Origin of the sequence: Rheinheimera soli, from assembly GCF_031457405.1 — a bacterium.
Classification (GTDB): Bacteria; Pseudomonadota; Gammaproteobacteria; order Enterobacterales; family Alteromonadaceae; genus Pararheinheimera; species Pararheinheimera soli_A.
Window position 1 is genome coordinate 1 of record NZ_JAVDWR010000006.1, and the last position, 57,671, is coordinate 57,671.

Consider the following 57,671-nt stretch of genomic DNA (forward strand, 5'->3'; position numbering starts at 1 on the left):
AACAGCTGATCCAGTAATTGGTCTGTAATTGGCATTCTTTATCCCTTCCAAGGAGTTAGGTAGAATGCCACTTACACAGATTTTTTTACACTCTCTTTGTTACTACGGCGTTTGACGAACATGAAATTAGCGAATCTTATGCAGCGTTGATATCTCGAGTTAGGTCCGAGCTTAACCCAAGCAAATGACTGTGTTTCTGCACTGATGGCTCTAAGAACGTCTACACCAGAGAACTCAAAAACTTACCCCGTATCCATTTTTTATAACAATTCAGGAATTTGTTGATGTCTACCACTCAGGAAATCTTTTGGTATCGTTTTGAGCCTGAACCAGTTGGTGAAAATATCAATCGCATTAAAGCATTGCAAAACGACAAAATCTGGATTTCTGATCCAAACAATTTTAATGACCCTTTAGATCTCAGATTAAAGATCAAAAGCGGAAATGATTGGGACAACAATGAAAAGCTCTATCTTTCAGTTTTAGAGGGCTTTCTCAAGAATGAAAGCCCAAACTTAGATAGTCCTCTCTTACCCAGTTCTACAGATATCGCACAAATTTTCGATGATCTGATTCCGTCTCAATATTTAGTAAGACTAATGAACCAGCGCATAAGTACCTTTGGCATACAGTGTTTCAGCAGACATTGGAATTCTGTTCTGTCATGGGCACACTACTCAGACGGGTATCGTGGTTACTCTATTAAATATCTGGCAAAAGAGTGGACAATAGCAACTGACAATCGCGGCACTTGCCATTTTGACAACGTTATTTATGTCAATCAGCTACCAGAGATCAGTTTGGCAGAATGTATTTTTGCTCCTCATGAAACACTAAAACGTGTTCTTGCGACCAAACACGCAGATTGGGCCTACGAATCTGAAGTTAGAATTGTTCACTACAAAGCAAAAGGCCAAGTAACCCAAATGCCAAATGGTCTGACTATATCTAGTCTGATAGTTGGCGCTATTGCAACTGAAGAAACTGAAAGACTCATTTTGAACAAGGCTTTAGAGCTGAATGTAAAAGTCGAGTATGCTTCTTTTGTGAATGGAGCACTGCAACTCACCGATAAAGCCACTTGGCACAAACTAAAGCGAAGTAACTAAATGATCAGTATTCTAGTTGCGAAACCTTATGTCTGGCCCATCAGATTTATTTTTATTAGTCTGGCCTTTGTTGTTGCTAACATGATTCTGGACAAATTAGCACAAGGCTATGTCATCTCTGCCGGAGGCACCAAATATCTGGCAGGAACTACGACGTTTTATACTGGCCTTTTGAAATATCTAGCCCTGGATTTTGTTTTGGTACTTTTTGCTGTTCGCACAATTCCAAAAGAGCATAAGCCAGAAAAAACAAACTAACCGCTATTCAAAAATACGCTGGCTTTTGCAGATGCCGAGACACAAACTTCTGCTGCTTTTTCCACCAAACTCTTTAATCTAAGTCCAAGATCCACAACAGCATTTGCATTCGTGTAGCCTTTTTGCTTATGCTGCCAAAAGCACACTAAAGGCCGACGTTATGATAGAACTTCACCAGTATTGTCCAGAGCAACAACAATGGCAGATCAGCGATTTTCAAACGCTGCGTTACCCTTTGTTGTCCGATACTAAAATTTGGATCAATTTAACTGCTGCCCATCAGGATGAACAACGTCAGGTGCTGGAGTTTTTTCGTATTCACCCTGTGATTGCCGAAGATTTTCTGCGTGAACGGCATCCGCCGAAGATGGAATTCAGCGACAGTTTTAGTTTGCTGATTTTGCGTGGTTTTTCTGCACCCGATTTCAGTGACTATCCGGGCCATAGTCAAATTTCGGTGCTGTTTAACGATCAGGTGATTTTGGTGAAATACCATAGTCCACTGGATGACAGCAAAATTGATCTGCCCTTTTCTGCCTTTGCAGCAAGCAATAAATTTAAAGACTGGGTGAAGAAGTACATCTACGCTATATCAAGTACTTATCTGGAAAAGCTATTGCAGTTTGAAGATGAATTAGGTGAATTAGAAGACAGCATGCAAAGCAATGGTAACGATCAGAAGATGGCGCAAATTATGAAATACCGCTCAGTATTTCGTAAAATTGACCGTAATCTGGCCTATCAGAAAGAAATGTTTTCCGACCTGTTGTACGAAGAAGACGCCAGTCATCCATTTAAACGTCATTTTGAGCCTATAGAATTGCGCGATTTTTACGAAAAGTTTGAGCGCCTGCACAGTATGACGCAGATGTATTATGACCAGTTAAGTGATTTGGTGGATGGTTATATGTCGACTTCATCACACCAAATTAATGAAAAAATGAAAGTGCTGACCATGCTCAGTGCTGTGTTTATTCCACTGACCTTTATTGTGGGTGTGTACGGCATGAACTTTAAGTATATGCCTGAGCTGGATAATCCTTTCGGCTACTATATTACCTGGGGTCTGATGCTTGGATTAGCTTTGGGCCTGTTAGCCTTATTTAAGATCCGCCGTTGGTGGTAAAGCTGTAGCGACAATGCAGACAGCAGGAGCGGTTTAATGGTTGAAAATACCCCACTGGATATTGAAGAAATAGTCCGGGACAGTTTTGATGAAAATGAAACTGAGCAGCTGGCAGAAAAACTGGACCAGTTAGAGCCGGAAGAAATTGCTATTGCGTTGGAAGCCATGCCGCTCGAGCAGCGGGTCAGCACCTGGCTGACTCTGGAAAAAGAGCAGCAAATTGCCTCTTTGACCTACATGAGGGTTGACGCTCGCAGCAACATCTTTAAACAACTGGAAACAGCACAGCTGCATGATCTGGTTGAAGAAATTGATGTAGACGACCTGATTGAGTTACTGGACGAATTACCGGACGCTATTTATCAATACGCTTGCTCGCGGATGGACCAAAGCGAAAAACGCTGGCTCGATCAGGCTCTAACTTATGACGACGAGCAATGTGGTCGTTATGCCGATCACGATGTATTAATTGTTAATAAGAACGCCAAAGTGCGGGACGCAGTACGGCTGTTTAAGAAATTAACCGAAGATGCCGAATATCAGGAAGCTTTGTTTGTCGTTGACCGCACAGGTCGTTATGTGGGGCTGTTGCAAGGCATACGTTTATTAGGCCAGCCCAATCATATGCCTGTGGTTGAATTTATCGACGCAGAAGCCCCTGTAGTACAAGGCGATATGGAGCTCGATACAGGCTCAGATTTAGTAGCCCGTTCCGGTTACAGCGCTTTGGCGGTTGTAGATAGTGAAGGCAAACTTTTAGGCCGTTTATCTATAGGTGAAGCGCTGGAAAACGTGCGGCGCAGCCTTGAAGGCCAGTTTATGCACACAGCGGGTTTAGACGAAGAGGAAGACTTATTCGCCCCTATAGTCAACAGCGCCAAACGTCGGGCTTTATGGCTGGGTATTAACTTATTGACCGCCTTTTTAGCGGCATGGACCATAGGCTTATTTGAAGCCACCTTGCAGCAAGTGGTGGCTTTGGCGGTATTGATGCCTATTGTCGCCTCTATGGGCGGCATTGCCGGCAGCCAAACCTTAACCTTAATTATCCGGGGTTTAGCTTTGGGCCAAATTACCCCTCAAACCTATTGGACCTTAATGCGCAAAGAATTGAGCATAGGTGCTATCAATGGTGTGATCTGGGCTTTGGTCATTGCAGGCATCACTTACCTTTGGTTTGGTGACTGGATTATCGCAGGCGTGATCAGCTTTGCCATCGTCATCAATATTTGTGTGGCAGCCTTCAGTGGTGTGGTGATCCCGGTCTGGCTGGAGAAAATGAAAATAGACCCAGCCCTGTCTGGTTCGGTTATTTTAACCACAGTGACAGATGTGATAGGTTTTTTTGCCTTCCTCGGTTTAGGTTCACTGTTCTTACTGTAAGGTGGTAAAGCTTTAGTGTAAATTTTTTGATTTTTTACAGATACTTGGCAGTCAAAGCACACTAGAATAGTCTCAACAGATAAATTCCGGGCCTGATGATGGTGTTGTTATGAAAATTGCGGTCTTGTCGCGCAATAGTGAGTTGTATTCTACCCGCCGTCTGGTTGAAGCGGCGGAAGAGCGGGGTCATCAAATCGAGGTGATAGACCCGCTGATGTGTTACATGAACATCAACAAAACTAAATCCGGCATTCACTACAAAGGTGAAGTGCTGGAGCAGTTTGATGCCGTGATCCCCCGTGTTGGTGCTTCCATTACTTTTTATGGCACTGCTGTATTACGTCAGTTTGAAATGATGGGCGTCTATGCGCTGAATGAATCCAGCGCCATCAGCCGCGCCCGCGATAAACTCTGCTCCCTGCAATTATTAGCCCGTGAAGGTATAGGTTTGCCTATTACTGGTTTTGCCGACAAACCAGGTGATATCCCCGATTTAATAGATATGGTCGGTGGCGCACCGCTGGTGATAAAGCTTTTAGAAGGCACTCAGGGTATAGGTGTAGTGCTGGCGGAAACCCGCACAGCAGCCGAAAGTGTGATTGAAGCTTTTATGGGCCTGAACGCCAATATTCTGGTGCAGGAATACATTAAAGAAGCCAATGGCGCTGATATCCGCTGTTTTATTATCGGCTCTAAAATAGTCGCCTCAATGAAACGTCAGGCCAAAGCCGGTGAGTTTCGTTCCAACTTACACAGAGGCGGCACAGCCTCTATTGTGAAACTTAGCGCAGATGAAAAACGCACTGCTTTGGCAGCTGCTAAAACTATGGGCTTGCAAGTGGCTGGTGTCGATATTTTACGCTCTAACCATGGCCCTGTGGTGATGGAAGTCAACAGTTCTCCGGGCTTAGAAGGTATAGAAGGAGCAACAGACATTGATGTGGCTGAGCTTATGATCCAACATCTGGAGAAACATGTGCCTTTGCATCAGGCCCGAATGCAACAAAAAGCGTTGCAAAAAACACAGCAGAAAAAACTGGCCAAAAAGTAGGTTTCGATAACAAAAGGCAACCCCATGCTTACGGATAAACGACAGGCTTTTACTTTAGGTGGCACTGTAATAGAACCTGGCCAGCGGGCTGTGGTTGATATTCCTTTTGGCAAACTTTATACCCACACCGAGCTGAATATAGGGGCTCATGTGGTGCACGGTAAAAGACCAGGGCCTGTGCTTTTAATCACCTCAGCTTTGCATGGCGATGAAATTAACGGCGTCGAAATTTGCCGTCGTTTGCTGAAATGGCCCAAGCTGAATCAGCTCAAAGGCACCTTAGTCGTGGTGCCTATAGTCAATACCTATGGCTTTGTGCAGCAATCCCGTTATCTGCCCGACAGACGTGACTTAAACCGCAGCTTTCCAGGCAGCGAAAAAGGCTCGCTCGGCAGCCGTATGGCCTTTCAGTTTACCGAACGTATTTTAAAACAATGCACTCATGTCATTGATTTACATACAGGTGCTATTCATCGCAGCAACCTGCCTCAGGTACGGGCCAGTGCTAAAGACAAAGTGGCGCTGCAAATGGCCGAAATTTTTAACGCCCCTATTATCATTAAAGCCGCCAGCCGTGAAGGCACAATGCGGGGTACAGCCAACAGTTTGGGCATTCCTATTATTTTGTATGAAGCGGGTGAAGCTTTGCGTTTTGATGAGCAATCGATCAAAGTGGGTGTACGCGGCATTATGAACGTGATGCAGGATTTAGGCATGTTCAGCCCCAGCAAAAAAACCATCAAAACAGGGTCTTTGTTTAGCAAAAAAAGTAGCTGGATCAGAGCTGAACACGACGGTATAGCCCGCTATTACGTTGGTTTAGGCCAAACTGTACAACAAGGTGATGTGCTGGCCCATATCTACAGCCCCTACTCTGACTTTGAAGTGGCAGTAGAAGCCAGCTTTAACGGCATAGTGATAGGCCGAAACAACTTACCTCTGGTGAACGAAGGCGAAGCTTTGTTTCATATAGCCGAAGTCAGCTCTTTGGATGAGGCAGAAAAAACCCTGGATGCGATCAGCGACGAAGTAGACGCTGCCATGCCGCCAGTTCTGGGCGTGGTGTAACACTGCAGGTCAGAACTATCACTCTGACCTGCGTTGCTATCTTTAGTTGGCGTTGATGGTTGGCGCTATACCCACAGTGGTAATACGTTGCCCTACCATTTCACGCACATAAAGTGTGACTTCGCCGAAGTTTTTACTGGCCCCCACAGCAAGCGATTGGGCTAAAGCCTGACGCAATACCTCATCCAGGGACAAATACCCGTCAGCAGAAAGCTCTATGCCATAAGAGTGGGATAAGTCTTCCACTTTGGTGTAGCCTTTTAATTTCAGTTCACCTGCAGGTAAATGCAGGTAATTGCTTTTGGCTATACCAGAACAAACCAGATCCACAAAATCACGGACATCGGGTTTCATCACAATAAATAAATGATCGCCTGCATAGAGGAAGGTAGAACCCCGTGGTGGGATCACCTCATTGCCTCTGGTGATCATCGCCACCACAGTGCCGTCTGGCAAAGCCATTTGGGATAAACGACGGCCTGAAGCCCGCGAACTGTCTCCCAACTGATACTCCACTATATCGGCATCTACATCACCTAAAGCGGTAATTTCCAGCGTAGCGGCAGGAGTGGCCGGAGCTGGTTCTGTTAATCCTAAAACCCGGGCCATCAAGGGTAAAGTTGAGCCCTGCACTGTGGCCGAAATCAGTACCACAAAAAACACCACGCTAAAAATCAGTTCGGCGCCGGGCAAACCATACATCAGCGGATAAATAGCCAGAATAATAGGCACTGACCCCCTTAAGCCAACCCAGGACACTAAGGTAATTTCTCTCATACTAAAACCGAATAACTTCAGCACTGGCAGCACGGATAAAGGCCGGGCCAGCAGCGTCAGCACCAGCGCAATTAACAGGCCTTCAAACCAAACATCCAGCAAGGTAGAAGGGTTAATCAGTAAACCTAAGATCACAAACATAATAATCTGCCCCAACCAGGCCAGACCGTCGTGAAACAAGAAGGTACTGCGCTGAAACACAAAACGACTGTTGCCTATCACTACCCCTGCAATAAAGATGGCTAAAAAGCCACTGCCGCCCAAATTGGCGGCAACACCAAAGGCCAGTAAACCAAAAGCCGCCACCATCACAGGGTATAAACCAGAAGTAGTCAGGTGAATACGATTAATAATACGCACGGACAACCAGCCAGCAGCCAAACCTACCACTGAACCTATGCCCATTTGTTGCACAAATAACATCAACAGCCCAGTGCCGGGTTCTAAACCTTTCACCAGTACTTCTAATAAGCCTACGGTTAAAAATATCGCCATAGGATCGTTGGTCGCACTTTCAATTTCCAGCGTTGCTTTCAGGCGCGGATTAATATGAATACCGGCATTACGCAGCAATGAAAACACAGCTGCAGCGTCGGTAGAACCTACTATGGCGCCAATCAGCAAGCCATAAAATAAAGACAGATCCAGAATATAAGCAGCAGCTACACCGGTAATAATAGCGGTAACCAGCACCCCAAAAGTCGCCAGTACAGAAGCCGGTTTCCATACCTGCCGGACCGAGGTCATTGGGGTTTGCAAACCACCATCAAACAAAATAATGGCTAAAGCCAAAGACCCGAGTGCATGCGCTATTTCGGCATTATCAAACACAATACCGCCAGGGCCATCTTCCCCAGCCAGCATGCCCACCATAAGAAACAATACCAGCACAGGCAAACCCAGCCTGGCCGACAATTTACTGGAAACAATGCCGAAGATAATTAAAATCGCGGCTAATAAAATAATTTGATCAATCACAAACATGAATAGCTTTCTCACCACTAAAGCTGCACAACAGACCTGCAGCAGAACTTAATTTCGCAGCCTCATGTCCATCTGTTAAAGAGGCACTGTCTGCACGACAAAGAGTATGAACTAACTCAGTAATAATGGAGGTGCCCGGGCGGAAAAACACCGGGTTATTGTAGTCTGAACAAAGCCAACAACAGCAGAACAGAGATCCCCTACAACAGCACTAAAGCCAAACTGATGCCACAACACCGCAGTATGTTCAGGATCAGTCGAATAAGCAGCATGCTTGACTAATTCTGGCCCAGTCGCATGTGCTACCAGTGCCATTCCTTTGCTTGTGCTCTGTAAAGCCAGGGCGTTTTCGACAGAAGAATACGACACTGCGGTACAGAATGAGCCTAAGTAAAAAAACAAGGCGACAAGACTTAAGTACTTCATAATTCGCAGTTAAAACCCAACTCCAGATGGCAATTTGACTATACCAGCAATTATGTTAAAACAAAGCTGAATATCCTATGACCAGAAACAGACCATCATTGATCTCGTGGCTTTAATCGCATATTCAACAGCGCCTGTTGTTTTTTGTTGCTTTTTTATGCTGTGATGGAAAAACAACATCTCCTCAGAACAGAATAAAAAGGATTTCAGAATGCGCCTGCTTCCCCTCACCTGTTTAATCAGCTCAGCTTTTATCAGCACCAGCAGTCTGGCTACACCAAAAAACTTAGCTGCAGCTATTCAGACCGATTACCAACACCACCTTGAACCGCTGTTTAAGCATTTTCATCAAAACCCGGAACTGTCTTTTATGGAGTTCAAAACGGCCGAACGTTTAGCCAAAGAGTTAAAAGCTGCAGGTTTTGAAGTCACTACTGGTGTCGGCAAAACAGGGGTGGTCGCCATTCTGAAAAATGGTAAAGGCCCGCTGGTGATGATGCGCGCTGATATGGACGCTTTGCCGGTAGAAGAAAAAAGTGGTTTACCTTATGCGTCTAAAGTAAAAAGCAAAGACTGGAACGGCAACGAAGTCTCAGTGATGCACGCTTGTGGTCACGATATGCATATCACCAGCTTAGTGGGCACAGCACGGCAGATGGTGAAAATTAAAGATCAATGGCAAGGCACTTTGATGCTGATTGGCCAGCCTGCTGAAGAATATGTAGGTGGCGCTCAGAGCATGCGCGATGACAACATCTGGCAGCGCTTTGGCACACCGGATTACGCTATGGCTTTGCATGTATCCAGTGAAATTGAAGCAGGAAAAATTGTCGCTGTTGAAGGGTCGCCCTACTCTGGCGTGGATTCGGTTGATATTCATATTCACGGCGTAGGTGCTCATGGTGCCAGCCCACACCGTGGTATAGACCCTATAGTCCTAGGGTCACAAATAGTACTGGCGCTGCAAAACATTGTCAGCCGCGAAATAGCCCCCAAAGAACCCAGTGTTATTACAGTGGGTTCTTTTCATGCGGGCTCAAAACACAACATTATTCCAGACTCGGCCCATTTACAGCTGACGGTACGGAACGACACCTTAGAAACCCGGGAGCAACTGATCAGCGCCATTAAAAGAGTGGCAACCAATATGGGGCGGGTAGCAGGTTTGCCTGAAGATAAATTGCCGGAAGTCACAGTGGATCCACAAACCACCCCTCCTACAGTCAATGATATTCCGCTGACACAACGTTTAAAGCAGCGCTGGGTCAGTCACTTTGGTGCCGACATTTTGGATCAGAATTACAAACGACTGGGCATGGGCGCTGAAGATTATCCGTTTTTAATAATGAACCCAACTATTCAAAGCGTGTATTTCCAGATAGGCGGCACACCGAAGCAAGACTTCGAACGTGAGAAACAAGGCGGTGATCCGGTGCCAAGCCATCACAGCCCATTATTTAAGATTGCACCAGAGCCCGCGATAAAAGCAGGTGTGGAAGCCACAGTAGTCGCCTTACTGGACCTGATGCCTAAACAATAAATAATTCAGTGATTCATCCATACCGGCTTGCCTCTGGCGGGCCTTTTTGTAAGATAAGCTTACAAATGAATTTCGACTCTGGCAGTAAATCAGGTTAGTCTGGTACTGCTGTCATCAGCTATTTTTGACCCGGCCTGATGATGCCCATAATTAATAACTAAAAGGAAAACGCAAAGTGCGCCATTCATTATTAGCTCTTAGCATTGCCGCATTACTGGCAGGCTGCAATCCGGCCCAGGACACATCCACCACCACCACGACCACAGCAAACACGGCTACAGCAGCAGAAACCCAGGCGGCTTTATCTGAATCAGAACGCTTAAACCAGTGGTTTGAAACCAAATACGAAGAACAGCTGCAAATGAGCCCGCTGAGCATGACATTTTTAGGCCGCAAGGATAAAAACGACCAGATTGATGACATGACAGAAGCCGCAGAAACAGAGCAACTGGCATGGCAGGCTGCCACAGTGGAGGCATTAAAAACTCAGTTTGATTACAGCAAATTAGACACTGAAGCCAAAACATCGTACGACTTATGGATTTACCAATACGAACAAGCCCGCGATGCTGCCGCCTTTAACGCCAATGCCTATGTGTTTAATCAGATGCAGGGCCTGCATTCGTTTTTACCTCAGGTCATGATGAACTTCCATAAAGTAGAAGAAGTGGCTGATATGGAAGCTTATGTGAAGCGTATTGGTGGCATAGCCAAAGCTATTGCAGATTTACAGCAACGCGCTGCCAGTTATGCTGAAGCTGGTGTACGTCCGCCACGTTTTGCCTATGAAGGCGTGATAGAGCAGGTAAATAATCTGCTGAACGGTGCGCCATTTAAGGAAAGCGATAAAGACGCCCCTTTATGGACAGATGCAAAATCCAAAGTAGAAGCGCTGAAAAAAGCCGACAAACTGGATGATAAAAAAGCGGAGCAGTTACTGGCTGATGCAAAATCTGCGTTAACCACGCAATTTCAGCCGTCTTATCAGGCTTTGTTAACCTTTTTAACCAGCGAGCTGGATAAAACTCAGGAAAATGTGACTGGTGTATCCACTCAGCCAAATGGTGTGGCGTACTACAACCACAGGTTAGCTCAGTCAACAACGACGGATTTAACCGCAGATGAAATTCACCAGATAGGCTTAACTGAAGTAGACCGCCTCACCAAAGACATGATTGCGATCAAAGACAAAGTGGGCTTTAAAGGTTCACTCAAAGAGTTCTTTACCTTTATTAAAACAGACTCTCAGTTCTTTTATCCGGATACAGATGAAGGCCGTCAGGGTTACATTACAGACTCTGAAGCCTACTTAGCTTTTATCGAGAAAAAACTGCCTGAATACTTTGGTATTCTGCCTAAAGCACCTTTAGTGGTAAAACGGGTGGAAGCCTTCCGTGAACAACCGGGCGCAGCTCAGCATTATTTCCCTGGCACACCGGATGGCAAACGCCCTGGTATCTACTACGCGCATTTGTCTGATATGAAACAAATGCCAAAAAATGAAATGGAAGCTATTGCTTACCATGAAGGCAGCCCGGGCCACCATATGCAATTATCTATTGCACAGGAACTAACCTCAGTCCCTACTTTCCGTACTCAGGCACGTTTTACTGCCTATATCGAAGGGTGGGGTTTGTATTCTGAATTACTGGCTAAAGAAATGGGTGCTTACCAGAATGATTACTCTGACTTTGGCCGTTTAATCACTGAAATGTGGCGTGCAGTGCGTTTAGTGGTCGATACAGGCTTGCACAGCAAAGGCTGGACTGAACAACAAGCTGTTGAGTACTTTAAAGAGAAAACCCCTGTGGCTGAAGGTGCAGTGGTTTCTGAAGTACGCCGCTATCTGGTGATGCCAGGTCAGGCTACAGCTTACAAAATTGGTATGCTGAAAATTTTAGAAATTCGCGCCAAAGCCAAAGAGCAGTTAGGTGACAAGTTTGATATCCGTGGTTTCCACGACACCATCTTAGGTGGTGGTGCATTGCCTCTGCAGGTACTGGAAAAACGTGTACAGAACTGGGTAGACAGTGTGAAAGCTGCATAATATCTGCTTCTGTTGAAATGGCCCTTTAGCGGGCCATTTTTTTTCACCAATTATTTCAATACAACCATTTACTCTAAGCAAACGTATTGATGAACAATTTCCCACCAACAGGATACTTTTATGTTTAGTTATGTCACTTTAGGTTCGAATGATCTGGATAAATCAGTCGATTTTTATCTGGAGCTATTAAAAGAGCAAGGCGCTAAAACCCTCATCAAAATGGACCGTATTGTATTTATTGGTAAAAGTATGCAAAGCCCAATGCTGGCGCTTTGCATTCCGTTTAACAAAGAACCAGCGACACCCGGCAATGGCACTATGTTATCTATAGCTCCGGGCAGCAAAGAAAAAGTAGATGAGCTGTACCACAAAGCCATATCACTGGGCGCAAGTTGCGAGGGTGCACCAGGACAACGTATTGAGAAGACCTTTTACGGTGCTTACGTGCGGGATTTAGATGACAATAAACTCTGTTTTAATCATTTCGGTTAACTCTCTACAAGGCAATAAGCCTGAGTATTCAGGCTTATTGCCTTACTGTTTTAAAGGTTGTGTTTTTAGCTTTCCAAATGTTAACCTTGTGTTCACCATTTCATTGATTACAGGGACGAAACCATGCGCAAATCATTGTTGGCAGCCAGCCTGCTGCTCAGCACTTGGGCACAAGCAGACTTATTGGATGCATTGCAGCACTACGAGCAAAAAGACTACCCTAAAGCCTCTGCTGAATTTACTCAGTTATTGCCACTTGGTAACGAGGTTGCAGCTTTCAATCTGGCAGTGATGTTTTATAAAGGTGAAGGTGCAGCCGCAGATCCCGTCAAAGCCCTGGCTTATTTTCAACTGGCAGCCGAGCTTGGTGATAGCAGAGCGACCGGAGTGATCAGCTCCATCTCTAAACAATTATCTGCCACAGAGCTACAACAGGCAGACGAGCAGTCTCATCTCTTACTGACGCAGGTGCAGATCAAAGAAATAGAAGATGAGCGATCAGATCTCATCGACTTTCCTGAAGTAGTAAGCCGCAAAGCGCCTTCCTATCCGAAAGAGGCCGCCACTAAAGGACTATTTGGCTACAACGTGCTGAGATTTGTGATTGATGAACAAGGCAATGTGTCCGCAGTGGAAGTTCTGGGTTCTTTTCCGGCAAAAACTTTTGATAAAGCATCCGCCAGAGCAATTAAATCCTGGAAATATGCAGCGACTGGTCAAAAGCATCAGGGTAAAGTGGCATTGCACTACAGCTTAGGACCTCTGTCAAAACACAGAGTTAACCAATTCATGCAAGAACATAAGTTGGTTGAATACGCGGTAGCCGGCTCGCCCCAACACCAATATATGCTCGGTACCATGATGGATCTGTTAGCAACCAATGCCAACTATCATGTGAATGTAGACAAAGACTTACCTTTGGAAGTGAGTACAGAATTACCTGAACAATTTTTTAGCCGCAAATCATCGTTCAAAACCAGAATCGAAGGTTTTTATGGCAGCGCTGAAGTGAAAACCGATCCGAAAGGTGTTGTTACTGAAGTCTTGTCTGCAGATAAAATGAAACTTCAGCAAGCTTCTGCTTTGTTAATAGGAAAAGAACTGGATGAAGACGCCAGCCATGGTCACTACAGACTTTGGGGTGATCCGGGTAAAGCAGCTCTTGTAGAGCCGGTGATCACACTGTCCCAGTTGCACAGTGGTCATTATTGGTGGAGTATGGCAGCGAAAAATGGCAGCCTGGACGCACAGCGACAATTAGCCGCATTCTCACCACAGTGGGAAAACTATTTACTGCAGAATAACGACCCACAAGTTCAAGCCTGGTCTGGTGTGCGCAAAATTTTGCAGGGCGATAAAGTCGAAGGCCAACTGCTGCTGGAGAAAGCCATAGCACAACATTATGAGCTTGCATCAGAGCTTAAGGCCGTGCTTTAAAGCTCCTACTCAGTCCCACAAAAGCCCACATCAAATTGTGGGCTTTTTTAGCAAACTCAGCCCCTGACTCCAATCCTTTTATAGTTCAGCCTCCAACAGTAAGCTAGCAATGTCTTTACCGGATAAAACCAATAGCACTTAAAATAGCGCTGTTTTACAAGGCAAATTCAGCTACCATAAATCTTCATTCTGTCAGCCTTACGCAAGATTGCCAAAGGCGTTCCACTTACCCCATCTGAGGATTGTATGCGTAGTTTGTCTGTTGCTTTGCTTTGTTTATTCAGTGGTTTTGCTGTGGCTAAACCCGGTGAACTGGTATTTTCCAGCGACTTTGAACAAGACGCTCATCAATGGAACATTCTGGCCGGTTGCCAGCGCAGTTCTGAAATGGCCAGAACTGGCGTCAGCAGCTTGTTTTGTCAGGATGGCAGCAGCTCTTTGGTCAGCCGTTATCCGGTGTCAGAATTAGGTTTACTGGAGTTTTGGGTCAAACCTCAGTCGGCTTTTAGCAGTTACCGCATTAATATTTTAACCTCTTCTTCTGTGGCTTTAGACGCACAGTGGCAACAGGTTGGTCTGGTGGAAGCCCCACCTGGTACTGAAAACTACATGGCACATCGTATATCCATTGATGATCCGGGCCGCAAGTACCTGAGATTGGATATTGAAACCAGACATGGCGGTGTAGCATTGGATGACGTGACTCTGGACAAAATTTTGCTCGATACGGCGCTGCAGAAAAACGAGCAAAAAATTATTGCCGGTATTCTGGATAAACTGCAAACCAATAAAAACTATGAGCTGCAAAGCGAGTCGTTCCGCACTATAGGTAAAAACTATGCGGCGCAGCTGGAAAGTCAGCGCCAGTATCTGGAATACGCCAACGCCATTTATTCAACCATCACTTTTGCGCTGGCAAGTTCTGAGCGCAATAAAATGTCGAATCCTATGGCCTATTCGTCGTTCCGCACTATTTTAGCCGATACCAAAAGAGTGGCCTCACCTCTGCAACAAGCCCGGTTAAATTCGATGGTGAAACCTTTTGGTGATTTAACCACAGCCACTTTAACTGTGGTCAGCGGCGGTTTATATGCCGCTTTTGCTGAACCTTTTAAGTCATTTCTGGCGACAGCTTTTGATAAATCCAATTATGAAAATGCCGATTTAAACCGTAAAGACCGTAAGTTCGCCGAGGAAAACGGTTTAAAAATTTACGAGCAGGCAGAGAAGTTTTTAAATGAGCTGGAAAAAGAACTGGTGCAGGTGTCTGCACTGGATAATGATTTACAAAGCATGCTAAAAATGGTGGAACTGTTCCGTAAAGATTTAGATAAACACCTGCGCAATTATATACAGCATGCAGGACTTGCCCGCACTCAGGAAAATTACAGTAGAGTAATGAGCAAAGAAGAATCTATTCGTGCTCTGGTGATGAGCGAGGTCGGCGAAAACGTCACCAATAAAGCTCAGGGCTATCTGGCTGCCAACAACAACACGCAGCTTATTCAATACATGCTGAAAACTTCAGAGCAGCTCGAAGGCATGCAGGAATTTAAAGAACGTTTTAACCAAATTACCTCGTCCGCTATTACCTTCTACGACAAATTTGAACGCTCCGTTGCGCCGGATCAAAACCCCTTTACTGACGCTAAAGATAAAGCGGCTTGGGAGCAACACGCACAAAAAGCCCGTACTTATATCAGGCAGTCAAAAGAAGCATTTGCGAAAGCTTATATGTAAGTGGGGAGAACCAGTCAAAGCACAGCGGCTTTGACTGGTTTGAGAACACAAGATTATTTAGCGGTACGCGGCTTAGCTTTAGGTTTGGCTTTTGGCTTCACTTTATTGGCACTGTCTACATCGATCTGAGTTTCACTGGCCTTGTTTGAACGGCCTGACAATACCTTACGCGAAATACTTTTTAACAGGGATTGACGATTACTCACTTCAAATCCAGGCGTGATGACACGTTGGATTGTGCTGCCAATCAGCTTTTGAATACGCTCTAAAGTTTGTTCTTCTTCACGGCTGACAAATGAAATCGCCTGACCTTCAGCACCAGCACGGCCGGTACGGCCTATACGGTGTACATAATCTTCCGGCAGATACGGCAGGTTAAAGTTCACTACATAATCAAGACCTTGAATATCCAGACCACGGGCAGCGACTTCAGTGGCAATCAACACCTGTAATTTAGCCGATTTAAAATCTGCGATAGCACGACGTCGAGCGCCCTGACTTTTATCGCCATGGCAAACTGCTGCTTCAATTTTACGCTGTTGCAGCCCTGCTAATAAACGGTCGGCTTGTTCTTTGGTACTGGTAAAGACCAACACCTGGAACCAGTTTTTCTCTGCCAGCAATTGCTCAAATAATTCAATTTTCCGGCTTTCTTCTACCGGATAGACCACGTGGTGCACTGTGTCCGCTGTGCTGTTGGTTTTCGCCACACGGATTTGCTGATGGTTTTTCAGAATTTTATGCGACAGTTCATTCACTGCTGGTGAAGTGGTTGCCGAAAACAACATGGTTTGGCGATTCTGTGACGTCATTTGCATCAGCTTCGTCACGTCTGTAACAAAACCCATATCCAGCATACGGTCGGCTTCATCCAGCACCACAAATTCAACATCACTTAATATGACGTTACCTAAAGCCATATGCTCTATCAAACGGCCTGGTGTGCTGATCAGTATATCCACACCAGCTTTTAATTTATTAGCCTGACCACCCATTTTTACGCCGCCATAAAGTGCAGTCACGCTGATAGCTACGAACTTGGCATAAGCAGTAATAGCTTCAGCTATTTGTTCAGCTAATTCACGGGTTGGCGTCAGGATCAAGGCGCGTGGGCGCTGCGCTGCTGTCTCTTTTGGCTTATCCAGCATGCGTTGCAATACAGGAATAGCAAAAGCAGCAGTTTTACCTGTGCCGGTTTGCGCTGTAACCTGCAAATCCTTGCCACGACGCGCAGGCACTATGGCCTGTTCTTGTACCGGAGTCATATCACTGTAGCCACATTCTACAAGGGCGCGGAGTAAATCCGGGGCTAAATCTAAAGATGAAAATTGCATAAGAGTTCCTCTGTAGAATATAGCTACAGTAAAAAAATGAGCGCAGAATATACAGTATTTTAGCGGTAGAAGAGACAATTCTTTGTCATTGAATGAATTTTACGCAGTACTGCTGTTATTTATAGATGCCTGGTAAGGGCTACTTTCAGTTAATAAGTGAAATGCTTATCTGCTGCGACAAGCATCCTGACTATTAACCTTCGTCAGCATCAAAGGCTGTGTCGCGCGGCTGATGTTTACAGGCTCTGGCGAGAATTTCCACATAAAAGCTGGCCAGTTCTTGCGCCGCGGCAGCATCGATATGTTTATTGATTTCAGAAGTAAAAATCTTTTCTGCAACATCCACTGACGCACCAAAGCGGCAATCGAAAGTCCAGTAGTCCATACCTGCAGGCAGAGTTTTGCGACGCTCTCTGTTCAGATACTTTTTAATATCATATTTAATGGAGTCCACCAAACGAGCAGGTTGCAGTTTAGGGTGGGTTAAAGCTATTGTCTTTTTCATCAAAATTCCTACAGATCCACACAAGTAAAAGCTGAATAAGCTTTTCACTGCGCATTCTACATGGATGAGTGGAAGACTGCTATTTTCTGGCAAAATATAACAGGGAATGATGAAGAAGCGGAGTCAGGAGCTCAGCCAAACATAGGCTCTGTTCCACAAATAAAATAGCTGCATCAGCCAGGAAGTGACCGATGCAGCTGTAATTTAGCTGACGAACAGAAGACGGCAGTCAGCCTGCGGCTTAGTGCTTATCACTTAGTTTCAGCGCCCGCATTTCATCATGGCAGTCCTGCATGGTTGCCATAGATTGCAGCAGTGCAGCTTCATACTGCGGCGGCTGGTTATCTTTTAGCGCAATACGTAACTCTTCCAGCGTTTTATCTTCAACTGCTTCTAACTGGCTGATATAGGTATGTTCCGTATCAGAAGATAAAACGCCTATTACTTTGGTATACACTTTTCGGACTTCAACAGAAAAAGCTGAGCCTTCTTCACGTTTACCCTCTTCCAGTACGGCAAAGGGTTGCAAACGTTCTTTCACCGACCGACGTGCACTGAGCATGCGATCAAAGAACTGTGCCAGTCGTGGATCACGAACTTGTTCTTTCGCTTCGCTGTAAAATTCAATACCGCTGTTTAATACCTGGATAATATCGGATGCATGGTTGATCTGAGGGGTATTTAACTGTGCCATAAAAAGGTTCTCCTTGATAAGAAAAAATAAAGGGTAGCCAGTAGTGGCAACCGGGGGCGAACTCGTCCGGGCAACAGGACAATAAAAGAGTTGCAGGGAACAGGCCAGACTATTATTCAGGGATAAAGAAAGCTCCGATTAAGACTTAAGCTATTGAATTTGTTTTATAAATGAATTAAGCAATGTGCGGGGGGCTATCCTAAGCACGACCATCAGGCAGTATTGGCAGCGGAACTAATTTCATGCTTTTATGCCAGGACAGGTAATTTTTACCTCTGGCTTGTTTAGGCTACTCAGACATGGCGCGGCTTATCCACTGCCCTTTATTGTATAAACACTGAAATTAATTCAAACAACCAGTAAACGCCTATGACCAATTGCACGAAGAAAAACGTAAATCGAACATTCACAGCTATCACACTAAGCGAGAGAAGATGAGCTAAAGACTGAACTATGCGGGCGGCTAAAAATAAATAAGCCAGAGGATCCGTGACCGCAGTCTGCCCCGTGATTAACGCGATGATCAACAAAGCTGCGAAAATCGGAAAACCCTCAAGACAATTCGCGTGAGCTCGTGTCAGCCTTTGCAAAAATGGCGAAATGTTGGCGTTATCAGGCTTAAACTCGTTGGCTGGAAACTTTTTCGCGACCACCCACCACACCCGCATCACTTCCATAAGGATAAGTAAAAACAGCGTCCATGAGACAAAACCTAACAAAGCAACAACACTAGAACTACCCATATAGTAAACTCCCTTTTTCAGATGTAGCACACAAGATAAATGACTTTATCATCCGTCAGTAGCCTTGCTACTGTCAGCTCTTTTTATGCTCATAGAACAAACAGTGCACTACTAACGAACCGTATTTTTAAACGCTTGTAAAAGAATAAAGGCCTCATTCGGATTGGACATATACACAGCATCGTTTAAGGGCCGATCCAGATAGTTACTGTGCCCGGCTTTTTCGTCTTCCGTAAGATGACCAATATCTTTAAACCCCATTTTCCAGTCACTAAAACTGCGTTGCAGTATCGGCTCTCTGAATAAAGTAATTATTCCACCGTGTCTTGGGTCATTTGATATTTTTTGATGCAATGCATCCACTAGCTCCGCATCACCTTCCAGCACCTGCATAAAGTTTCCGTCTTTAAAAAGCAGCAATCCCGTAATGCCTTTTTTCCCGTTGGCTTCACGACTCTGTTTTAAAATATCTTGTATATCTGAAGAGGTAACCGATCTGACTGCTGAGCTTACATAGATTAATGTAATCAATGCCATAATTAATCCTCAAGAAGCGGAGCGCTTTTTTTATCCTGATTTAGCACAAGGTCCCCAGAAAATTTTGGCGTCCTGCTCTGTGCTGTTTGCTGACAAATAAGTGAAACGGCTTGTTTTTTTGATAAAGTTTGCTGAACCCAAATTAGCGTCGATAGAACACTATTTCAACAGGTTATGCTGAAATTGCTCAAATAAAGACCTGCTACCGTCAGCTGTTAATGACTCACAGCTTTAGAAAACACCTGCATAATCACTACCCCGGCGATAATCAGTGTTATGCCAATTAAGGCCGGAAGGTCGAGTTTCTGGCCGAATAAAAACCAGGCTATGCCAGTGATCAGCACTATGCCAACACCGGACCAGACCGCATAGGCTATGCCTATAGGAATAACTTTTAAGGTGAGTGACAGGAAATAAAAGGCCACAGCAAAACCCACTACTACCAGTACTGAAGGCCAGAATTTGGTAAAACCTTCACTGGCCTTAAGAGATGAAGTCGCTATGGTTTCAGCCACTATGGCGGTTGCTAAAAATAACCAGTGTTTCATAGAGCAGCCTTTGATTGAGATACTTTTAGAGCAGATGGGGGTTAAAACAGCTTACTTCATTGTGACAACATCGTAGGCCAGCAGTTGCGGCACACGCTGTTGTAACTGGGTTTCAATCTGATCAAGCTCAGTCAGGCGCTGACAAAACAATACAGATTTCTGCTCCAGTTCGTCAGCTTTTAACTCCAGCCCTGAGTTAATTTTTGCCAGTAGTTCATCGGCTGGCTGCCAGTTTTGGCTTTCAGTGCGTTCAAAGTTGTCTTCACTCTGGCGCAGAGCATCACGCAGCGCATCCCAGACCGCGCCTACAGTGTATTTGGCGAGATCTTTGAGCTGCGTCTTTAATTCGCCATGTAAAAAGGCGTCCAGTTCATTCAGGCTTTGGGGGGCCAGATAAAAGTGGTCTCCACTTCGGACAAAACGTGAGGTCAACTGATAGGTTGTTTCGCGGATTAAAGCTTGCCATTCCTGCTGCTGCGAACTGTTGCCAATACCTGCCAGCATATTTTCAATAGCAGTTAAACCCAGCTCCACGCTATCTACAGCTATGCTGACCAGCTCTGGTACAAACTTACGCAGGCCCTGGGCATATTGTCGCACCAGTTCTTGTTCTGCAGGGTTTAAGGTGATCCACTCCCCCCGGATAAATAAGTCCTGATCATGATTAATCTGAAACACAGTACGGTTGCTGGTCTGAATACGAATTTGCTCTGGGGAAATCAGAATACCGTGACGGAATGCCATATTGCACTCGTTTGAAAAGCCCGGCCAACTGCAGAACATAAGTAACAGGATCAGAATAAAACGCAAGATATCAACTCTCATTCGGGACAATGCTCAAGGCAAGTGAGGCTAGCTTAGGTGAAAAGTACCGGCAGATCATCAGGAAGTAACGCATTAGGGTGGTCTTTCATCGAAAAGCCCACCCGACAAAACCATCTATTCGTCGCTGAAACGTACTAAACGCACGTACAAACGGGTTATTTTTTCTTTGGTGTTATTTTTTCCACTGTACATGGCAATGGCCCATGCCCGCTCTGGCTGAGTGATCATAGTGGTACTGGTCCAGATGTTTTCACTATTGCTGGCAGGAAATGCAGTCAGATTTATAGCAGGGTCGACACAGCTGCGTTCAATCAGGGTCAGCACTTCTTTGGCATTAGGTAAACGCCAGGTGCCGTAACCTGCCAGAGTACTGCGCTGTGCATCCAGCAAGGCCTCAGACCAATCCAGTTGCTGTGCTGTGCCAGTACAGCTGCGGCTGGAACTGTCCCAGCTTTGACCCACAAGGCAACGTGACCACATCAGCTTAGTGGTGGTGTCCAGCACAGTACCATCTGTGTTCAGTTGAAAACTACTCAAAGCTTTGGTGGTTGTGATGTTACCAAAACAAACCTGAGCGGCCTGAGCGGGTAAAGCCATCATCAGTACTAACATTAGATATTTAGACATAAAGACCCCTTATGGCGAACGCACCAAACGCACAAAACCTAACTGAGTTTGCTGCTTTGGCAAGGTATTGTCATTGCCGTTGCTGATATCAAACACCCATGCACTAATGCCACCACCGCCTTCAGCGCTGGTTTGTCTGGTCCAGTAGAACAAATTATTCTGGATAGCGAAGTCGGGTTCAAAACGGAAAAACGCAGGGTCCAGCAAATGCGCCTCCCCCAGACGGCCAAAATCAGCAATAGACATCAACTCTTCGGTGGTTGGCAAACGCCAGTTGGCACCGCCGCAGTACACTGTCGCGTTCACCTCTTCAATATAGGCACCTAAACCACAATCTGTTGCACTGGGGCAGCTGCTTAAAGCAGCTGCAGCTTCACCGCTTTCACCGCCATTGCCCGGGTCTGCATTAACAAAACTATATCTGTTATTGGCCGCACGCAGCGTACTTGCAGGCGGAGCTGATATAACCGGCTCTTTCAGCTCCCAGATAAGGCCTGTCACATTGTCTCTGATGCAGGAGAATTCATTTGAGGAATCTGGTACTTCGTCACCAAATTGATCCAGCTTGGTGAAGTCAAAAGCCTTTTCACCTTTACCAATTTTGCGCAGGTACTGCACTACACTGTCCCTGCCGCCATCAGCATCCTGACGCGGAAATGCATCACTGCCACAAGGGATCTCGCCGGAGTTGTCGTAACAATCAATCACTCCTGTATCAGGTAAATCTCCCAAAACCGCATTACTGACGGTCACCAGTACAGTGTCGGTGGCATTTTGATTGTTGCGGTCTGTGACTGTCAGTTGCAGTTCCAGTTGGCTGGTACCCGAAATATCGGGCGCAATAAAAGAGGCCTGGCAAGAGCCCGGATTTTTCAGCACCAGTGTCTGGCCTTTTAACTGGTTCCAGCGACAGCTGAAATCTCCGCCGACAGTACGAGAACCACTGCCATCTAAAAACACTTCAGCAAACTCACGAACCTGCTGATCCGGGCCTGCATCGGCAATAATTTGTTGTGTGCTGGCACGAACAGGCACTGTAATGCTGCCCTGCCCTGTAGCACCTTCATCATCGGTAATAGTCAGCGCCAACGCTATGTTCTGTTGAGTGGCAACCAGTGGGGCTACAAAACTGACATTCACGGTATTGATCCCTGTCAACACCACCTGTGGGCCAGAGGTTTGAGTCCAGGCGTAACTGACAATGCGGCCATCGGCGTCTAAATCATAAGAGGAAGCGGCACTCACTGTCGCAGTTAAACCCTGAGCAACAGGCAGTATGGAGGGTTGGGTAATTTGCAGCACAGCAACTGGAGGTTGATTTTTAGCAAGCACCCGTACCTGGGTTTCATCTGTTAAGTTTTGCCCTGCGGGCGTCGTATAAGTCACCTGAAACACCAAAACGCTGTCGGCTTTGACTGCTGGCGCGGTCAAAGTGACAGAGGCGGTACTTGCGGGCATACCTGTGATGCTGATACCTGACAACTGACGCCAGGCAAAAGTACCGCCAGTTGGATCACCCAAAGCATTCAGCGTAAAACTGTTTGTCTCATCAACACTTTGATCTATCCCGGCATTGACACTGGCGGCAGAACCACCTGTATCAGAATCGCTTCCACCTCCGCCGCCACATCCAAGCAAAGCAGTGCTTAGCAAAAGTAAAATAAACCATCGTTGTATTTGGGTCATTGCCTTTATTCCACCAGATGCAGCGATGACACTGCCAGTCAGCGCCCGTCGCAACAAAAAATTGACGTCAGAAGTAATTCAGGGAAAATAAAGCAAAAAACAGGCCAGTTTTGCAGAAAATACTGGCCTGTTATCAGGAGATGGCTGTTACAGAGGTTCGACTACCACACCTTGTTCAGATAAACGAATGCGGGAAGCACCGTACTCTTTTTTAGTTTTTAATACTTCATTGCCAAAACTGCTTTCCACTCCGGCAAAAAGTTGCTGCGTCACTTCAATGCACACCGACAACAATAACTGCCGTCTTTGTTCTTCCAGCTGTTTAATGTCGGCAATAAAAGCCGAAGCTATACTGCGGTGCTCTTCAAACTCCTCCACCATAGCAGCCATTTGTTCTTGCACTGCCGGAGATTTTTCCATTTGCTTGAGCTGGTCTACATGTTGTTTCACCAATTCCATTTCAGCTTTTAAGCCAACTAAACTGGCGCGTAACACATTCTGTTTTTCAATCAAAGGGTCCATCTGCTTGTTCAGCGTGATTTGCAATAAGCTGCCAGAGGGAGCACCAAGATTGCCACAACGTAAACCATTGCCAAGGTAGTAACGGCCACCGACAATTTTGCCATTGGCTTTTTCTTCAGTGCCTGCCAATACCGAATCGGCTTCAACCTGACAATGCAGCAATTGTTTTGCCACAGTAAGACGGTTTTCGCATTTGATGCTGGCGTATTGCGCCAAAGTGCACTGTACATTGCCTTTAGCGCGAACCACTGTACTGAGCACTGTATCTTCACCTACTTCGCTGACCTGATGACCAATAATGGCTCCCCCTATGGTGATATCACCACCGGATTCGATCAGCTCCCCTTCAAAGATACCTTTGACAAACACATTGCCGCCCGCTATGACTTTCATGGCCTCAGCCACATCGCCGTTCACGACCACTGCACCTTTAAAAATAATATGGCCAGAGCCAGCATCCACTTTATTAATGACAAATACTTCGTCCACTGCAACAGCAGCTTCTAATAAACGTGGCATACCATCACGGCTGGCCACTAACAGATCAGGATTATCAGCGGACACAGCAGAACCTTCAGCTGCACCCCATGGTAATTGCTGGCCGTCCAGTGCGGACAAACGGGTTCCTGTCACAGTCATGCCTTCTTTGCCTTTGGTTGGCGGCAGGCGACGCATCAGAGCTTCGCCGGCTTTTACCGAGGCAATAGCACCAAAGTCACGTAAATCAACCTTGCCTTCAGAACGGGCAACAGGCTGTTTATTACGATTGGACATATCGCGGATCAGCAGCTCAAACACAGAATCACGGCCCGGAGTCGGCAGCTTGCCTGCGGCTATCTCTGCACTGATTTTACTGCCTGGTTCGGCCCTGCTGGCCTGCGCTACTAACTGCAGAATTTGTTCTTTTTTAAAACCAAAGACTATCCCTGCTTCTTGTCCGGCTTTCACCGCCTCGTTGGCTGAGACAGGATTGCCACCATAAGCAGCCGTGATTTCGGCGACCGCCAGCATAGCGTCACTGCTGATTTCAACTTTTAATTGAGCGTGAATACGTTCAGCGACTTTGTATTTTAATACATGACCTTCGGCCTGCAGCTTTTGTTTGATTTTTTGCTGAATTTGCTGGTACTCCAGCAACAGATTTTTGACCTGGTCCGGCAACAACAAACAACGGCCGTAACCCGCTTGTTGCAATTGCTCTTTTAACAGGTCAGCAGTCAGATTCGTCTGAGTAACGGGCATGTGAATAAAGACTAAGTCGTCTTTGAGGCTGAACTGACACGCTAACACATTTACTGTCACAAGCAATTACCACTTTTAAAGCAAGCCGCCACTAAAACAAATTCATCAGGCAAAAGGACTGTATTTACCCGGGAGCAGGATTTGTGCCTAATAACTAATTAAATATAGTTCTCTTGGTGGATACGGATAAATAAATCAGTTCCCGCTTTACTATAATCCACTTTGTACTCTTTATTATTCAGCGCCTGCACAAATAACAAGGTTTTGTTTTCGCTGAAGACGTCCGAACTGGCGATATCCACCAACTCCAGATAACGAGCCTTGGCATCCACTTTACTGGAAGGAACTTCTTCGGTAAATATTTTGACACCATGGCGCGTTGCCACGATCACCGGATCACCAGTATCATTAACAATAACTAAATCCACTTTTTTCTGCTTGTGGATCAAGGTGTTACGTCCACTGACTAAAAATGCTTTTTCGTAATTATTCATAACTGTAATACCGTTTTTAATTTTATTTTATAGCGTCATTATGATACAGACGCACATCAAGTGTCTAGGTGACTGTATTGTTTAAACATTGTAACCGGATTTGATTCACTTTGCGGCAAAAATCAGCAGGTTCTGTGCCTATAGAACTTATTGGAATAAAGAGATCAAAACCAGTTAATTGCCGCAATAATTGCATGCGTCGGGCAAACATTGCAATAGCGCCTTTGTAGCTGCGTGTTGCAGTGCTGAATTCTCCCACTTCAATCAGCAGATCAGAAGGGCAAGTCCCTGTCGGACAATTGCGTCCTAAGGCAGCAATAAGCAGGTGACGCTGCTCCACCATCAGATTAACAGCTAAGCGGGGCTGAAGTTGCAACAAGAACTCATCGTAGTCCCGCAGTTTAACGCCTATGTAAGCTAATTCTTCACCTGCGACTTCAGGAATTGAGATAAAAGAGAACCCCTGCCAGGGAATAAACCAGCGGCCTTTATGATGCACGTAAGCAAAACCTTGCTGGTCCAGCTCAATTACATACAAAGGTTCTGTCAGTTTGGCATAACCAGCAAAGAGCCCCAACAAACAACATATCAGCAATAACACCCAGGCAGTGCTGTGCAACACTCCGGGGATCAGCAGCAATAACAACAACCACAACAGCAGCGCTATACTGCTGAGCAACAGGGTTTTCACTCCGCCCCGGGCTGTAGCTGCTCTGTACTGCAATTTGTCCATTAGTCCATATACCAGAAGTAAAAAACAATCATCAGCAGCACCCAGACCAGATAGAAACGCATATTGTGGCAAAACTCACACTTATGTTCCGACATTCACTCCTCCGATACGACCAACACCTGAGTCATTGCGATAACCAGTACACTGTATTGGCTAATATTCCCTACAATAAAGCCCATTATTCAAAGAGTACCAGACTGGAGTTACCGTGACGCAAAAAAATTCGCGCCTGATATGGGTTTTATTGATAGGAATGTCCGCATTTGTTGTCTACCTTTTTCTTCAAAATCAATCACCTGAAGAAGAGCAAAAGGCAAAAGCTTCAGCCACTTTAGTCAATACCCAAATTGTCAGTCCTTCTTCTTTAGTGCGTCAGGTGACCAGCCTTGGTACTGCTCTTGCGAATGAGTCAGTACAAATTGTGACAAATAACAGTGATTACCTGACAGGCCTGCATATTAATGAAGGTCAGAGGGTTGAAAAGGGTCAGCTGATTGCACAGTTAAACGATGTGGAAGAACGTGCCCGTGTTGCTGAACTGTCGGCCTCTCTGCTTGATCAAAAACGTCAGTTAAACAGGGTGAAAAATCTGGCTAAAACTCAGGCTACGGCTCAGTCTTTACTGGACGAACAACAAACCAGAGTAAACATCACCCAGGCTCAGCTCGATGCGGTAAAAGCCCGTTTAAATGAAATGACAATCCGCGCCCCTTTTAGCGGTGTGTTGGGTTTACGCCAGGTCAGTGAAGGCGCGTACTTAACCTCTGGCACTGTGCTGACCACGCTGGACGATTTAAATCTGATCCGTCTGGAATTCAGCATTGCCGAATATTACCTGGCCCAGTTAAAGCCAGGTATGACCGTTAACTCCAGTAGTGTGGCCTATCCCGGTAAAGTATTTACCGGTCAGATCAAGGCCATTGATACCCGTTTAGACCCTGTTACCCGCTCTGTGAAAGTGCATGCTTTAGTGCCTAACGATCAATTAGAGTTGCGTCCCGGTATGTTACTGAATGTCAGTGTAACCCTGGATGAACTGCAGGCGCTGCAAATCTCTGAAAAGGCCATAGTACCGTTACAAAACAAACATTATGTGTTTGTAGTGAACAAAGACAACAGCGTGACACAAACCGAAGTTCAGTTAGGCCAGCGGATGCCGGGTCTGGTGGAGATAGTCTCTGGTCTGAATGCTGGCGATGAAGTGGTGATTGAAGGCACCACCAAAATCCGCTCTGGCTCACTGATCACTAAAGTGGGGCAATAAGCATGTGGCTTTCCGATGTTTCGGTCAAAAGACCGGTTTTTGCCACTGTAGTGAATCTGATTTTACTGATCTTCGGTATTGTCTGTTTCACTATGCTGCCACTGCGTGAATTCCCGGATATTGATGCGCCTATAGTCACAGTCAGTACCGACTACCCTGGTGCTTCCGCTGAGATTGTTGAGACCAAAATCACTCAGCCTATTGAAGACAGGATCTCAGGTATTGAGGGTATCAAAAACATTAACTCTAACAGCCGTGATGGCCGCTCTAATGTCACCATCGAATTTAATGTGGATCGTGACATAGACGCAGCTGCCAACGATGTACGCGAACGGGTATCCCGTATTCTGGACAATCTGCCGGATCAGGCCTTCCCGCCTGAAGTATTTAAAGCTGACGGCGATGACGACACTATTGCCTGGTTTGTGCTGAACAGCGAAACCATGACCAACCTTGAATTATCGGATTACGCTGACCGCTATATTGTGGAGCGTTTTTCAGTGGTCGATGGAGTGGCCCGAATTCAAATTGGTGGCGAACGCCGCTACGCCATGCGTTTGTGGCTGGATAAAGATGCAATGGCCGCCCGTGGTGTCACAGTGCAGGATATTGAAACTGTGCTGCGTGCTGAAAACGTCGAACTGCCTGCCGGCAATATTAAATCTGAAGACCGCAATTTTACAGTCCGGGTAGTACGAACTTATAAAACCCAGCAGGACTTTAACCGTTTAGCCATTAAACGTGGTGAAGATAATTATCTGGTGCGTTTGGGCGAAGTCGCTCAGGTGATTTTAAGTTCGGAAGATGAAGAAAACGAATTCCGTGGTGACGGTAAAAACCTGTTGGGTATCGGCATTATCAAGCAGTCCAAAGCCAATACGCTGGATGTAGTGAAAAATGCCCGGGCTGAAATGGAAAAAGTAAAAGCTATTTTACCTGCAGGCACTACGATCGAACCCGGCTACGATTCGTCCTTGTTTATCGCTGAATCGATCAAAGAGGTGTACAACACTTTAGGTATTGCCATGGGTATGGTGGTGCTGGTGATCTTCCTGTTTCTTGGGAATTTACGTGCGACTTTTATTCCGGCTGTGACTGTGCCTGTGGCCTTAGTTGCCGCTGTGACTGTGCTTTACGCGCTCGATTTTTCTATCAACTTATTAACCTTGCTGGCGATGGTGCTGGCGATAGGTTTAGTGGTGGATGACTCCATAGTGGTTCTGGAAAACATCTACCGTCGTATTGAAGAAGGCGAACATCCGCTTTTAGCCTCGTACCGTGGAGCCCGTGAAGTAGGTTTTGCGGTGGTGGCCACAACGCTGGTGCTGATTTCAGTCTTTGTGCCACTGGTGTTTATGCAGGGTGAACTGGGCAAGCTTTTTACTGAGTTTGCCTTAGCAGTAGCTGCAGCTGTGGTTTTCTCAGGTATTACAGCCCTGACGCTTTCTCCTATGCTGGCCAGTAAATTACTGACGCACAAAAAGCGTGAATCCCGATTCAGCGCTGCGATGCACAAGGGCTTTGTGAAGCTGGAAACAGGTTATCGTAATCAGCTCAATGGCGTGATGAGTTATCGCTGGCCTACACTTGCCGTGTTAGTGCTGAGTTTTGTTGCAACTCTGCTGCTGCTGAAACTTATTCCTTCTGAACTGGCACCACAAGAAGACAGAGGGACCTTTTTTGTCAATATGAGTGGTGCTGAAGGCGCAAGTTACGGCAATAACAGCCGTAATATGCGGCTGATTGAAGATATCCTGATGCCCTACTATGAAGAAGGTGAGTTTAACCGCTTATTGATCAGGGTACCAGGCTGGGGTAATTCAGGTGGCATTGCCATCATCGGCACAGAAAACTGGACCAACGGTAAAAGACGGACCTCAGAGTTGATGCAGGAAGTCAGTGGTAAGCTCAACGAATTACCAGATGTCAGAGCTTTTACCTTTATGCGCAGCGGTTTAGGTGGCGGTCGTGGTGGTGGTCGTCCGGTGCAGTTTGTCATTCAGGGCAATACCTATCAGGAACTCGTAGAGTGGCGCGATATAGTGCTGGCGAAAGCGGCGCAAAACCCCAATTTGCAAATGCTGGATCATGACTACAAAGAAACAGTACCTCAGGTTCTGGTCGAAATAAACAGCGAGCGGGCTGCTGATTTAGGTATCTCAGTTGGCGCTGTAGGTCAGGCACTGGAAGCTATGCTGGGCGGGCGCAGGGTGACGACTTTCCTCGACAGAGGTAAAGAATATGATGTGATACTGGAAGGCGAAGACAAAGACTTTGCGCAACCAGGCAGCATCAGCAATGTGTATGTGCGTTCAACCCAGTCGGGCCAACTGATCCCATTGGATAACTTAGTCACCTTAAAAGAAGCGGCGACTACGTCCAGCCTGAACCGTTACAACAGAATGCGCAGTATCACTATCACGGCCAACCTGGCACCAGGTTACAGCTTAGGTGAAGCTTTAGAGTTTTTAGAAACCACAGTCAGAGACAATATCGAAGGCACTGTGGGCATAGACTACAAAGGTGAATCCTTGTTGTTTCAGGAAAGTGGCCAGTCGACACTACTTGTTTTTGCCTTGGCACTGCTGATCACCTACCTGGTATTGGCCGCTCAATTTGAAAGTTTTATCCATCCTTTTGTCATTATGCTGACTGTACCTCTGGGTTTAGTGGGTGCTTTATCCGGTTTGTATTTAGCAGGCATGACGCTGAACATTTACAGCCAGATAGGTTTAGTCATGCTGATAGGTCTGGTGGCGAAAAACGGTATTTTAATAGTTGAGTTTGCCAACCAGTTGCGTGACGCCGGAGTGGAGTTTGAAGAGGCGATTAAACGCGCTTCCGCCTTACGTTTACGCCCTATTGTAATGACAGCTTTTACCACTGTATTCAGTGCTATTCCGCTGATTGTTACTACAGGTCCGGGCTCAGAAAGCCGGATGGTGATAGGGATGGTGATTTTTGCGGGCGTGGGTGTAGCCACCTTGCTGACCATTTATGTGGTGCCTGTGGCCTATATGGTGTTGGCCCGTCATACAGGTTCACCACAAGCCATCAGTAAGCAATTGGAGCAACTGGACTCGGAAGCGCCAGCCAAGACAGAACAACCACACTAATCCCCTTCACTACAGCCTCTGCACCCTTTACAGTGCTGCAGAGGCTGTGATTTATCCTGTTGATATGCATCCGTTTACTTCCTTTCTCCGCCTGATTCATCCGTCTTTGTTATAGATCTGGTGTATTCAGGTAAAAATCAGCTACCTTAGCGACAAACAAATTGTAAAGAATGGGACAAAGGCAAATGGATTACTGGCTGCTGTTATGTGCACTTTTTCCTGTGCTGAGCGTGTTGCTTTTTCTGGTGGTTTTACGCTGGCCTGCCCGTAAAGCTATGCCGTTGTGTTTACTGGGTACAGCTGTACTCAGTGCCACAGTATGGTCGGTATCGACCCTGGATATAGCCGCCAGTATGGCTGAGGGGCTGGTCATTGCAGCTACTGTATTGTGGGTGGTGTTTGGCGCTTTATTGCTGCTGAACCTGCTGGAAAACAATGGCAGCTTTCTGATGATCCGTCGTGGTTTTGCCAGCATCTCCAGCGATCAACGTGTTCAGTTGCTTTTTGTTGGCTGGCTGCTGGTGGCATTTTTAGAAGGAGCAGCAGGTTTTGGTACTCCGGCCGCTATAGCCGCACCTTTACTGATTGCTTTAGGCTTCAGGCCACTGGCTGCAGTGGTATTGACCTTAATTGCAGATTCAGTGCCTGTGTCTTTTGGTGCCATTGGCACTCCGGTACTGGTGGGACTAACCAATGGTTTACCCGGTGTGTCACCGGAGCTTATTCAACAAAGCGCTGTGATGGCGGCCAGCATTGATTTGCTTTGCGCCAGTTTAATACCAGTACTGATGTGCCTGTTGTTATGCCGTTTTTTTAGTGATACCCCAAGCTGGCGTTCGGGTTTAGCTATTGCACCACTGGCCTTTTTATCCGGACTTTGTTACAGCCTGCCTGCTTTTTTGGTCGCTCGTTATCTGGGTCCTGAGTTTCCCTCTTTGTTTGGTGCTTTGTCTGGTTTAGTTCTGCTGACCTTATTGGTGCGCTTTGGTGTGGCTGTACCTGCTACTGTTTGGCGCTGTCAGCCTCAAACAGAGGAAGCTGTGGCAGAAAATAGCACAGTGCTGAGCACACTTCATCTGCTAAAAGCCTGGGGTGCTTATCTGTTGCTGGCCACTTTGTTGATCCTCAGCCGACTGGAGTTTTTGCCTTTTAAAGCCGCTTTGCAAGCAGTGCAGTTACAGTGGTCAGGTATTTTTGGTTCTACCTTATCCGCGACCGTGCAACCTTTGTACCTGCCAGGAACTTTGTTTGTAGTCACAGTGTTAGTACTGTTGCCGTGGCAACACCAGCGCCGCGACTTACTACGTAAAGCCGCAACTGAAAGCTTAAGCAGGATCTGGCCTGCCGCTATTACATTAGCAAGCGCTGTGCCTATGGTGCGATTGTTTTTACATTCAGATTTGAACAGCGCTGACCTGCCAGCTATGCCGATGTATCTGGCCGCCATTGCCAGCGAACATCTGGCACAAGTCTGGTTGTGGTGTGCGCCCTGGGTAGGCGCTTTGGGATCCTTTATCGCAGGTTCTGCTACCTTTTCCAATCTGATGTTTGCCAGTGTGCAGCAACAACTGGCGACAGACTCAGGCCTGCCGCTGCAGCTGGTACTGGCACTGCAAATGCTGGGAGCCAATGCCGGTAATATGCTGTGTGTGGTGAATGTGGTCGCTGCAGCTTCAGTAGTGAAATTAACAGGTCAGGAAGGGCAAATTATGCGTTTCACTCTGCTACCTATGGCGCTCTATTGCCTGCTGGCAAGCGCTGTAGCCGTGATGCTGTTACCCTTTACAACTTAGCAGAAGGAGTCAGCAGCTCCGTATCTTTTGCCTGATACCGCTGCACCACTTTTGTGATGTCGCCTCTGTCATATAACCTCTGCCAGGCCTTCTCCAGCTTGACTAACATAGCTTTGGATAAGGTAGTTTTGCTGAAACCAAAATAAACAGGGCTTTGATACACCAGTACTAAAGGCTGGTATTTGTTGGCATTGTTAAACTTGTGGCTTTGCCAGTAGTGCAATACAGAGTGATCTTCTAATATCGCATTCACCCTGCCCGCCTCAAGTAACACCAGCTTGTCCTGAATGCTGCTGATACTGACTAATTGCCTGGCAAAAAAAGGATTTTGTTTAAGCAAAGCAAATTCTTCACCGTAATAAGCACCATTGAGTTCAGCGATGCGGCCCAGATCCACATCATGGGTTAAGTCTTTTAAGCTTGATACTTCAGGTAGTTTATCCGGATCACCAATAAGCCAGATGGATTCAATATGATGGGGGCCGATAAAAGCAAAGTCGGTTTTTCGGCCTTCGCTGTAAGACAGGTGGCTGACCAAATCCAGCTCGCCGGATTTAATTTGTGCCAAAGAACGTAACCAGGGGCTGTTGATAAACTTCAGCTCACAATCCACTTCTTTTGCCAGCAATTGCAGCAGTTCAATGCTCTGCCCTTGCCAGTGTTGATCTTTTAAAATCAAATGAGGGGGAAAGTCAGTTTCCGCCGCCATCCGCAGGACACAGGCATGGCTCAGGCCACAATACAACAGCAGCACAGGTACAACAGCGGACAATAGGTGGTTCAGCATTTACTATCCCATCGCTCAGATCAGACAACTCTACTATTGCACGGCCGAAACCGCTTTACCAGAATCCAGGCTATGGCTTTGATAAATTTGTTCAGGCTCTGCTTGTTTCCGCCTTGTATTCGTTTTATTGTCAGTGATGTAAATGGTTGGTTTTATTCGTTAAGTTAAAGATAGGAAATCATAGGTGTGAATAAAAAATTACTGTTGTTCTCTGTTGGATTTTGTTGCTCTGTTTTTTGTGGTTCAGCTCTGGCTGCCGAAAAAGGCAAAATGGGCCTGGCGCTGGATATTGCTGTCGAAGGTGGCTTTTTTAATCCCACCCTGGCCAGTGCTAAAGTGAAAGGCATTGTTGCTGGTGGTGCGGCGGAAAAAGCCGGGGTGCTGGTTGGCGATCAGATCCTGAAGATCGCTGACTGCAGCATTCCAGGCTGCCCTGCGGATGATGCTAAAGCGCTGATGAAAAAACGCCGGGGTGAGTCCGTCACTTTGTTGATCAAACAAGCCGATGGTACTGAACTGGCAAAAACTGTGGTTGCAGAATAGCCTTTTCGGCTCTGCTTACTTCACTTAAGCCTTCCAGACAGCCAGACATTTCTGCTGACGTTTGGCCCCCTGCTCTGCTACACTGCGCTGGTTTTGTTTAAGGTGTTCTGCAACAGTGAATAACTAGTGCAACGAACCGAAGAGGGAAACAGGTGTAAATCCTGTACTGTACCCGCAACTGTAAACCACTCTGACCTGTTCAGGGTTCGGTAAGTCAGATGTCCTGCCTTAACAAACCTCAGGCGTTGCAACTTTTTGCAGCACACAGTGCGGGCTTACACTGTGCCGGAACTTTGCAGTTTTTAGCTGCTTTTCCTGGTCCCTGCCCGTTTTATAATGGAGCTTTTCAGTGGACCAAACCCCGGTCATCGAATTTCAGCACGTGCAGCTGCACATTGATCAGCAGCAGATTTTAATGGCGCTGACTTTTGCTATTCAGGCAGGCCAGTTTGTTGGTTTATTGGGCCCTAATGGCGCCGGTAAAACCAGCTTACTCAGACTGTTGCAAAAAGAATATCAACCTTCTTCAGGCCAGATTAAATTTCAGGGTCAACCCCTTAGCCGTTTTGGCCAAGCTGAACTTGCAGCCAAAGTGGCGCTGGTCAGTCAGCTCTCTGGTCCTCTGTTTGATTTAACAGTGGCTGATGTGGTGCTGATGGGGCTTATTCCTCATAAAGCTTTGTGGCAAACCAACACAGAACAGGATCTGCAGCAACTAAAACAGAGCCTGGAACTGGTGGGGCTGGCTGATAAGGAACGTCACTCCTTCGCCCATTTATCCGGAGGCGAACAACAAAGGGTATTACTGGCCCGGGCTGTGATGCAAAAACCACTGTTGTTATTACTGGATGAGCCGACCAACCATTTGGATTTGTATTATCAGCATCAGGTGCTGCGTATTGCCAGGGCGCTGCAGATCACCGTCATCGCCAGCATTCACGATTTAAATCTGGCATCACGTTACTGCGACCGTTTATTGCTGCTAAGCAAAGGCCAACTGGTGGCCGACGGCACGGCAGAACAAGTACTGACTCAAAACCTGCTGACAGAAGTGTTCCGTATTCCATGTCTGATCGATCAAAACCCTTTTGGTGATTGCCCACGCGTCAGTTTTGGCTATAAGGACAACGTATGAGCAAAGCCTTATTAGCCGCTTTACCTGTGCCTTTGCGTCTGTTGCTTGCGCTCGTGCTGTTGTTGCTGGTGTGCTTTTGTGCATTAAGCACCGGCTCGGTCCCTGTTGCTACCAGCGGATTATTAGGCCTTGCACCACTGAATGAAATGCAAGAGACAGTGCTGTGGCAACTGCGTTTTCCCCGATTATTGCTGTCTTTGCTGGCTGGAGCAGGTTTAGCCCTTTGTGGCGCTTTGCTGCAAAACGCCAGCCGTAATCCTCTGGCTGATCCTTATTTATTTGGCATAGTATCAGGGGCAGCCTTAGGCGCAACAATAGCCACTATAGTGCTGCCACAATGGCAACTGCTCACGCCACTCTTCGCTTTTTTTGGTGCTTTGCTGGCGGTATTTCTGGTGTTGCTTATTGGCGCCAGCAGTCGCTGGCAACGATTGGAAAGCTTGTTGCTTTGTGGTGTCGCTGTCAGTTTTATGCTCAGCGCCATAACGACAACCTTGTTGTATTTATCTGAACCCTTCGCCGCCAACCGCGTCATGTTCTGGCTGATGGGCAGTTTAAGTCAGGCCAGTCTGACTCATGTGGCTTTTATCAGCCCTCTGGTGTTTATCACTTTGTTGCTGGGTTTATTGTATCGCCGCCAACTGGACGCTTTGGTATTAACGGACGAAAGTGCCCGCAGTTTAGGCGTGAATGTAAGGCCTTTGCGTTTAGTGATCTTGCTGCTTTGTGCCGCCGTCAGCGCTGCTATTGTGGCTTTTTGCGGCGGTATAGCTTTTGTTGGTTTGATGATCCCCCATCTGGTGCGTTCTTTATTTGGCTTATCCAGCGTGGCTTTGTTATTGGGTTCAGTCTGGTTGGGAGCAGTGTTTTTAACAGGAGTCGATACTTTATCCAGAATCCTTCTGCCCGATCAGGAATTGCCTATTGGCGTCCTTACTTCAGCCATCGGCAGCCTGTTCTTTTTATCCATGTTATTTAAATACCGTCGCGGCTAATTGCCGATTGAAATGGAGTACAGCCAGTGATGAGTTTCGTGATCCCTGCTTTAGATAAAACGGCAACGCCAGTGATACAGCAGCGTATCAATTTAAAAACCAAACCAGCCGGCGCTTTAGGTCTGCTGGAGACTTTGGCGTTGCAACTGGCGCTGATTCAAAGCAAAAGCCGCTTGTCACTGAATAAACCTGTGCTGCTGATTTTTGCCGCCGATCATGGCATCAATAACCATGGGCTTAGCATAGCGCCAAGCGAAGTCACTCAACAGATGGTGTCGAACTTTTTGGCAGGTGGCGCTGCCGCCAACTGTTTTTGCCGCACTAATGGCATTGAGCTTTTTGTGGTGGATGCCGGAATATTAAAACCATTGCCGGATGCAACAGGTGTAATCCAACAATCTTTAGGCTGCGGTACTGCAGATTTCAGCCAGGGCCCGGCCATGAGTCTGGCTCAGGTGGAAGCAGGTTTGACTTTTGGCCGTCATGTCGCAAACCAACACATTGTTGCAGGCTGCGACTTATTACTCTTGGGTGAAATGGGTATCGCCAATACCAGCAGTGCCGCTGCTTTATTGGCGGCTGCCACTGATTTACCAGTTGAAACTTGTGTCGGTCGAGGTACTGGTATCAGCGACGAGCAATTTCAATTAAAACTGGCGTTGATAAAACAGGCGTTACAGCGGCCTTATGCCAAAGATCCGCAGTCGATACTCGCTGAATTTGGTGGCTTTGAAATAGTCCAGCTATGTGGCGCTATTTTAGGCGCTGCTGAGATGCAAAAACCTGTGCTGATTGATGGCTTTATTGTTTCGGTAGCGGCTTTATTGGCTTGTCAGATGGCTCCGGATTGCCGTGATTATTTAATTTTTGCTCACAAGGGTGCAGAAGCAGGCCATAAAGCAGTGCTCAAAGCTCTGGACGCCGCTGTATTGCTGGATTTAGGGTTACGCTTAGGCGAAGGCTCTGGCGCTGCTTTGGCTGTACCACTATTAAAAGCTGCTATCAGTTTTTACAACGATATGGCAAGTTTTGCTGATGCAGGCGTGACCCAAGTGGCAGAAACAGGAGCAAGCCAGTGATGAGGCAGATGCTGCAGTGGCCGCTCAGACAATGGCAGTTATTTTGTCTGGCTTTGTCATTTTTCAGCCGCATTCCAGTGCCTGGATCCACGCCATACAGTCCACAACTGTTGAATCAAAGCAGCCGCTATTTAAGTTTGGTGGGGTTATTACTCGGCGCCCTGCAAGCTTTAGTACTGGCAGCTACTACCCAGTTGCTGCCTTTGTCCATCGCCGTGTTATTGGCCTTAATGGCCGGATTGGTGCTGACTGGCGCTTTCCACGAAGATGGCCTGGCTGATACGGCTGATGGTTTAGGCGGTGGTTTAACTTTCGAGCGCAAGCTTGAAATTATGAAAGACAGCAGAGTGGGCACTTATGGTCTGGTGGCGCTGTTATCCGTTTTTTTGATCAAATGGCAAAGCCTGCTGGCTTTAGACACAGAAGCCATCCGGGCCTTAGTGCTGGTGGCTGGATTATCGCGCGCAACCGCAGTCAGCCTGACTTTTGTCTTGCCTTATCAGCAACTGGATGCCGTCAGTAAAACCAAACCTATAGCGACTTCGCTGCAAAAAAGTGCTTTGCTTTGGATCTGGCTTTTTGTATTGCCGCTTTTGTATTTTATTCCCTGGTCTTTGGCCTTGTCTCTTGTCGCTACCCTGCTGTTCTGTTTTAGCTTACTGTTTTTTTATTACCGTAGTCAGCTACAGGGCTATACCGGCGATTTATTAGGGGCTGCTCAGCAACTGACTGAACTGAGTTTATATCTGGTCTGGCTGATCTGGTGGAGGCAGCAATGATGAAAAAAACTCTGATTTTGGGTGGCGCCCGCTCTGGTAAATCCAGTCTGGCAGAAACTCTGGCTACATCATCAGAGAGCGTCACTTATATAGCCACAGCTACAGCTTTTGATGCAGAAATGACGGCTCGGATAAAACAACACCAGCAGCAAAGACCCACAGACTGGTTGTTGCTCGAATGCCCCTTATTACTCACTGAAGCTTTGCAGCAGCTTTCTGGTTCCGGCCAGACAGTGCTGGTCGATTGCTTAACACTCTGGCTGAATAATCAGCTTTATCATCAACCAGAGCAGGATTTTACTCTTGTGCGCCAGCTGTTAGCTGATGTTATAAGTCAGTTCAATGGCCAGCTCATTCTGGTGAGCAATGAAGTGGGTATGGGGCTGGTGCCCATAGGCGAGCTGAATCGTGTTTTTGTTGATCAGCAAGGCTGGCTGAATCAGCAACTGGCAAAAGTCTGTGATGAGGTGATTTTTGTTGCCGCCGGCTTACCGCTTTATTTAAAAGGAAGCTCTGATGCAGCAGATTGATTTAGTGCGTCATGGCCCTGTCGTCGGCCCTGCGGCTTTATATGGCTGGACTGATGTCGAGCTAAAGGAATCATCCCCCGCATGCCTGTCGTGGCTTTCTACGCAGTCTTATCAACATATTCTGACCTCGCCTTTAGAGCGCTGTCGTAAAAGCGCAGAACAGCAGGCAAAACGTTTGCAGCTGGAACTTCACATCGAAGCAGATTTAAAAGAGATGAATTTTGGTCGCTGGGATGGCGTGCCTTTTGACGAGCAAAGCCCAGACTGGCCAGAGCAACAACAATTCTGGTTACAGCCTTTTGCCATAACGCCACCTGGAGGCGAATCGTTAATTCAGTTTCAACAGCGCGTTCTGCAGGCTTTTGAGCGACATAGCAAGGATCAAAACGAACAGGCGTTATGGCTGCTGCATGGCGGCGTGATCCGCGTACTGCTCGCCTCCTTATTAGATATTGATTTACAACAAAGCCTGTGGCTGCAGCACTTGTCGATTGCCTATGGCAGTGTCAGCCGCATCAGCCGTTATAACGCCCAAAGCCCATGGCAGGTGCAGTGTATTGGCAGCGCTGGCTTTTAACTTTTCCGATGAGAACTCCTATGACTGAACAAAAAACAGATGTAAAACAGCAAAACCATAAAAAGCGCCAGCAAAAACTGAAAGAACAGGTCGACAGCAGGATCGCCGCCGCCAGTACCGACAAAGCTTTGCTTTTGGTAATCACCGGCAATGGCAAAGGCAAATCTACAGCTGGTTTTGGCACTGTGGCCCGCGCTGTGGGTCATGGCTTAAAAGCTGCGGTAGCGCAATTTATTAAAGGCACATGGGACTGTGGCGAGCGCAACTTATTGCAACAACACGGCGTTGAGTTTGCCGTGATGAACACAGGTTTTACCTGGGATACCCAGGACAGAGCCGCAGATATTGCCGCCGCTGAATTGGTCTGGGCTAAAGCAGAGCAGTTTTTACAGGACGAGACTATTCAATTGGTATTGCTTGATGAGCTGACCTATATGATCAGTTACCACTACATTGATTTAGACAGAATAGTCACTGCACTAAACAACAGGCCTTCAACCCAACATGTGGTGATCACGGGCCGGGCAGCACACCGGGTTTTAATTGATATGGCCGATACGGTCAGTGAAGTGCAGTCCATCAAACATGCCTTTGATGCAGGCATTCAAGTGCAGAAAGGAGTAGATTGGTAATGTATGTACTACGTATTGTATTGTGCTGCTGCGTGCTATTTGCAGTCAAAGCACAAGCCGCACCAGCCCAACGTATTATTGCACTCTCCCCTCATCTGGTAGAGCAGCTCTACAGCATTGGGGTGGGTGACAAAATAGTCGGCACTACAGACCATGCCGACTATCCGGACGCTGCGAAAAACATTCCGAGGGTTGGCAATTACAACCAGCTGCAGGTCGAAAAAATTCTGGCGTTAAAACCGGATCTGATCTTGGCATGGACTGACGGCAATCCCCCTGCCGATCTGAATAAACTGCGTCAGTTTGGTTTACATGTGGTGGACTCTAATCCCTTGCAACTGACAGACATAGCCAAAGAACTGCGTGTATTAGGCCTGCATACAGGTGCAGTGGATGCGGCAGAACAACAAGCTTTATTGATGGAACAAGGTTTAGCAGAGCTACGTCAGCTCTACAGATCCAAAACTAAAGTCATTGTATTTTACGAGTTATGGCAACAACCATTGTCTACCGTAGCGCAAAACGCCTGGCCTCAGCAGCAACTGGAACTTTGTGGTGCAACCAATCCTTTTGCCACCGCCGTAGGAGATTATCCGCAAGTCAATTTAGAGCATGTAGTCGCCAGTCAGCCGCAACTTATTATTCAGCCAATGTCAGTGAATGAACCACGGGCTTTACTCGACTGGAGTCGCTGGCCTGCTATTCCTGCGGTTAAATATCAACAATTTAGCCAGCCTGACTCAGATCTGGTACACCGCACTACAAGCAGAATGCTACAAGGTGTGCGGCAACTTTGCGCCGACATAGACAAGACGCGGCAATTTTTTGCCAAAAAGTCCTAAAGTTATTTAAGCACAGGCCGATAGCATGATTAGTCAGAACTATACTGAACCTCATTAACGCCCAAAGGGAGTGTGTTATGTCATCTGTTAACGGTGTCGGCTCGTCAAATGCTCAGGCTGCGGCCAGCAAAGCTGCAGAAAGCAGCGAAACGACTGAAGAGAAAAAACTGTCAGGCTACGAATCGTCACGCATGAATAAGCAAAAGCTGAATGCCACCATTATGGAAAACCAGCTGAAGCTAAGCACAGGTGACGACGATAACTCGATGAAGTTATTGTACAAAACTGCGCTTGAAGGCATTAACAGCGAATTAGAAGCTGAATTTGGCCCTAATGCGGCTGAAAAAATTAAAAACAGTGGTGTCGATACCTCACCGCAAGCAACGGCAGATCGCATCGTTGGTTTTGCTACCGCTTTTTACCAAAAGTTTTCTGAACAAAACCCGGATATGCCAGAAGAAGAACGTCTGGATAAATTTATCGCTTTAGTGGGTGGTGGTGTAGACAAAGGCTTTGAAGATGCCCGCGGTATTCTGGACGGTTTGGGTGTACTGAAAGGTAAAGTTGCCGACGACATCGACAGCACCTATTCACTGATCAAGGACGGTTTCGCCAAATTCCGTGAAATGATTTTAAACCCGGATAAAACCACTGAAGATCGGGATATAACTGAATCAGTTGCCGCCAATACCGGCAGCGAACTGCGGTTCTCGGTGAAAGTGTAAGTTTATTTGCTGTTGTAACTACTCCTGATAAGCTGGTTTCATTTAAGCCTTGAAGCCAGCCGTTTATACACTGGTCTTAGGTGGTTAAGACCAGTTTTTTTCTCTTCCCAGCCCTATCGACTGCTTAAGCCGGTTTTAATCAAGCGCGCAGGTTTTTGTTTGCCCGCTTCTTCGCTGATCCAAATTTGCTGATGCTGGTCTATACATAGCCCTTCCACCTGACCTGGTGTTGGCAATGCTTGCACCTCCAGCAATTGAAACTCTTTATCGTAGCGGGCGATTTGCGCCTGAAAACCTGAGTTGGTTAAATAGGCCCAGATGGCTTTGCGTGGATCTGTATAGCCCACCAGCCACCATTGTTCAGTGCTGCTGTTGAAACTGGCGTCTGTGACTAAAAAATCCGGTGACTCTAAAGGTAAAGCCTTAGCTAAAGTCTGACGATGTAAGCTGGGATCAAGCCGATAAAGCGCTGGTTTTTGGCTGGCCCAGCTTTTACTGATCAGCCATAAAGCGCCCTGCTGATACACCAAAGCTTCAAAATCCAGATCGTGTTGATATGCTTTTAACTTGCCTTGATCAGGTAAGCTGATTTCCAAAGTCACAGGCTGATAAGGCTGCTTTAACATGCGCCAGTCAAGTGGTACTTTGTGGATCAATACACTGGTACGTTTACCTGCATTATTGCCGGTATCGGCCAGATACAAAAATTGGCCATCCGACGTGATGGCTTCCCAGTCAATATTTTTGACGGACAATTCCAGTTGCTGCTGAATTTGTCCGGCGGCGTTTATCCTGTACAACAGAGGTAAGCCACCCGAGTCATTAAAGCTGATAAATTCATCACCAATACAAAGCAGGCCCGAGCTTTCGGAGAGTTCTGCAGGCAAGTCCACAGCTGTCCATACAGACTTTGGCACTGAGGTACAAGCCAACAGGTTTAGCGCCAGTAGCAGCATAACTACCCGTCGGAACACTCTGAAGAACCTCATAAAGCGGTTAACGGCAGCAATACAAGGCCAGCGCTTTTTGCACCTCTAAAATAGAGCCGTCCTTATTAAAGGTTTTAGTGATAGCTGTATCTGTGCTGCTTAACCAGATATGCAGATCGGACTCCAGATCAAAGTGACCTTTGGTTTCGGCGCTGAACCGCACTATGGAGCGATAGGGGATAGACATAAACTCTTTTTTTGATCCTGTTAAACCTTGTTTATCCACCAAAATTAAACGCTTGTCGGTAAAGACGATCAGGTCGCGTATCACTTTATAGGCCTGCTGCAGTTTTTCATCCGGCAATAAAATCTGACCGAATTCCTCTTCAACATCCGCTAAATCAATTTGACCGGCATTGCCTAATAAACCACTAAAAAGGCCCATTTCTATTCCTTATGCAAAGGCTTTATTGAACCCATTTCGCCTGAGCTTATCTCTGCTTTAGGCCAACAGCAAGGCTTAAAAGCTCAGAACTTTGCCATCCCAGTTCAGCAGCAAGCCGCTTTGCTCTGAGTGAAGCTGCTGTGCAACCGCAGCCAGATAGCCTGCAGTCTGAGCTGTGGTTCTCAGCTGGCCTTGGGGTAAATTACGCTGAAAAGGCGCAGATAAGAGTGAGTCTGTAGTGCCTGGATGCAAGCTAACCAGAGCTGCGGTTTTATTGCTGCGTTTAAGTTCTATGCTCGCTGTTTTAATCCATTGATTTAATGCTGCTTTTGCAGAGCGATAGCTGTACCAGCCTCCCAGTTGGTTATCACTGATACTGCCCACTTTGGCGCTCAATTGCAGATAACGAAGCTGTGGTGTTGTTGTTACATAAGGCCAAAGCCCCTGCAAATAAAGCACCGGAAGTTCCAGATTCAACAAAAAGGTTTTACCTAATAACAAAGCCGAGCTTTGGCTTAAGCTTTTTTCTGGCAAGAGTTTGAGTTCACCTCCCTGATGCAACCAGCCAATACAGTTAAAAATAACACTCACCTGATGCTGCTGCAGTGTGTTGATCACCGAACTGAAAAAGTCCTGATGCAAGGCCCATTCGTCTTGTCCGTTCAAATCAGGAGCTTTGATGATGCAAAGCTTTGGGTCGGTAAAATCGGCGGCAAAGCGGGATAACCAAACCACTTGCTCGCCTAGCTGCAGATAGTGTTTCGCTAAAGCAGACCCTATAGCACTGCTGGCGCCAATAATCAGTACTGCACTCATGCGCTTTCCTGTACCAGATTGTGACTGTCAATCACAGCCTGTGCCAGGGCTAATCCAGCCAGATAGGCATTTTCTACCCGACCGCCATAGCTCCAGTCGCCCCCCGCCCAGAGTTGCTGATCCGGCAGAGCAATGCAGCCAGGCGCAGTGATTTGATCGTTTTGACTGGCATAAAGCCATCGATGCGCCACTAGGGGCTCAATAGCCTGCTTTATATTCAACTCATCGCGCAAAACAGCAGTGGCTTCAGCAAACCAAAAGTCAGCAGACTGCTGCAGATGTTCAGCACTAAAAGCAGCATTAAAATGCAGGATATAACAGCAGTTTCGCCCACTTTTGTATTGCTGATGGCTGATAAATCTTAATTTCGGATGCTGACAAAAAATAGCATCGCCAGCTGGTGAAGCTTCAGCCTGCATAGCCACTGCCCAGCAGGGTTCAAGCAAATTGGCAGCTGTGTCAAAAACTTCTGGCAGCGAACTTTGAGCCATTAACTGCTGCACCTGAACCGGTGGCAGGGTTAAAAGCACCGCATCAAAACCTGTATAGGTCTTCCCTTCGTCACTCAATAAGCTCCAGCTTTGCCGTTGATAGCTAAGCTTTTGAATTCGACAACCTGTGTTCAACGCTATATCTTGCAATAAAGCCTTCACCGGGCTTTGCATCGAAGGTACGCCAATAAAACGCCTTTGCTCGTCCTTTGAGCTTTTCAGTGATACAACGCCATCCTCATTGCACAAAAGTGCTGTAGTACAAGGCCAGACTTCTGCTTGCCCAGCTTCAAGCCACTGCTGTACTTGTTGCTTAAAGGCATCACTGCGGGCGGTAAAATACTGAGCGCCCATATCCAGATACCCCTGCTCTGTTCTTTTACTGCTCATACGGCCACCTGCTGAGCGGCCTTTGTCAAAGACAGTGACTTGGAAGCCTTGTTGCACTAGCTTTGCTGCCGCTGTTGCACCTGTCAGGCCGGCGCCTATGACTGCTATTTTTTTCATCGTTGTTTTTTCTTTTGAACTGGTCACAGATTTACGCTGTATCATAAGCTTAAGATCAATAATGGAGCATCACCCTATGAGTCAAACTGAACTAGCCACTTTTGGCGCAGGTTGTTTTTGGTGTATTGAATCGGCCTTTAATCAATTGCAAGGCGTAAAAAAAGCGCTCAGTGGCTATATGGGAGGTCAAACATTAAACCCGGACTATCGTCAGGTGTGCACAGGCAGCAGTGGTCATGCCGAAGTAGTACAGCTGGAGTTCGACCCCGCGCAAGTTAGTTTTGAGCAGTTGTTACAGGTGCTGTGGTTTTTACACGATCCAACTCAGTTAAACCGTCAGGGCAACGACATAGGCAGCCAGTACCGCTCTGCGGTGTTTTATCATTCAGAACAACAAAAGCAACTGACGCTTGCATCCATTCAAACGGCGCAGCCATTTTTTGATTCGCCTATAGTGACAGAGGTAAGCCCGGCCAGTACCTTTTACCCGGCTGAGGACTATCATCAGGGTTATTATGTGCAGAATACCAGTCAGCCTTACTGCCAGTATTTGATCACACCCAAACTGGCAAAATTCCGTCACACTTTTGTGAATTTATTGAAGGCTTAAGTGGGTCAGAGCCAAGGCTCTGACCTTGTTGCAAAAAAACTGATTAAAAATCAGGGGTCCAGTTTAAACGCAGCGACCATTCAGCACCTGCAGTGGCATAACCTGGTACGTACAAATAATCTTTATTGGTCAGATTATCCGCTTTAGCTGCGATCTGCAGACTGTGACTTAACTCGTAGCTGACACCAGCCCCCCACAGGGTATAGCCACCCAGTTTCGGTGTTGTAAAGTCACCAGTGCGGAAATCGCTCTGATAGTCAGAGGTGACAAATACCCGCCAATCCTGCCACTGGTAAGCGCCCTGCCAATGCACTGTGTGTTTAGAGCGTTTAATCAGAGGGGCATCTGTGGTTTTGTCTTTGGCGTCTGTGTAGCTGTAAGCCAGTTGCTGATGCAGTTGTTGCCAGCTATGACTGACACTCAGCTCAGCCCCTTTGATTTTGGCTTCACCGACGTTTTGTGGCACCCAATTGCCATCAGGCACAGGAGCCCACTGGATCAGGTTGTTGACGCTTTGCTGGTAAACAGAGCTTTCAATTTGTAAATCACCGGAGCGGTAACGTAAACCCAGTTCATCGGAAGTCGCAGTTTCAGGCACCAAATCAGCATTGCCACCTGAGGGGTAATACAAATCGTTAAAACTTGGCGCTTTAAAAGCACTGCTACGACTGGCACGAACCAATAACTCGTTGGTCAGTTGATAGCCTAAGCCCAACTCGTACGTGTTGGAATGACCGTATTGGCTTTGTTTATCCTGACGGCCTGTGACATCAGCCAGCCAGTGGCCAGACTGATAACTGACACCGGCAAAAATAGCTTTATTAATACGTGAATCCACGTCATACACTAAATCGCTACCCGATACATCTTCCTGATACCAGTTCACACCGCCCAGGGCAGATAAGCTCTTAGTCAGTTGGCGGCCGTATTGGTAATCCAGTTCTAGTCGTTCCGTTTCATACAGACTGACCGGACTATTTTCCCCCCAGTTTAAGTCTTCCGTCTGGTTGTGGGACAAACTCAGTTTCTGGTTAGATTTGTCCCCATCCAAAGCCCAACCCAAACGGCTTTGATTGGTATGAGTTTCCACCTGATCCGCGCCAGGACCCCATGCAGGGTCGAAGTCATACTGACCACGACTTCTGAGCACGTTGTGATCCGCTGACCATACCCCATAAGTTGTATTGTATTCAGCGCCCAGTTTCCCGTAACGCTGATCAAAACCGTCTTTGTCCGCCTGGGTACCAGGCCTGACGTCAAAGCCTTCACTGTCCGACCAGCCTAAATTACTGCGAACCGTTAAAGCACCATAGCTCTGGCTGGTGGCAATGTCGGCTTCATGGCTTTGATAACGACCAGTTTTTAATTGTATCGAGGTGTTGTCCGCTTTACGGGTGCTAATAGCAATCACACCAGCTAAAGCGTCAGAGCCATACAGGGCTGCCTTTGGCCCTTTAATCACCTCAATTTTTTCAATTTGTTGCAACGACAATTCAGCCAAAGAGGCATAACCCAAAGTAGCAGAACCGGCCCGAACTCCATCAATCAGCACCAGCGTATGACCTGCAGACCCACCCCGCAAAAATACAGTATTGGTCTGGCCTTTACCGCCAGAACGACTGATTTGCACACCAGCCACCTGACGCAGCAGAGCAGGCAGATCAGACACCTGAGCTTGTTCAATTTGCTCGCGGTCTAATACGGTGACTGAGGATAAAATCTGATGTACAGGCTGGGCCTGACGAGTGGCGTAGACACTGATATGTTCCAGTGGATCGTCTGAACTGTCATCAGCATTGACGGCAAAAACAAAAGCAGGCAGGCCAGCGACTACTGTCGCCAGCAAAGATTTTTTAAACATGATGTCTCCCAAAGACGCCCACCGCGTCCTGAATAGTGAATGAACTTTTCAGGCCGGTCTCCGGGCTGACAACAAGCAATACATAGCAGCTTTAATCCCTTCCCATCCAAAGACAGTGGTTTGATTAAAGCCAGAGCAAAGCTCTCTGTTGTTTTACCGTTGCGGGGGCAGCTCTGGGTTTTCACCAGATTCCCGTTTCACCCTGCGATGTTTAAAACATGCTGCGGGCACCTGAAAAACGCGGCCTCAGTGTAGCGGCGGCAATCACAAAGTCAACAGAAATCCAGACGTCCCTTTCGTCGATATGTACAAAAAACTAAGCTATAAAACGTCACTTGATTTGACAGAGAAATCCGGATGCTTTGGATCTGCGTTAAAATCTGCCCGCAATCTGCAAACAACCTGTAATTCGATGCAGCTGAGGTTCGCTCCTTGCTTTGTTTAGCTTATAATGGCCCAATAAATTTCAATGGAAAAAAGAGAGAACCATGCCTTCATTTGATATTGTTTCTGAAATCGATATGGATCAAGCAAAAAACGCGGTCGAGAACGCGAAACGCGAACTTGAAACCCGCTTTGATTTTCGTGGGGTTGATGCAAAAATTGAGCTGAATAAAGATCACATTGAACTGACCGCTGAAGCCGATCAGCAAGTGATGCAGCTGTTCGATATTTTTGCCATTAAAGCAAGCAAGCTACAGTTAGATGTCAGTAGTTTCAAAATTGAAAAAGAAGATCGTCATGGAAAATACATCACGCGCCATGTCACAATCAAGCAGGGTATTGACAAAGAGATAGCAAAAAAGGTCATTAAACTGATCAAAGAAAGCAGTATTAAAGTTCAGGTAGCCATTCAGGGAGAAGAGCTACGTGTGACAGGAAAAAAACGCGATGACCTGCAAGCCGTCATGCAGTTGGTCAGAACAACTGACCTGGGTCAGCCATTCCAGTTTAAGAACTTCAGAGATTAATTTCGCTCTCTGAAGGTCTGAGCAGCACCAGGGGAGAAGACACCGAACCACAAAAACGGCAACTTCTCCCACTGGTGCAAAAGCCCCGAATGCTTTTAGATGAACTTTCGACAGAGCCATAAAGTTATTTTTTTAAAGAAACACAGCCTCAGCAGTGATACAAACTTACTTGTCTGTTCATTCATTGCAGGCCTGTACGGCACGGAAATCAACACCGCATGCCAATTCAGGCTTAGGATTATCTTCCTTGTTCAAGACGTTTTATTGATCAATTTTTGAGACTAAGTCAAATGAAGGCACAAAGAGCTCTTTGTTTCAGGCTGGAGATTGTAACCTTAAAACTGATACAATCCGGGCAGGTCTTTTAAAGAAGAGAATCTTGTGAAACGTCATCTTTACCATGCGATTTGTTTGCTGGTGTTTACCGGGGCCACTTATGGCTTTCTGATGGAAGTAAAAAGTAGTGGTCTGAATTTAAACAGCTACGACAAACATCTGCATTTTTTGATTTTTTTCTGCCTCACCGCTTTGTTGCAATGGAGCTACAAACCTAAATTATGGCAAGCCGTAGTGATTATGGCGGGTTATGGTGTCGCTATTGAATTCCTGCAACAGTACCTGACCAGCTACCGCAGAGCCGAGTTTATGGACTGGGTTGCTGATGTTTCAGGTATGGCTGCATTTTATCTCTGTTACTTCGCCGTTAAAAAATGGCGCAACCGCACTCAGTAATTTTCCCGCTCTGGACTGTCGTAGGTGAAGGTGCCATTGGCCTTCTGTCGGCAGCACGGTTGCACAGGGCTGGTTATCCGGTGCAACTGCATCGTCGTCTCAAGGGCCCTTTTCAATTTGTTTTCCAGTCTGCCGGGGCTTCGCAACGGATCCATCTGCCAAATCAGGCGCAACCACCTTTTTCCTATGTTCTTCTGCCCGTCAAAGCTTATGCAGTAATAGAAGCCCTGCAGCAGCTGATGCCCCTACTGGCTGATAATGCTCAACTGGTGCTGAGCCATAATGGCATGGGTACCATAGAACAAGTGCTGCCGCTGTTGAAACCCAGCCAGGGGTTGTGGTTTTTAAGCACCAGCCATGGCGCTTTTAAATCGGATGATGCAACAGTGATCCACAGCGGCATGGGACAGTCGGTGTCAGGTGCATTAAATCAGGCAGCTCTGGCGCAACAACTTGAGATTGAACAAGCCATGCAAGCTGCTTTAGGTCCGCTCACAGTGTTGGAGGATATCTGGCCAGCGTTGTGGCAAAAACTGGCAGTCAATGCAGTGATCAATCCGCTGACCGCATTACATCAGTGTAAAAATGGCGAGCTTGGCGAAACAAAATACGCTTCAGCGATCCGGGTATTGATTGAAGAGTTTGTGCTGGTCGCAAAAGCGTCAAACCAGAACTTCAGCCTTGAGGCTATAGAACAAAGAGTGGCTTTGGTGATTAAGCACACGGCCGATAATTATTCGTCGATGCAACAGGATTTTGCTAAGGGTCGCCGCTCTGAACTGGAGTACATTACAGGGTTCTTGCTCAGGCAGGCCAGACTACATCAACTGGACCTGCCTGCACATCAGGCGATTTATCAGCTGTTGCTTCAAAAGTCGCCGCGATAAACCCCTACATTTGCATGGCCCTGCTCCGTCAGCAATAACGCCTGCAGACGGCTCATCACGCCACGTTCACAGTACAAATAATACTGCTGAGTTTGATCCAACTGACTAAACTGACTGGCCAATTTATAAAAAGGTAATAGCTGCACCTGATGACTGACTCCTGTCAAAGGCTTCAGATCTACTTCATCCGGTGCGCGAATATCCAGAATAACAGCGTCAGAAGCCATCGCATTTTCATCCAGCACTGTGCTGATTTGCTGCTCTGCCTGAAACTCCACAGTGCGGATGTCCAGCACATGGGCGTCTAAAGCCAGTTGCTCCAGCGCGGCCAGATCCAGCTGCTGTTCAGCGTGTAGCACCTTATTTAAATCGGCATTAATAGTAGGTTTATTTGAAATAACACCACAGTACTCTGGCATGGTTTTGGCCATATCTTCGGCGCCGATTTTCCGGGCTAAATCGATGATCTCTTGTTTGTCCTGATAAATCAGCGGGCGTAACACTAAGGTATCAGTGGCTTTATCTATCACACTTAAATTGGCAATAGTCTGACTGGCTACCTGCCCCACACTCTCCCCTGTCACTATGGCCTGAATGCCTAAACGTTCAGCCACAATAGCGGCGGCCCGCATCATCTGGCGTTTGAGTATGACGCCCATCAGACCATTGTCGACTTTTTCCAGAATTTCTGTCACAACAGGGGCAAAATCAACACTGATAAATTTTACTTTGTGCGACAAACTGAATTTTTGCCATAAATAAAATGCCATCTGCCGCACTCCGGTTTCATGAGCAGCACCACCCAAATTAAAAAACAGGTAATGAGTACGTAAACCTTTACGGATCATCAGATAGCTGGCCACAGCGGAGTCAAAACCACCTGAGATGAGAGACAACACATCACTCTGGCTTGGCAAAGGAAAGCCGCCCATGCCTTCAAACACCTGCCGCACCAGTATCAACTGGTCACGTTTAATTTCAATCCGAACCACATAGTCAGGGTTCTTCAGTTGAACGCGGGCCGAAGGAATATGCTGATTTAAGCCACCGCCTATGTAACGCTCGGCTTCAAGTGAACTGAATTCATGATCCCCTGTGCGTTTCACCCGCACACAAAAGCTTTTGCCCTCAAGCTCAGGAGTGAACACTGCCAGCACTTGTTCAAAAATATCGTGCAATGAGCTGTAAGTACCAGACTGCATTTCCATAAACTGCACTATGCCAGGTATGCAGGCTAAGTGATCAATCATTTGCTGGCGCAATTTAGGACTGTTGGACGCCGTTTGCACCAGTAAATGATCGTAGTTATTTTTAACAGTAACGGATGGGTCTAACCGCAACAAAATGGTCTTCAGATTTTGCTCTAAAAGCATGGTCTGACGTTTCCGGACCGATTTACTTTTAATCGAAATTTCCGGGTGCAGTTTGACTAAAAATTCCATCAATAAACTCGCTACAAAAAATAAAGGCGCGGATTATACCGCGCCTTGCATCAACAGTTTAGTTTTTATTGACCGGGGCTTTATTGATTAGGTGTGCCCTGAGCCGCAGGTTCCAGACTAATAGGCTCTGACTCTTTAGGTTTGCCCTGCATAATAGAAATTTCTACCCGGCGGTTTCGTCTTTTGTTACTTTCACTGTCGTTGGGTACCAAAGGCCGGGTTTCCGCATGCCCCATCACCACCAGACGGTTTTTATCAAAACCGGGCGCTCTAATCATTTCAGACGCCACAGACACGGCACGCTGAGCCGACAAATCCCAGTTATTGCTATGCAATTCATCCGACACTTGCTCGGCATCCGTGTGACCTGAGACTGTGATCTCACCAGGCACATCTTTTAATAAAGCACCAATATTCTGAATAATTGGTTTAAACCTTGGCTGTAAAAACGAAGACCCTGAAGGGAAAGAGCCATTTTCACGAATACGGATAATGATTTGCTGGCCTAAAGATTCCAGCTCTATAGCCCCATCCATAATTTGTTTCTCCAGTTGCTCGGCAATTTTTTTCAGCAGTTCATTGGTTTGTTCCTGCTGTTCAACGGCTTCACTTGGAACTGGTTCATCTTCAGTACTGGTTGACTGACCACCGGTTTTATCTTCCCGCTGTTCTTGCCTGCCCCCCGCTTCATCTTCTTTGCCTGCCTGGAAATTCAGCATTTGCTGAGTCATTTCGACCGTCTGCTGCTGAATGGTATCAATAGGGGTTGGATCAGGACGGCCCGGACGGAACTCCATCGCTATTACACTGGTGCCTTTGGGAATGTCTTTGACTTCGATTTTATTTTGCACACCAAAAGCAAACTGCATTGAACCTGCAATTTGCTTAAATTTCAGTACGTCCATTTCAGAAAATGACAACAACAAAACGAAGAAGCACATTAACAGCGCCATCAAATCAGCAAAGGTCCCCATATAGGCTGGTAAACCCGGTGGTGGACACTTTTTACACTTTGCCATACAAACTCCTACTCTGCTGCAGGCGCTGCAGGTTCACGTTTTTTGGCGGCAAGGTAATTACGCAAAATGCCTTCAATAACCTTAGGGTTCTGGCCATCCTGAATGCCCATAATGGCATCGAGAATCAGCTCATTATTGGTTTTTTCTTCTTCATTACGCCCCGCCATTTTTTCCGACAGCGGCAGGAAGATACAGTTAGCCTGAATAGCACCATACATGGTGGTTAATAAAGCAACCGCCATAGCGGGTCCAATCGCCTTTGGATCGGACATATTAGATAACATCGCCACTAAACCAATCAGAGTACCTATCATGCCCATAGCCGGACCTAAGTCCCCTAACTGTTTAAACACATTGATAGCACTGCTATGCCGACTGTAAGTCAATTCGATGTCTTTTTCTAAGGTGCCCCTTACCACATCGGCATCATGACCATCCACCAGCATATTGATGCCTTTTTGCATAAAGGCATTGGGAATTTCGGCTTCTTCTAATGCCAGAAAACCGCCTTTACGGGCGGCATCAGCCAATTGCACTGCTTTTTCAATCAGCTCCTCTGCCGATTCAATTTTAAACATAAAGGCTTTACCAATGGCTTTCATTGCATCGGCCAACTGAGTAAAAGTGAACTTTATGATGACAGCAGTCAGACTGCCACCAAACACTATAACGATAGAAACAAAATCGTAAAACATGCCAATGTTGCCGCTGGAGCTTAAAAACATCGCCCAGCCCATCATGCCCATGACCGCGACTAATCCTATGACGGTTGCTAAATCCACTGCGTATCTCCCGGAAAACTGAATGCAAATATTTGGTTTTGTACCAGCATTGAGCTGGTTTTATCTTAGCTTATAGTGAGTTATCGGCAAAAGTATGGGATAGTTAACTATAAATTCTGGCCTCAAACAAATTTATCCTTTCCCAACGCGGTCCTGATTGCTCATAATAGCGCGCTGGGCTTGGTCAGACATCCATTATCAGGCGAAAATATGACAAAAAAGAAAACAGATTTCAGCCACTTTGAGCAGAGCATTGCTGAGCTGGAACAGATAGTACAGCAACTGGAGCAAGGCGACTTAAGCCTTGATCAAGCCTTGCAACAATTTGAACGTGGTATCGAACTCTCCCGTACCAGTCAGCAGCAGCTGCAGGCTGCACAACAAAAAGTCCAGTTATTAGTCCAGGATGCAGGTCAGGACCAGCTGGAGCCTTTTGTGACAAGTGAAGGTGAATGATTTGACGTTAGTTTCTTTAACCTCGTACCAGCAACGGCTGGAACAGGTGCTGCAACACCAATTAGAAAAAAAATCGCTGACCGATCCGCGCCTGCATCAGGCTATGGCGTACAGTTTGCTGCTGGGCGGCAAACGCATGAGGCCTTTTTTAGTTTATAGCTGCGGTCAGATGTTGGGCGCCTCTTTAGCCGATTTAGACGGCCCGGCTGGTGCTATTGAAGCCTTGCATACCTATTCTTTAATCCATGACGATTTACCCGCCATGGATAATGACGATTTACGCCGTGGTAAAGCCACCTGTCACAAAGCTTTTGATGAAGCAACGGCCATTCTGGCCGGAGATGCACTGCAGTCCTTTGCTTTTGAACTGTTAAGCAGCCATCACTATCAGCAGGTTCCACCACAGCGCATCCTTGCTATGGTACAGCAACTGGCATTACATGCAGGCTACAGTGGCATGTGTGGCGGACAGGCGATAGATTTAGCTCACACTAATCAAAAAATGCAGGTGGACGCTTTAGAACAAATGCATCAGTTAAAAACCGGTGCTTTAATCGAATGTTCAGTGCGTTTTGCTTATCTGGCCAGTCCAGTGGATAATGCCGCGCATTTAGACGCATTAGTGCGCTACAGCAGAGCCATAGGCTTAGCCTTTCAGGTGCAGGACGACATTCTGGATATTGAAGGCGACACGCAAGTACTTGGCAAAACCGCTGGCTCGGATCAAAAATCCAACAAAGCCACTTATCCGGCTTTGTTAGGCCTGGAACAAGCCAGAAAAAAAGCACAATTATTAGTTGAAGAGGCTCTGGCCGCTTTGCGCGAACTCCCTTATGCAACAGACGAACTGGTGGCGTTGGCCCGGTACGTTATTGCCCGACAGTTTTAATACAGGCATTCTCATGACACTAGCTAGTCACGATTTCCCTCTGCTGCAAAAAGCCAACTGGCCCGCAGAACTACGCCAGTTACCGCAGGATCAATTGCCAACACTGAGCGACGAATTAAGAGCATTTTTATTAAAAACCGTCAGCCAAAGCAGTGGCCATTTTGCCTCAGGCCTTGGCACTATTGAACTGACTGTTGCTTTGCATTATGTCTACAACACCCCTTTTGACAGGTTGATCTGGGATGTAGGCCATCAGGCTTATCCACATAAAATTCTGACTGGGCGTCGCGATCAGATGCACAGCATCCGCCAAAAAGATGGCTTGCATCCTTTTCCATGGCGGGAAGAAAGTGAATACGACACCTTAAGTGTGGGTCATTCCAGCACGTCCATCAGTGCAGCTTTAGGCATGGCGATAGCAGCCCGTGTCGAACAGAAAAACCGCAAAGTTGTTGCCGTGATTGGCGATGGCGCTATTACCGCAGGTATGGCCTTTGAAGCGCTGAACCATGCAGGTGAAGTCAAACCCGATATGCTGGTGATTTTAAACGATAACGAAATGTCGATTTCCGAAAATGTCGGAGCGCTGAATCGTTATTTTGCCCGTATTTTATCCGGTAACTTTTACACCAGCCTGCGTGAAGGCGGCAAAAAGATTTTAAGCGGCGTTCCGCCTTTGCATCAGTTAGCCAGTCGCGCCGAAGAGCATTTTAAAGGCATGGTCACCCCTGGTACTTTTTTTGAAGAACTGGGCTTTAACTATATAGGCCCTATTGATGGCCATGATGTCACAGGTCTGGCCGACACCATTCGTAATATGCGCAACCTCAAAGGCCCGCAACTGCTGCATGTAGTGACCAAAAAAGGCAAAGGCTATTTGCCTGCAGAGCAAGACCCTATTGGTTATCATGCAGTCAGTAAATTTGACCCTGCAGCCCAGTGTCAGCCTGCGAAAAAAGCCGGAAAAGCCACGTTTTCTAATATTTTTGGCCAGTGGATTTGCGATATGGCCGCGCTAGACCCTAAATTGCAGGGCATTACCCCAGCCATGCGTGAAGGCTCAGATTTAGTGCAGTTTTCAAAAAGCTATCCCGAACGCTATTTTGACGTGGCTATTGCTGAACAACATGCTGTGACTTTAGCTGCCGGTATGGCAATTGAAGGTTTAAAACCTGTAGTGGCAATCTATTCCAGCTTCCTGCAACGTGGTTACGACCAGCTTATTCACGATATAGCCATCCAGAACCTGGATGTATTATTTGCCATAGACCGTGCTGGTGTGGTCGGAGCCGATGGTCCTACTCACCAGGGCTCATTCGATTTAAGTTTTATGCGCTGCATTCCAAATATGCTGATTATGGTGCCTTCGGATGAAAACGAATGTCGCCAGATGTTGTATACAGGCTATCAGCATAAAGGGCCTGCCGCAGTACGCTATCCTCGTGGTAGCGGCACTGGTGAAGCTCCAGAAGCCCTCATGAGCGAATTGGCTTTAGGTAAGGGTCTGGTTCGCCGTCAGGGTGAAAAAGTTGCCTTACTGGCCTTTGGTCCTTTATTGCAGGCTTGCCACACAGTTGCAGAGCAGTTAAACGCAACTTTGGTGGATATGCGTTTTGTTAAACCTCTGGATCAGCAGTTGCTGACAGAGCTGAGTAAAACCCACAGCCATTTTGTGACCATTGAAGACAATGCGCTGATGGGGGGGGCAGGTTCTGCGGTCAACGAATTTTGCATCGCAGAACAGATGCCTGTGAAACTGTTGAACATCGGCCTGCCGGATATTTTTATCAAACACGGTACTCAGGAACAGATCTACGCTGAACTGGGTTTAGACTGTGTTGGTATTCAGGCCAAAATAGAAGCTTTTCTTCGTCGTTAATTCTGTCCTGCCGTAGGGGCGCGGTTTACCCGCGCCGTTTCAAATTCCAATTTACGTAAAGTGTGCGAACAACAACGCTGTGGCTTCAAGGACAACGGCTATTAGCCTAAGTAATTGAAGTTACAGCTAGGCGACAAGTGCACGAGACCCCAGGAGCATAGTTGTCCTATGTGACTGGGGCGAGCAGCGCAGGCAACAACGCTGTGGCTTCAAGGACGACGGCTAAGGGCGGTAGCTTTTTACTTCAAACCATGCCAGACCATCAGCCAATAGTTTTTCAATCTGCATCTCAATATGCCCCGAGTCTTCAAATTCAAAGGCATCGACCTGCGGATCAAAACCTAAAGTAGCACAACCGTTACGACCTGATTCCTTCACTTTGCTCAGTGCGATTTCAGCCAGTTGCAAAGAGATTTCCCATGAAATCAGCTGCCCGCCTAACAGCTCCAGCGGAAAGCAACTGTAACCAATAGAGCAGGTCAAAGACACGGTTCGCCCATCCGGGATTTGAAAATTAGCTTGTGCAACCAACTGATTAAGCTGCAATGCAAAATCACGCACTGTGGCAAATTCAACATCTCTCAGCACCAGGACAAACTGCTCACCGGCAAAGCGCACTACATAGTCAGCACCACGGCTTTCTCGTAACAACAGACCACTGATTTGCTGCAGCACGCTGTCTCCGGCGCTATTGCCGTACAGATCATTGATGGATTTAAAGTTATCCATATCCAGTTGCAACAGCGCTATACATTTGCCCTGTTGCAGCATGGTGTCTCTGTTGTGCTGATATTGTTCTACGTCTTTGGGCAACTGTTCAAACAAAAAACGACGGTTTCTAAGGCCAGTTAAAGTGTCTTTATGCGTCAGTTGCGACAGCTGCTCATTCAGCTCACTCAAGCGCTGGTTACTGTTCTCCAGCTCAGCCGTACGCAAACGCACCAGTTTACTCAACTCCTGCTGTTGCATTACCGCATTACGGCGCCATAACCAGGCCAAACCGTACAAAGCAAGAACCACCAATAAGGCCCATAAACCTTTGTACACTATAGTTTCAGTGAATAATCGGGGCACCACCAGATCCAGCTTTAACTGCTGTTGATCCGTCCAGCCCTGGCTGGCATAACGGGCCTGCACCACAAACTGATAACTACCAGGTGGTAAGTTGGTATAAATGGCCTCGCGTCTCTGACCCACTTGCTGCCATTCCTGATCAAAACCACTCAATTGATAGCGGAATTCAATGGCATTGGCTTTAATAAACTCCAGCGCGCTGTAACGGATACTGATATTACGATCTGAGATTTCCAGCACCAATTGTTGCTGCTCTGGCAATAAAGCATAAGACTTTTGCCCTGTAACATCCTGAAGTAAAGGCTGTAAGGGTCTGTCCGGTGCCATGGTCAATTGCAAAGGTACAGCCACCAGACCTTTTAAACTGGGAAACCATAGCTGGTCCTGCCATTTAGCCACTTTGCTGTGACCGGCACCATTACAACAACGCCCTGGTGCAGTGCCTAATTGTCGATCATAGGGCGACAATACCAGCTCGAAATGAAGTACCTTGCCACTGTCTTTTGCGGCCGGAGGTCTGAACCTGAACACCCCTTTTAAGCTGCTTGCCCACAGATAATCCGAATCTCTGTCGTACCATAAACTAATCACCGGATCCAAAGGCAGCCCTTTGCTGCTGTCATATTGCTGCCATTGTCCTTGTGGGGTTTTGATAAACAAACCATCGTCCAGCGTCGCCACCAGCATTTGTTGATCCGCTAAGGTTAAAACGCTGGTGATATAAGCGCCAAATAAAGGCGTGCCCAACCCAACCCTGTTAAGTTTTTCCTGCTGATACCAATACAAACCGCTGGTCGTGCCGACCAGCAAGTCCTGGCCCTGACTTTCAATGACGGTCACAAAAGCCGATTCGAGATCCGCATTAAAAGGAGCGGCTTGCAGTCTTTCACCGTCATAGTGATACAAACCATTGGCACCACCAAACCATAAGCCCGTCTCTGCATGAGGTTGCACCACACGAATAGAGGCTGTAGCTAACTCTTTAAAGGGCCGGCTGACTTCACCATCGTCAAAGTTATACAGCAGTAAACCATTGTCAGTACCCAGCCACAGCTGATTGCTCCTGTCGTAAAAATCATAGACTGTACTTTGGCCAAGCGACTGATGATCCACCAGCTCGACAAAATGCTCATCGGCTTTTAACAACCCGACATTG

At 46.8% G+C, this 57,671-nt stretch carries 54 protein-coding genes and 2 riboswitches (1 of these 56 running past the window's edge); of the genes, 31 read left to right on the top strand and 23 right to left on the bottom strand.

Going from position 1 to position 57,671, the window contains the following annotated elements:
* Window positions 1–284: 284 nt before the first annotated feature.
* The 6 genes from J2W69_RS10515 to J2W69_RS10540 all read left to right on the top strand — a co-directional run bounded on the left by J2W69_RS10515 (window position 285) and on the right by J2W69_RS10540 (window position 5,995).
* A complete protein-coding gene (locus J2W69_RS10515) occupies window positions 285–1,109 on the top strand; it encodes a DUF2971 domain-containing protein (protein WP_310277875.1) in 825 nt (274 codons plus the stop codon).
* The gene (locus tag J2W69_RS10520; protein ID WP_310277878.1) at window positions 1,110–1,367 is read left to right on the top strand and encodes a hypothetical protein; all 258 of its coding nucleotides are present in this window, start codon (window positions 1,110–1,112) and stop codon (window positions 1,365–1,367) included.
* Between the two features lie 160 nt (window positions 1,368–1,527).
* A complete protein-coding gene (locus J2W69_RS10525; protein WP_310277881.1) occupies window positions 1,528–2,493 on the top strand; it encodes a magnesium transporter CorA family protein in 966 nt (321 codons plus the stop codon).
* Window positions 2,494–2,529: 36 nt separating this feature from the next.
* Complete coding sequence (mgtE, locus tag J2W69_RS10530) at window positions 2,530–3,876, top strand: magnesium transporter (RefSeq protein ID WP_310277883.1); 1,347 nt, start codon at window positions 2,530–2,532, stop codon at window positions 3,874–3,876.
* Between the two features lie 109 nt (window positions 3,877–3,985).
* The gene (rimK, locus tag J2W69_RS10535; protein ID WP_310277886.1) at window positions 3,986–4,927 is read left to right on the top strand and encodes a 30S ribosomal protein S6--L-glutamate ligase; all 942 of its coding nucleotides are present in this window, start codon (window positions 3,986–3,988) and stop codon (window positions 4,925–4,927) included.
* A 24-nt stretch (window positions 4,928–4,951) separates the two neighbouring features.
* The gene (locus J2W69_RS10540; RefSeq protein ID WP_008898348.1) at window positions 4,952–5,995 is read left to right on the top strand and encodes a succinylglutamate desuccinylase/aspartoacylase family protein; all 1,044 of its coding nucleotides are present in this window, start codon (window positions 4,952–4,954) and stop codon (window positions 5,993–5,995) included.
* Between the two features lie 42 nt (window positions 5,996–6,037).
* Here the strand turns inward: J2W69_RS10540 and J2W69_RS10545 are convergent, their stop codons facing one another.
* Entirely contained in the window at window positions 6,038–7,756 is a 1,719-nt protein-coding gene (locus tag J2W69_RS10545) for a potassium/proton antiporter (protein ID WP_310277889.1), read from the bottom strand.
* Between the two features lie 637 nt (window positions 7,757–8,393).
* Here J2W69_RS10545 and J2W69_RS10550 point away from each other — a divergent pair.
* The 5 genes from J2W69_RS10550 to bdpA all read left to right on the top strand — a co-directional run bounded on the left by J2W69_RS10550 (window position 8,394) and on the right by bdpA (window position 15,438).
* The gene (locus tag J2W69_RS10550) at window positions 8,394–9,722 is read left to right on the top strand and encodes an amidohydrolase (RefSeq protein ID WP_310277892.1); all 1,329 of its coding nucleotides are present in this window, start codon (window positions 8,394–8,396) and stop codon (window positions 9,720–9,722) included.
* A 175-nt stretch (window positions 9,723–9,897) separates the two neighbouring features.
* Entirely contained in the window at window positions 9,898–11,769 is a 1,872-nt protein-coding gene (locus J2W69_RS10555) for a DUF885 domain-containing protein (RefSeq protein WP_310277895.1), read from the top strand.
* Between the two features lie 120 nt (window positions 11,770–11,889).
* A complete protein-coding gene (locus J2W69_RS10560; protein WP_310277897.1) occupies window positions 11,890–12,261 on the top strand; it encodes a VOC family protein in 372 nt (123 codons plus the stop codon).
* A 123-nt stretch (window positions 12,262–12,384) separates the two neighbouring features.
* Complete coding sequence (locus J2W69_RS10565) at window positions 12,385–13,698, top strand: TonB family protein (RefSeq protein WP_310277900.1); 1,314 nt, start codon at window positions 12,385–12,387, stop codon at window positions 13,696–13,698.
* 246 nt (window positions 13,699–13,944) lie between these two features.
* Window positions 13,945–15,438 (top strand): BAR domain-like protein A BdpA, encoded by a 1,494-nt coding sequence (bdpA, locus tag J2W69_RS10570; RefSeq protein ID WP_310277903.1) that lies wholly within the window; start codon window positions 13,945–13,947, stop codon window positions 15,436–15,438.
* A gap of 53 nt (window positions 15,439–15,491) precedes the next feature.
* Here the strand turns inward: bdpA and J2W69_RS10575 are convergent, their stop codons facing one another.
* The 12 genes from J2W69_RS10575 to J2W69_RS10630 form a co-directional block, all read right to left on the bottom strand.
* Entirely contained in the window at window positions 15,492–16,772 is a 1,281-nt protein-coding gene (locus J2W69_RS10575) for a DEAD/DEAH box helicase (RefSeq protein ID WP_310277907.1), read from the bottom strand.
* 193 nt (window positions 16,773–16,965) lie between these two features.
* Window positions 16,966–17,277: a DUF6172 family protein gene (locus J2W69_RS10580; protein ID WP_310277910.1), complete on the bottom strand. Its 312-nt coding sequence runs from the start codon at window positions 17,275–17,277 to the stop codon at window positions 16,966–16,968.
* A gap of 241 nt (window positions 17,278–17,518) precedes the next feature.
* Window positions 17,519–17,971, bottom strand: a complete 453-nt coding sequence (locus J2W69_RS10585; RefSeq protein ID WP_310277914.1) for a PA2169 family four-helix-bundle protein — start codon at window positions 17,969–17,971, stop codon at window positions 17,519–17,521.
* A gap of 323 nt (window positions 17,972–18,294) precedes the next feature.
* Entirely contained in the window at window positions 18,295–18,714 is a 420-nt protein-coding gene (locus tag J2W69_RS10590) for an MAPEG family protein (RefSeq protein ID WP_310277916.1), read from the bottom strand.
* A gap of 111 nt (window positions 18,715–18,825) precedes the next feature.
* A complete protein-coding gene (locus J2W69_RS10595) occupies window positions 18,826–19,251 on the bottom strand; it encodes a BLUF domain-containing protein (RefSeq protein WP_310277917.1) in 426 nt (141 codons plus the stop codon).
* Window positions 19,252–19,466: 215 nt separating this feature from the next.
* The gene (locus J2W69_RS10600) at window positions 19,467–19,799 is read right to left on the bottom strand and encodes a DMT family transporter (RefSeq protein ID WP_310277920.1); all 333 of its coding nucleotides are present in this window, start codon (window positions 19,797–19,799) and stop codon (window positions 19,467–19,469) included.
* A gap of 51 nt (window positions 19,800–19,850) precedes the next feature.
* Entirely contained in the window at window positions 19,851–20,543 is a 693-nt protein-coding gene (locus tag J2W69_RS10605; protein WP_310277923.1) for a DUF2884 family protein, read from the bottom strand.
* Between the two features lie 195 nt (window positions 20,544–20,738).
* Window positions 20,739–21,251: an Lcl C-terminal domain-containing protein gene (locus J2W69_RS10610; protein ID WP_310277926.1), complete on the bottom strand. Its 513-nt coding sequence runs from the start codon at window positions 21,249–21,251 to the stop codon at window positions 20,739–20,741.
* A gap of 9 nt (window positions 21,252–21,260) precedes the next feature.
* Complete coding sequence (locus J2W69_RS10615) at window positions 21,261–22,937, bottom strand: Lcl C-terminal domain-containing protein (protein ID WP_310277929.1); 1,677 nt, start codon at window positions 22,935–22,937, stop codon at window positions 21,261–21,263.
* Window positions 22,938–23,084: 147 nt separating this feature from the next.
* On the bottom strand, window positions 23,085–24,761 hold the full coding sequence (locus J2W69_RS10620; protein ID WP_310277933.1) for a DUF342 domain-containing protein: 1,677 nt from the start codon (window positions 24,759–24,761) through the stop codon (window positions 23,085–23,087).
* Between the two features lie 98 nt (window positions 24,762–24,859).
* Entirely contained in the window at window positions 24,860–25,195 is a 336-nt protein-coding gene (locus J2W69_RS10625) for a hypothetical protein (protein WP_233078328.1), read from the bottom strand.
* 64 nt (window positions 25,196–25,259) lie between these two features.
* Window positions 25,260–25,928: a DUF2982 domain-containing protein gene (locus J2W69_RS10630; RefSeq protein WP_310277937.1), complete on the bottom strand. Its 669-nt coding sequence runs from the start codon at window positions 25,926–25,928 to the stop codon at window positions 25,260–25,262.
* A gap of 253 nt (window positions 25,929–26,181) precedes the next feature.
* On the opposite strand from J2W69_RS10630, the gene J2W69_RS10635 reads away from it, so the two are divergent.
* From J2W69_RS10635 to J2W69_RS10645, 3 genes are all read left to right on the top strand, one after another.
* The gene (locus J2W69_RS10635; protein ID WP_310277940.1) at window positions 26,182–27,192 is read left to right on the top strand and encodes an efflux RND transporter periplasmic adaptor subunit; all 1,011 of its coding nucleotides are present in this window, start codon (window positions 26,182–26,184) and stop codon (window positions 27,190–27,192) included.
* A 2-nt stretch (window positions 27,193–27,194) separates the two neighbouring features.
* Window positions 27,195–30,308, top strand: a complete 3,114-nt coding sequence (locus tag J2W69_RS10640; RefSeq protein ID WP_310277943.1) for an efflux RND transporter permease subunit — start codon at window positions 27,195–27,197, stop codon at window positions 30,306–30,308.
* Between the two features lie 185 nt (window positions 30,309–30,493).
* Window positions 30,494–32,101 carry an L-lactate permease gene (locus J2W69_RS10645; protein WP_310277946.1) on the top strand — a complete coding sequence of 536 codons (1,608 nt, stop codon included), beginning with the start codon at window positions 30,494–30,496 and terminating at the stop codon, window positions 32,099–32,101.
* On the opposite strand, the gene J2W69_RS10650 is transcribed toward J2W69_RS10645, so the two are convergent.
* Window positions 32,091–32,888: a substrate-binding periplasmic protein gene (locus J2W69_RS10650; RefSeq protein WP_310277949.1), complete on the bottom strand. Its 798-nt coding sequence runs from the start codon at window positions 32,886–32,888 to the stop codon at window positions 32,091–32,093. The two genes, J2W69_RS10645 and J2W69_RS10650, sit on opposite strands and share 11 nt — an antisense overlap.
* Before the next feature lie 186 nt (window positions 32,889–33,074).
* Here J2W69_RS10650 and J2W69_RS10655 point away from each other — a divergent pair, with 186 nt between their 5' ends.
* The 10 genes from J2W69_RS10655 (at window position 33,075) to J2W69_RS10700 (ending at window position 40,725) form a co-directional block, all read left to right on the top strand.
* Window positions 33,075–33,431: a PDZ domain-containing protein gene (locus tag J2W69_RS10655; RefSeq protein ID WP_310277951.1), complete on the top strand. Its 357-nt coding sequence runs from the start codon at window positions 33,075–33,077 to the stop codon at window positions 33,429–33,431.
* 83 nt (window positions 33,432–33,514) lie between these two features.
* Window positions 33,515–33,676, top strand: a riboswitch (cobalamin riboswitch).
* Between the two features lie 104 nt (window positions 33,677–33,780).
* Window positions 33,781–34,566 (top strand): ABC transporter ATP-binding protein, encoded by a 786-nt coding sequence (locus J2W69_RS10660; protein WP_310277954.1) that lies wholly within the window; start codon window positions 33,781–33,783, stop codon window positions 34,564–34,566.
* The gene (locus J2W69_RS10665; RefSeq protein WP_310277957.1) at window positions 34,563–35,561 is read left to right on the top strand and encodes a FecCD family ABC transporter permease; all 999 of its coding nucleotides are present in this window, start codon (window positions 34,563–34,565) and stop codon (window positions 35,559–35,561) included. Before J2W69_RS10660 ends, J2W69_RS10665 begins: the two co-directional genes overlap by 4 nt.
* 29 nt (window positions 35,562–35,590) lie before the next feature.
* A complete protein-coding gene (gene cobT / locus J2W69_RS10670) occupies window positions 35,591–36,640 on the top strand; it encodes a nicotinate-nucleotide--dimethylbenzimidazole phosphoribosyltransferase (RefSeq protein WP_310277960.1) in 1,050 nt (349 codons plus the stop codon).
* Window positions 36,640–37,419, top strand: coding sequence for an adenosylcobinamide-GDP ribazoletransferase (locus J2W69_RS10675; RefSeq protein ID WP_310278423.1), 780 nt, complete (start codon window positions 36,640–36,642; stop codon window positions 37,417–37,419). The genes cobT and J2W69_RS10675 overlap by 1 nt, the downstream gene beginning before the upstream one ends.
* Window positions 37,416–37,949: a bifunctional adenosylcobinamide kinase/adenosylcobinamide-phosphate guanylyltransferase gene (cobU, locus tag J2W69_RS10680; protein WP_310277962.1), complete on the top strand. Its 534-nt coding sequence runs from the start codon at window positions 37,416–37,418 to the stop codon at window positions 37,947–37,949. Before J2W69_RS10675 ends, cobU begins: the two co-directional genes overlap by 4 nt.
* Window positions 37,936–38,526, top strand: coding sequence for a histidine phosphatase family protein (locus J2W69_RS10685; RefSeq protein WP_310277965.1), 591 nt, complete (start codon window positions 37,936–37,938; stop codon window positions 38,524–38,526). The genes cobU and J2W69_RS10685 overlap by 14 nt, the downstream gene beginning before the upstream one ends.
* A 20-nt stretch (window positions 38,527–38,546) precedes the next feature.
* Complete coding sequence (cobO, locus tag J2W69_RS10690; protein ID WP_310277968.1) at window positions 38,547–39,158, top strand: cob(I)yrinic acid a,c-diamide adenosyltransferase; 612 nt, start codon at window positions 38,547–38,549, stop codon at window positions 39,156–39,158.
* Complete coding sequence (locus J2W69_RS10695) at window positions 39,158–40,000, top strand: cobalamin-binding protein (RefSeq protein ID WP_310277971.1); 843 nt, start codon at window positions 39,158–39,160, stop codon at window positions 39,998–40,000. Before cobO ends, J2W69_RS10695 begins: the two co-directional genes overlap by 1 nt.
* Window positions 40,001–40,077: 77 nt before the next feature.
* Entirely contained in the window at window positions 40,078–40,725 is a 648-nt protein-coding gene (locus J2W69_RS10700) for a DUF5610 domain-containing protein (RefSeq protein ID WP_310277974.1), read from the top strand.
* Window positions 40,726–40,838: 113 nt separating this feature from the next.
* Here the strand turns inward: J2W69_RS10700 and J2W69_RS10705 are convergent, their stop codons facing one another.
* The 4 genes from J2W69_RS10705 to J2W69_RS10720 form a co-directional block, all read right to left on the bottom strand.
* Window positions 40,839–41,699 (bottom strand): hypothetical protein, encoded by an 861-nt coding sequence (locus tag J2W69_RS10705; protein WP_310277977.1) that lies wholly within the window; start codon window positions 41,697–41,699, stop codon window positions 40,839–40,841.
* A 22-nt stretch (window positions 41,700–41,721) separates the two neighbouring features.
* Window positions 41,722–42,099: a PH domain-containing protein gene (locus J2W69_RS10710; protein WP_310277979.1), complete on the bottom strand. Its 378-nt coding sequence runs from the start codon at window positions 42,097–42,099 to the stop codon at window positions 41,722–41,724.
* Window positions 42,100–42,174: 75 nt separating this feature from the next.
* Window positions 42,175–42,915 (bottom strand): SDR family NAD(P)-dependent oxidoreductase, encoded by a 741-nt coding sequence (locus J2W69_RS10715; RefSeq protein WP_310277982.1) that lies wholly within the window; start codon window positions 42,913–42,915, stop codon window positions 42,175–42,177.
* On the bottom strand, window positions 42,912–43,913 hold the full coding sequence (locus tag J2W69_RS10720) for an NAD(P)/FAD-dependent oxidoreductase (protein WP_310277985.1): 1,002 nt from the start codon (window positions 43,911–43,913) through the stop codon (window positions 42,912–42,914). The genes J2W69_RS10715 and J2W69_RS10720 overlap by 4 nt, the downstream gene beginning before the upstream one ends.
* Window positions 43,914–43,989: 76 nt before the next feature.
* On the opposite strand from J2W69_RS10720, the gene msrA reads away from it, so the two are divergent.
* Entirely contained in the window at window positions 43,990–44,523 is a 534-nt protein-coding gene (gene msrA, locus J2W69_RS10725; protein ID WP_310277988.1) for a peptide-methionine (S)-S-oxide reductase MsrA, read from the top strand.
* Window positions 44,524–44,566: 43 nt separating this feature from the next.
* Here msrA and J2W69_RS10730 read toward each other — a convergent pair whose 3' ends face one another.
* Entirely contained in the window at window positions 44,567–46,384 is a 1,818-nt protein-coding gene (locus tag J2W69_RS10730) for a TonB-dependent receptor domain-containing protein (RefSeq protein ID WP_310277991.1), read from the bottom strand.
* A gap of 34 nt (window positions 46,385–46,418) precedes the next feature.
* A riboswitch (cobalamin riboswitch) is annotated at window positions 46,419–46,634 on the bottom strand.
* Between the two features lie 238 nt (window positions 46,635–46,872).
* Between J2W69_RS10730 and J2W69_RS10735 the strand changes: the two genes are divergently transcribed.
* From J2W69_RS10735 to J2W69_RS10745, 3 genes are all read left to right on the top strand, one after another.
* Entirely contained in the window at window positions 46,873–47,355 is a 483-nt protein-coding gene (locus J2W69_RS10735) for a YajQ family cyclic di-GMP-binding protein (protein ID WP_310277993.1), read from the top strand.
* A gap of 381 nt (window positions 47,356–47,736) precedes the next feature.
* Complete coding sequence (locus J2W69_RS10740; RefSeq protein ID WP_310277996.1) at window positions 47,737–48,087, top strand: VanZ family protein; 351 nt, start codon at window positions 47,737–47,739, stop codon at window positions 48,085–48,087.
* Entirely contained in the window at window positions 48,066–48,974 is a 909-nt protein-coding gene (locus J2W69_RS10745) for a ketopantoate reductase family protein (protein ID WP_310277999.1), read from the top strand. The genes J2W69_RS10740 and J2W69_RS10745 overlap by 22 nt, the downstream gene beginning before the upstream one ends.
* Here J2W69_RS10745 and thiI read toward each other — a convergent pair.
* The 3 genes from thiI to pomA all read right to left on the bottom strand — a co-directional run bounded on the left by thiI (window position 48,956) and on the right by pomA (window position 52,217).
* Window positions 48,956–50,416, bottom strand: coding sequence for a tRNA uracil 4-sulfurtransferase ThiI (gene thiI, locus J2W69_RS10750; RefSeq protein WP_310278003.1), 1,461 nt, complete (start codon window positions 50,414–50,416; stop codon window positions 48,956–48,958). The two genes, J2W69_RS10745 and thiI, sit on opposite strands and share 19 nt — an antisense overlap.
* An 80-nt stretch (window positions 50,417–50,496) precedes the next feature.
* A complete protein-coding gene (locus J2W69_RS10755) occupies window positions 50,497–51,435 on the bottom strand; it encodes a flagellar motor protein MotB (protein WP_310278006.1) in 939 nt (312 codons plus the stop codon).
* Window positions 51,436–51,443: 8 nt separating this feature from the next.
* Window positions 51,444–52,217 carry a flagellar motor protein PomA gene (gene pomA, locus J2W69_RS10760; RefSeq protein ID WP_310278007.1) on the bottom strand — a complete coding sequence of 258 codons (774 nt, stop codon included), beginning with the start codon at window positions 52,215–52,217 and terminating at the stop codon, window positions 51,444–51,446.
* A 210-nt stretch (window positions 52,218–52,427) separates the two neighbouring features.
* On the opposite strand from pomA, the gene J2W69_RS10765 reads away from it, so the two are divergent.
* The 3 genes from J2W69_RS10765 to dxs are packed head-to-tail and all read left to right on the top strand — an operon-like array spanning window position 52,428 to window position 55,441.
* Entirely contained in the window at window positions 52,428–52,673 is a 246-nt protein-coding gene (locus tag J2W69_RS10765; RefSeq protein ID WP_008898300.1) for an exodeoxyribonuclease VII small subunit, read from the top strand.
* A 1-nt stretch (window position 52,674) separates the two neighbouring features.
* The gene (gene ispA / locus J2W69_RS10770) at window positions 52,675–53,562 is read left to right on the top strand and encodes a (2E,6E)-farnesyl diphosphate synthase (RefSeq protein WP_310278011.1); all 888 of its coding nucleotides are present in this window, start codon (window positions 52,675–52,677) and stop codon (window positions 53,560–53,562) included.
* Between the two features lie 13 nt (window positions 53,563–53,575).
* A complete protein-coding gene (dxs, locus tag J2W69_RS10775) occupies window positions 53,576–55,441 on the top strand; it encodes a 1-deoxy-D-xylulose-5-phosphate synthase (protein ID WP_310278013.1) in 1,866 nt (621 codons plus the stop codon).
* Window positions 55,442–55,663: 222 nt separating this feature from the next.
* Here the strand turns inward: dxs and J2W69_RS10780 are convergent, their stop codons facing one another.
* On the bottom strand, window positions 55,664–57,671 hold the 3' portion of the coding sequence (locus J2W69_RS10780) for a ligand-binding sensor domain-containing protein (RefSeq protein ID WP_310278016.1). 1,028 nt of this gene lie beyond the right edge of the window; 2,008 of the gene's 3,036 nt are visible here — the last part of the coding sequence; its start codon lies beyond the right edge, outside the window; its stop codon occupies window positions 55,664–55,666.

Excerpts from the sequence above, each read along its gene's own strand:
- J2W69_RS10575 (WP_310277907.1), bottom strand. The coding sequence starts at position 16,772 with ATGCAATTTTCATCTTTAGATTTAGCCCCGGATTTACTCCGCGCCCTT.
- J2W69_RS10540 (WP_008898348.1), top strand. The coding sequence starts at position 4,952 with ATGCTTACGGATAAACGACAGGCTTTTACTTTAGGTGGCACTGTAATA.
- J2W69_RS10735 (WP_310277993.1), top strand. The coding sequence starts at position 46,873 with ATGCCTTCATTTGATATTGTTTCTGAAATCGATATGGATCAAGCAAAA.
- J2W69_RS10520 (WP_310277878.1), top strand. The coding sequence starts at position 1,110 with ATGATCAGTATTCTAGTTGCGAAACCTTATGTCTGGCCCATCAGATTT.
- J2W69_RS10515 (WP_310277875.1), top strand. The coding sequence starts at position 285 with ATGTCTACCACTCAGGAAATCTTTTGGTATCGTTTTGAGCCTGAACCA.
- J2W69_RS10590 (WP_310277916.1), bottom strand. The coding sequence starts at position 18,714 with ATGGGTAGTTCTAGTGTTGTTGCTTTGTTAGGTTTTGTCTCATGGACG.
- rimK (WP_310277886.1), top strand. The coding sequence starts at position 3,986 with ATGAAAATTGCGGTCTTGTCGCGCAATAGTGAGTTGTATTCTACCCGC.
- J2W69_RS10605 (WP_310277923.1), bottom strand. The coding sequence starts at position 20,543 with ATGGCATTCCGTCACGGTATTCTGATTTCCCCAGAGCAAATTCGTATT.
- J2W69_RS10615 (WP_310277929.1), bottom strand. The coding sequence starts at position 22,937 with ATGACCCAAATACAACGATGGTTTATTTTACTTTTGCTAAGCACTGCT.
- J2W69_RS10630 (WP_310277937.1), bottom strand. The coding sequence starts at position 25,928 with ATGGACAAATTGCAGTACAGAGCAGCTACAGCCCGGGGCGGAGTGAAA.
- J2W69_RS10710 (WP_310277979.1), bottom strand. The coding sequence starts at position 42,099 with ATGGGCCTTTTTAGTGGTTTATTAGGCAATGCCGGTCAAATTGATTTA.
- J2W69_RS10610 (WP_310277926.1), bottom strand. The coding sequence starts at position 21,251 with ATGTCTAAATATCTAATGTTAGTACTGATGATGGCTTTACCCGCTCAG.
- J2W69_RS10600 (WP_310277920.1), bottom strand. The coding sequence starts at position 19,799 with ATGAAACACTGGTTATTTTTAGCAACCGCCATAGTGGCTGAAACCATA.
- bdpA (WP_310277903.1), top strand. The coding sequence starts at position 13,945 with ATGCGTAGTTTGTCTGTTGCTTTGCTTTGTTTATTCAGTGGTTTTGCT.
- J2W69_RS10550 (WP_310277892.1), top strand. The coding sequence starts at position 8,394 with ATGCGCCTGCTTCCCCTCACCTGTTTAATCAGCTCAGCTTTTATCAGC.
- J2W69_RS10565 (WP_310277900.1), top strand. The coding sequence starts at position 12,385 with ATGCGCAAATCATTGTTGGCAGCCAGCCTGCTGCTCAGCACTTGGGCA.
- cobU (WP_310277962.1), top strand. The coding sequence starts at position 37,416 with ATGATGAAAAAAACTCTGATTTTGGGTGGCGCCCGCTCTGGTAAATCC.
- J2W69_RS10645 (WP_310277946.1), top strand. The coding sequence starts at position 30,494 with ATGGATTACTGGCTGCTGTTATGTGCACTTTTTCCTGTGCTGAGCGTG.
- J2W69_RS10585 (WP_310277914.1), bottom strand. The coding sequence starts at position 17,971 with ATGGCACAGTTAAATACCCCTCAGATCAACCATGCATCCGATATTATC.
- J2W69_RS10765 (WP_008898300.1), top strand. The coding sequence starts at position 52,428 with ATGACAAAAAAGAAAACAGATTTCAGCCACTTTGAGCAGAGCATTGCT.
- J2W69_RS10625 (WP_233078328.1), bottom strand. The coding sequence starts at position 25,195 with ATGAATAATTACGAAAAAGCATTTTTAGTCAGTGGACGTAACACCTTG.
- J2W69_RS10650 (WP_310277949.1), bottom strand. The coding sequence starts at position 32,888 with ATGCTGAACCACCTATTGTCCGCTGTTGTACCTGTGCTGCTGTTGTAT.
- cobO (WP_310277968.1), top strand. The coding sequence starts at position 38,547 with ATGACTGAACAAAAAACAGATGTAAAACAGCAAAACCATAAAAAGCGC.
- J2W69_RS10560 (WP_310277897.1), top strand. The coding sequence starts at position 11,890 with ATGTTTAGTTATGTCACTTTAGGTTCGAATGATCTGGATAAATCAGTC.
- J2W69_RS10745 (WP_310277999.1), top strand. The coding sequence starts at position 48,066 with ATGGCGCAACCGCACTCAGTAATTTTCCCGCTCTGGACTGTCGTAGGT.
- J2W69_RS10635 (WP_310277940.1), top strand. The coding sequence starts at position 26,182 with ATGTCCGCATTTGTTGTCTACCTTTTTCTTCAAAATCAATCACCTGAA.
- J2W69_RS10755 (WP_310278006.1), bottom strand. The coding sequence starts at position 51,435 with ATGGCAAAGTGTAAAAAGTGTCCACCACCGGGTTTACCAGCCTATATG.
- J2W69_RS10675 (WP_310278423.1), top strand. The coding sequence starts at position 36,640 with ATGAGGCAGATGCTGCAGTGGCCGCTCAGACAATGGCAGTTATTTTGT.
- J2W69_RS10685 (WP_310277965.1), top strand. The coding sequence starts at position 37,936 with ATGCAGCAGATTGATTTAGTGCGTCATGGCCCTGTCGTCGGCCCTGCG.
- J2W69_RS10720 (WP_310277985.1), bottom strand. The coding sequence starts at position 43,913 with ATGAAAAAAATAGCAGTCATAGGCGCCGGCCTGACAGGTGCAACAGCG.
- thiI (WP_310278003.1), bottom strand. The coding sequence starts at position 50,416 with ATGGAATTTTTAGTCAAACTGCACCCGGAAATTTCGATTAAAAGTAAA.
- dxs (WP_310278013.1), top strand. The coding sequence starts at position 53,576 with ATGACACTAGCTAGTCACGATTTCCCTCTGCTGCAAAAAGCCAACTGG.
- J2W69_RS10545 (WP_310277889.1), bottom strand. The coding sequence starts at position 7,756 with ATGTTTGTGATTGATCAAATTATTTTATTAGCCGCGATTTTAATTATC.
- J2W69_RS10730 (WP_310277991.1), bottom strand. The coding sequence starts at position 46,384 with ATGTTTAAAAAATCTTTGCTGGCGACAGTAGTCGCTGGCCTGCCTGCT.
- J2W69_RS10580 (WP_310277910.1), bottom strand. The coding sequence starts at position 17,277 with ATGAAAAAGACAATAGCTTTAACCCACCCTAAACTGCAACCTGCTCGT.
- J2W69_RS10715 (WP_310277982.1), bottom strand. The coding sequence starts at position 42,915 with ATGAGTGCAGTACTGATTATTGGCGCCAGCAGTGCTATAGGGTCTGCT.
- J2W69_RS10595 (WP_310277917.1), bottom strand. The coding sequence starts at position 19,251 with ATGGCATTGATTACATTAATCTATGTAAGCTCAGCAGTCAGATCGGTT.
- J2W69_RS10665 (WP_310277957.1), top strand. The coding sequence starts at position 34,563 with ATGAGCAAAGCCTTATTAGCCGCTTTACCTGTGCCTTTGCGTCTGTTG.
- J2W69_RS10525 (WP_310277881.1), top strand. The coding sequence starts at position 1,528 with ATGATAGAACTTCACCAGTATTGTCCAGAGCAACAACAATGGCAGATC.
- cobT (WP_310277960.1), top strand. The coding sequence starts at position 35,591 with ATGAGTTTCGTGATCCCTGCTTTAGATAAAACGGCAACGCCAGTGATA.
- mgtE (WP_310277883.1), top strand. The coding sequence starts at position 2,530 with ATGGTTGAAAATACCCCACTGGATATTGAAGAAATAGTCCGGGACAGT.
- msrA (WP_310277988.1), top strand. The coding sequence starts at position 43,990 with ATGAGTCAAACTGAACTAGCCACTTTTGGCGCAGGTTGTTTTTGGTGT.
- J2W69_RS10640 (WP_310277943.1), top strand. The coding sequence starts at position 27,195 with ATGTGGCTTTCCGATGTTTCGGTCAAAAGACCGGTTTTTGCCACTGTA.
- J2W69_RS10695 (WP_310277971.1), top strand. The coding sequence starts at position 39,158 with ATGTATGTACTACGTATTGTATTGTGCTGCTGCGTGCTATTTGCAGTC.
- J2W69_RS10700 (WP_310277974.1), top strand. The coding sequence starts at position 40,078 with ATGTCATCTGTTAACGGTGTCGGCTCGTCAAATGCTCAGGCTGCGGCC.